This window comes from Microbacterium enclense, from assembly GCF_004022425.1.
Lineage (GTDB): Bacteria > Actinomycetota > Actinomycetes > Actinomycetales > Microbacteriaceae > Microbacterium > Microbacterium enclense_A.
In genome coordinates, this window is sequence record NZ_RBZY01000034.1 from 1 (window position 1) to 41,691 (window position 41,691).

General features: G+C 70.7%; 35 protein-coding genes, 1 pseudogene and 2 riboswitches. Of the genes and pseudogenes, 17 read left to right on the forward strand and 19 right to left on the reverse strand.

Features of this window, described 5'->3' with window-relative positions; genetic code table 11:
- Positions 1-107 precede the first annotated feature (107 nt).
- From D8Y23_RS10325 to D8Y23_RS10335, 3 genes are all read right to left on the reverse strand, one after another.
- Positions 108-1,073 (reverse strand): cytochrome b/b6 domain-containing protein, encoded by a 966-nt coding sequence (locus tag D8Y23_RS10325; RefSeq protein ID WP_128218058.1) that lies wholly within the window; start codon positions 1,071-1,073, stop codon positions 108-110.
- A 110-nt stretch (positions 1,074-1,183) separates the two neighbouring features.
- Positions 1,184-1,975: an enoyl-CoA hydratase-related protein gene (locus D8Y23_RS10330; RefSeq protein ID WP_128218059.1), complete on the reverse strand. Its 792-nt coding sequence runs from the start codon at positions 1,973-1,975 to the stop codon at positions 1,184-1,186.
- Between the two features lie 89 nt (positions 1,976-2,064).
- Entirely contained in the window at positions 2,065-2,787 is a 723-nt protein-coding gene (locus D8Y23_RS10335) for a VIT1/CCC1 transporter family protein (RefSeq protein ID WP_128218060.1), read from the reverse strand.
- 169 nt (positions 2,788-2,956) lie between these two features.
- On the opposite strand from D8Y23_RS10335, the gene D8Y23_RS10340 reads away from it, so the two are divergent.
- The gene (locus D8Y23_RS10340; RefSeq protein WP_128218061.1) at positions 2,957-6,469 is read left to right on the forward strand and encodes a choice-of-anchor I family protein; all 3,513 of its coding nucleotides are present in this window, start codon (positions 2,957-2,959) and stop codon (positions 6,467-6,469) included.
- A 117-nt stretch (positions 6,470-6,586) separates the two neighbouring features.
- On the opposite strand, the gene D8Y23_RS10345 is transcribed toward D8Y23_RS10340, so the two are convergent.
- A complete protein-coding gene (locus D8Y23_RS10345; protein WP_128218062.1) occupies positions 6,587-7,771 on the reverse strand; it encodes a thiolase family protein in 1,185 nt (394 codons plus the stop codon).
- A 91-nt stretch (positions 7,772-7,862) separates the two neighbouring features.
- Here D8Y23_RS10345 and D8Y23_RS10350 point away from each other — a divergent pair, with 91 nt between their 5' ends.
- Positions 7,863-8,177 carry a YbjQ family protein gene (locus D8Y23_RS10350; RefSeq protein ID WP_128218063.1) on the forward strand — a complete coding sequence of 105 codons (315 nt, stop codon included), beginning with the start codon at positions 7,863-7,865 and terminating at the stop codon, positions 8,175-8,177.
- Between the two features lie 15 nt (positions 8,178-8,192).
- Here the strand turns inward: D8Y23_RS10350 and D8Y23_RS10355 are convergent, their stop codons facing one another.
- Complete coding sequence (locus D8Y23_RS10355; RefSeq protein WP_128218064.1) at positions 8,193-8,771, reverse strand: TetR/AcrR family transcriptional regulator; 579 nt, start codon at positions 8,769-8,771, stop codon at positions 8,193-8,195.
- A gap of 69 nt (positions 8,772-8,840) precedes the next feature.
- Between D8Y23_RS10355 and D8Y23_RS10360 the strand changes: the two genes are divergently transcribed.
- Positions 8,841-9,815, forward strand: a complete 975-nt coding sequence (locus D8Y23_RS10360; RefSeq protein WP_128218065.1) for a zinc-binding dehydrogenase — start codon at positions 8,841-8,843, stop codon at positions 9,813-9,815.
- Positions 9,816-9,924: 109 nt separating this feature from the next.
- On the opposite strand, the gene D8Y23_RS10365 is transcribed toward D8Y23_RS10360, so the two are convergent.
- From D8Y23_RS10365 to D8Y23_RS10375, 3 genes are all read right to left on the reverse strand, one after another.
- Positions 9,925-10,389: an NUDIX domain-containing protein gene (locus tag D8Y23_RS10365; RefSeq protein WP_128218066.1), complete on the reverse strand. Its 465-nt coding sequence runs from the start codon at positions 10,387-10,389 to the stop codon at positions 9,925-9,927.
- Complete coding sequence (locus D8Y23_RS10370) at positions 10,389-11,999, reverse strand: DUF4407 domain-containing protein (RefSeq protein ID WP_128218067.1); 1,611 nt, start codon at positions 11,997-11,999, stop codon at positions 10,389-10,391. Before D8Y23_RS10370 ends, D8Y23_RS10365 begins: the two co-directional genes overlap by 1 nt.
- A gap of 78 nt (positions 12,000-12,077) precedes the next feature.
- Positions 12,078-13,091 carry an aldo/keto reductase family protein gene (locus tag D8Y23_RS10375; protein ID WP_128218068.1) on the reverse strand — a complete coding sequence of 338 codons (1,014 nt, stop codon included), beginning with the start codon at positions 13,089-13,091 and terminating at the stop codon, positions 12,078-12,080.
- 240 nt (positions 13,092-13,331) lie between these two features.
- Here D8Y23_RS10375 and D8Y23_RS10380 point away from each other — a divergent pair, with 240 nt between their 5' ends.
- Genes D8Y23_RS10380 through D8Y23_RS10395 form a run of 4 tightly spaced genes read left to right on the forward strand, consistent with a single transcriptional unit; the run spans position 13,332 to position 19,362 of the window.
- Positions 13,332-14,831 (forward strand): glycosyltransferase, encoded by a 1,500-nt coding sequence (locus tag D8Y23_RS10380; protein WP_128218069.1) that lies wholly within the window; start codon positions 13,332-13,334, stop codon positions 14,829-14,831.
- Positions 14,828-16,825: an ArnT family glycosyltransferase gene (locus D8Y23_RS10385; RefSeq protein ID WP_128218070.1), complete on the forward strand. Its 1,998-nt coding sequence runs from the start codon at positions 14,828-14,830 to the stop codon at positions 16,823-16,825. The genes D8Y23_RS10380 and D8Y23_RS10385 overlap by 4 nt, the downstream gene beginning before the upstream one ends.
- A 33-nt stretch (positions 16,826-16,858) precedes the next feature.
- Positions 16,859-17,737 carry a DUF4397 domain-containing protein gene (locus D8Y23_RS10390; protein WP_128218071.1) on the forward strand — a complete coding sequence of 293 codons (879 nt, stop codon included), beginning with the start codon at positions 16,859-16,861 and terminating at the stop codon, positions 17,735-17,737.
- The gene (locus tag D8Y23_RS10395; protein WP_164878208.1) at positions 17,734-19,362 is read left to right on the forward strand and encodes a class F sortase; all 1,629 of its coding nucleotides are present in this window, start codon (positions 17,734-17,736) and stop codon (positions 19,360-19,362) included. Before D8Y23_RS10390 ends, D8Y23_RS10395 begins: the two co-directional genes overlap by 4 nt.
- Positions 19,363-19,445: 83 nt before the next feature.
- On the opposite strand, the gene rlmN is transcribed toward D8Y23_RS10395, so the two are convergent.
- Complete coding sequence (rlmN, locus tag D8Y23_RS10400; protein ID WP_205797019.1) at positions 19,446-20,744, reverse strand: 23S rRNA (adenine(2503)-C(2))-methyltransferase RlmN; 1,299 nt, start codon at positions 20,742-20,744, stop codon at positions 19,446-19,448.
- A 170-nt stretch (positions 20,745-20,914) separates the two neighbouring features.
- Between rlmN and D8Y23_RS10405 the strand changes: the two genes are divergently transcribed.
- From D8Y23_RS10405 to D8Y23_RS10420, 4 genes are all read left to right on the forward strand, one after another.
- A complete protein-coding gene (locus tag D8Y23_RS10405; protein WP_128218073.1) occupies positions 20,915-21,823 on the forward strand; it encodes a PRD domain-containing protein in 909 nt (302 codons plus the stop codon).
- Between the two features lie 191 nt (positions 21,824-22,014).
- On the forward strand, positions 22,015-23,865 hold the full coding sequence (locus D8Y23_RS10410; protein WP_128218074.1) for a beta-glucoside-specific PTS transporter subunit IIABC: 1,851 nt from the start codon (positions 22,015-22,017) through the stop codon (positions 23,863-23,865).
- Between the two features lie 16 nt (positions 23,866-23,881).
- A complete protein-coding gene (locus tag D8Y23_RS10415; protein WP_128218075.1) occupies positions 23,882-25,297 on the forward strand; it encodes a glycoside hydrolase family 1 protein in 1,416 nt (471 codons plus the stop codon).
- Positions 25,298-25,357: 60 nt separating this feature from the next.
- Positions 25,358-26,191 (forward strand): HAD family hydrolase, encoded by an 834-nt coding sequence (locus tag D8Y23_RS10420; RefSeq protein ID WP_128218076.1) that lies wholly within the window; start codon positions 25,358-25,360, stop codon positions 26,189-26,191.
- Between the two features lie 95 nt (positions 26,192-26,286).
- On the opposite strand, the gene D8Y23_RS10425 is transcribed toward D8Y23_RS10420, so the two are convergent.
- The 4 genes from D8Y23_RS10425 to D8Y23_RS10440 are packed head-to-tail and all read right to left on the reverse strand — an operon-like array spanning position 26,287 to position 29,680.
- The gene (locus D8Y23_RS10425) at positions 26,287-27,117 is read right to left on the reverse strand and encodes an SDR family oxidoreductase (RefSeq protein WP_128218077.1); all 831 of its coding nucleotides are present in this window, start codon (positions 27,115-27,117) and stop codon (positions 26,287-26,289) included.
- On the reverse strand, positions 27,114-27,890 hold the full coding sequence (locus D8Y23_RS10430) for an enoyl-CoA hydratase/isomerase family protein (protein WP_128218078.1): 777 nt from the start codon (positions 27,888-27,890) through the stop codon (positions 27,114-27,116). Before D8Y23_RS10430 ends, D8Y23_RS10425 begins: the two co-directional genes overlap by 4 nt.
- A complete protein-coding gene (locus D8Y23_RS10435; RefSeq protein ID WP_128218079.1) occupies positions 27,887-28,648 on the reverse strand; it encodes an SDR family NAD(P)-dependent oxidoreductase in 762 nt (253 codons plus the stop codon). Before D8Y23_RS10435 ends, D8Y23_RS10430 begins: the two co-directional genes overlap by 4 nt.
- A 45-nt stretch (positions 28,649-28,693) precedes the next feature.
- On the reverse strand, positions 28,694-29,680 hold the full coding sequence (locus D8Y23_RS10440; RefSeq protein ID WP_164878209.1) for a hypothetical protein: 987 nt from the start codon (positions 29,678-29,680) through the stop codon (positions 28,694-28,696).
- A 128-nt stretch (positions 29,681-29,808) separates the two neighbouring features.
- Here D8Y23_RS10440 and D8Y23_RS10445 point away from each other — a divergent pair, with 128 nt between their 5' ends.
- Positions 29,809-30,285, forward strand: a complete 477-nt coding sequence (locus D8Y23_RS10445; RefSeq protein WP_128218090.1) for a GNAT family N-acetyltransferase — start codon at positions 29,809-29,811, stop codon at positions 30,283-30,285.
- 18 nt (positions 30,286-30,303) lie between these two features.
- On the opposite strand, the gene D8Y23_RS10450 is transcribed toward D8Y23_RS10445, so the two are convergent.
- The 3 genes from D8Y23_RS10450 to D8Y23_RS10460 form a co-directional block, all read right to left on the reverse strand.
- Positions 30,304-31,092: an energy-coupling factor transporter transmembrane component T family protein gene (locus tag D8Y23_RS10450; protein ID WP_128218081.1), complete on the reverse strand. Its 789-nt coding sequence runs from the start codon at positions 31,090-31,092 to the stop codon at positions 30,304-30,306.
- Entirely contained in the window at positions 31,089-32,540 is a 1,452-nt protein-coding gene (locus D8Y23_RS10455) for an ABC transporter ATP-binding protein (RefSeq protein WP_128218082.1), read from the reverse strand. Before D8Y23_RS10455 ends, D8Y23_RS10450 begins: the two co-directional genes overlap by 4 nt.
- A complete protein-coding gene (locus D8Y23_RS10460) occupies positions 32,540-33,169 on the reverse strand; it encodes an ECF transporter S component (protein WP_128218083.1) in 630 nt (209 codons plus the stop codon). The genes D8Y23_RS10455 and D8Y23_RS10460 overlap by 1 nt, the downstream gene beginning before the upstream one ends.
- A riboswitch (TPP riboswitch) is annotated at positions 33,161-33,270 on the reverse strand. It overlaps the preceding gene by 9 nt.
- A gap of 37 nt (positions 33,271-33,307) precedes the next feature.
- Here D8Y23_RS10460 and D8Y23_RS10465 point away from each other — a divergent pair.
- Positions 33,308-34,831, forward strand: a complete 1,524-nt coding sequence (locus D8Y23_RS10465) for a D-alanyl-D-alanine carboxypeptidase family protein (protein WP_128218084.1) — start codon at positions 33,308-33,310, stop codon at positions 34,829-34,831.
- A 127-nt stretch (positions 34,832-34,958) separates the two neighbouring features.
- On the opposite strand, the gene D8Y23_RS10470 is transcribed toward D8Y23_RS10465, so the two are convergent.
- Positions 34,959-36,218: an erythromycin esterase family protein gene (locus D8Y23_RS10470; protein WP_128218085.1), complete on the reverse strand. Its 1,260-nt coding sequence runs from the start codon at positions 36,216-36,218 to the stop codon at positions 34,959-34,961.
- 531 nt (positions 36,219-36,749) lie between these two features.
- Here D8Y23_RS10470 and D8Y23_RS10475 point away from each other — a divergent pair.
- The 4 genes and pseudogenes from D8Y23_RS10475 to thiD form a co-directional block, all read left to right on the forward strand.
- Positions 36,750-37,151: pseudogene (locus D8Y23_RS10475) on the forward strand (HNH endonuclease); the annotation flags it as partial.
- A gap of 30 nt (positions 37,152-37,181) precedes the next feature.
- Positions 37,182-37,273, forward strand: a riboswitch (TPP riboswitch).
- On the forward strand, positions 37,265-38,047 hold the full coding sequence (thiM, locus tag D8Y23_RS10480) for a hydroxyethylthiazole kinase (RefSeq protein ID WP_128218086.1): 783 nt from the start codon (positions 37,265-37,267) through the stop codon (positions 38,045-38,047). (Overlaps the previous riboswitch by 9 nt.)
- A complete protein-coding gene (thiE, locus tag D8Y23_RS10485; protein WP_240663867.1) occupies positions 38,044-38,685 on the forward strand; it encodes a thiamine phosphate synthase in 642 nt (213 codons plus the stop codon). Before thiM ends, thiE begins: the two co-directional genes overlap by 4 nt.
- Entirely contained in the window at positions 38,682-40,115 is a 1,434-nt protein-coding gene (thiD, locus tag D8Y23_RS10490; RefSeq protein WP_128218087.1) for a bifunctional hydroxymethylpyrimidine kinase/phosphomethylpyrimidine kinase, read from the forward strand. The genes thiE and thiD overlap by 4 nt, the downstream gene beginning before the upstream one ends.
- A gap of 95 nt (positions 40,116-40,210) precedes the next feature.
- On the opposite strand, the gene D8Y23_RS10495 is transcribed toward thiD, so the two are convergent.
- Positions 40,211-40,402, reverse strand: coding sequence for a DUF5302 domain-containing protein (locus D8Y23_RS10495; RefSeq protein ID WP_128218088.1), 192 nt, complete (start codon positions 40,400-40,402; stop codon positions 40,211-40,213).
- A 61-nt stretch (positions 40,403-40,463) separates the two neighbouring features.
- Positions 40,464-41,387, reverse strand: a complete 924-nt coding sequence (locus tag D8Y23_RS10500; RefSeq protein ID WP_128218092.1) for a DnaJ domain-containing protein — start codon at positions 41,385-41,387, stop codon at positions 40,464-40,466.
- Positions 41,388-41,691: the final 304 nt, after the last annotated feature.

The window sequence follows — 41,691 nt, forward strand, 5'->3', positions numbered from 1 at the left end:
CCCGCCGCTGCCCCGAAGGCACACGATCCGGCCGAGAGCACACGTTCGGGACGACCGCAGCGTGTGCGTTCGACCGGATCGTGTGGGCTCGGCGAGCAGCGGCGGCGTCAGCGCTGGCGGACGTCGCCGAACAGGCGCGCCACCGGAATCAAGACGCGCGGGCGGGCGGCGATCCACGCGGCGGCCATGACCAGCAGGGATGCCGCGAACAAAAGCAAGCCGGTCGGGTCGGTGGCGAAGGCGTCGGGGTCGACCGAGCCGCGGGCGGCGTACATGTGGTTGAGGTTGCGCAGCGCACCGGTCGCGAGCACGAGGAACACGTGCACGGCTATGAAGACGACGAAGAAGAGCATCACCGGGAAGTGGATGCGACGCGCCCACTCCGCGGGGAGCAGGCGACTCAACCGCTCGGCATCCTTCGGCCAGATGCCCGACAGCCGCACGCCCGTGACGATCGCGAGCGGCGCGGCGATGAACGTGATCGCGAAGTACGACAGCTGCTGCAGGCTGTTGTAGTTGACCCATCCGTTCTCGGTGGGCCAATCGAGCGCGGCGTACTGCAACGCCGCCGACACGGCGTTCGGGAAGACGTCCCACGACGTCGGGACGACCCGCATCCACTGCCCGGTCGCGAACAGCAGCACGATGTAGATCACGCCGTTGGCAACCCAGAGGACGTCGATCGCCTGGTGGAACCACAGCGCCAGGCTGATGCGGCGCCGCTTGTTGCCGCGCGGCGACCAGAAGGCATCCGGTCGCTTCTGTCGGCGGAACTGCAGCCCCGAGCGGATCACGAGCAGCAGGAACAGGCTGTTGAGGAAGTGCTGCCACCCGAGCCAGGCGGGGATGCCGACCGGGGCCGCCGCCGGCAGGGCGTACTCCCCGGGATAGGCGGTGAGGAACTCGCGGATCGGTTCGAGCGACACCAGCACCCGCGCGATCAGCACGATGAAGACGGCGAGAATGATCGCCGCCGCGCCGAGAAGGAGCACGGATCCGATCCACTGACGGGCCGTCAGCTCGCCGAACAGGCGCGACGACCCGCGCTGCGGGATGCGGGGTGTGGACGCCATCTACTTCTCAGGGCCGGGGCGAGGACTGACCTCCCGACGATACCGAACCCCGTCGCCCCGCTCCTGCCCACCGCGCGTTCTTGGCCCGCAGGACACGCGATGGTAGGGGGTCAGCGGTGCGTGAAGTTCGGCGATCGCTTCTCGCGGAACGCCGCCATCCCCTCCTTCTGGTCCGCGGTGTCGAACAGGGCGGCGAACGTCTGCCCCTCGAAGCGCAGCCCCTCGGCGAGAGTCGACTCGAGGGCCACGTCGAGCGCAGCTTTCGCGGCGTACAGCGCGGGAAGCGGCTTCGCGGCGATCGCCTCGGCCACCGACTCCGCCTCGGCGAGCAGCTCGGCGGCGGGAACGACCCGCGAGACCAGGCCCGCACGCTCGGCCTCGGCGGCGTCCATCATGCGCCCGGTCAGGACCATCTCGGCGGCCTTGTAGTACCCGATCGCGCGCACGAGTCGCTGAGTCCCGCCCAGGCCCGGAATGACACCGAGCTGGATCTCCGGCTGGCCGAATTTCGCGCGATCGGATGCCAGGATGATGTCGCACATCATCGCCAGCTCGCACCCGCCGCCGAGGGCGTACCCCGAGACGGCGGCGATCACCGGGGTCCGCACCGCGGCGAAGCGCCGCCACGCGCCGAAATGGTCGGGCAGGGTCATGTCGAGGCCCGACATCGACTCCATCTCTTTGATGTCGGCCCCGGCCGCGAACGCCTTCTCCGAACCGGTGACGACGATGGCTCCGACGTCGGGGGCGTCGTCGAACGCCGTCGCCGCGGCGACCACCTCGGTCATCAACCGCGCGTTCAGGGCGTTCAGCGCCTCGGGGCGGTCGAGGGCGATCCACCCGACCCGCCCGCGCTGCTCGACCTGGATCGTCTCGTACGCGGCACTGCGGTGGTCGGTCATGTCACTCCCAGGGGTCGCGGAAAGGTCTGGTGGCATCGTCGCACGCTCCCCCGACATCGCCCAGGGGGTTCCGGCGGAGGGACGCGAGCTCAGCCCGCCGCCACCCCGAACAGCGCCCCGACCGCGTACGTCGCGCCGAGCGCGAGCGCACCGCCGATCACCGTGCGCAGGATCGCGCGGCCGCGGCGCGCACCGCCGATCCACGCGGCGAGGTACCCCGTGATCGCGAGGGCGACGAGCACCGCGACGAAGGTGAGCGGCACGCGCACCTCGACCGGTGCGAGCAGGATCGTCGCGAGCGGCAGTAGAGCCCCGACCGTGAACGCCACCGCCGACGCGATCGCGGCGGCCCACGGGCTCACCACGTCCTCCGCGTCGATGTTCAGCTCGACCGCGAGGTGGGCTTTCAGGGCATCGGATGCCGTGAGCTCGGTCGCCACGCGCCTCGCGGTGTCGCGGCTGAGCCCCTGCGCCTCGTACAGGCCGATGAGCTCGGCGAGTTCGGCATCCGGACCCTCCGCCAGTTCGCGGCGTTCCTTCTGAATGAGCGCGTGCTCGCTGTCGCGCTGACTCGACACCGACACGTACTCTCCCAGCGCCATGGAGATCGCGCCACCGACGAGGGCGGCGAGACCGGCGATCAGGACCGGTCCGACGTCGCTCGTGGCACCCGCGACACCCACGACGACAGCGGCCGTCGAAACGATGCCGTCATTCGCGCCGAGGACGCCGGCTCGGAGCCAGTTCAGGCGCTGCGCGAGTCCTTGGCGGTGCGGTTCATCGGGGTGCACTCCGGCGGGCGAGTCGGTCACGGCGTCAGGCTAGTCCCGGCGCCGCTACAGCCTGTCGTCGGGTGAAGACGTAACCGCGAAACCCCGTTCCTTCCTCCCTCGTTCACCCCTTCGTCACCGCCGGTAGGCAGAGTGGCAGGGATTCGCGCCCCCGCGCGCGTCGCTCCCTCCCGACACCCCGAGGACGTCCATGCCTTCGACATTCCTGCGCCGTGCCGTTGCGCTGACCGCGACCGCGTCGGCCGTGTGCGCGCTCGCACTGACCGGAACGACAGCGGCATCCGCCGCGATCGTCGCCGATCCCGTGCGCGACAGTGCGCCCGACACCTCCGTGACCCTGCGTCCGATCGGCAGCTTCGAGACGGGCGTCTTCGACGCCTCTGCCGCTGAGATCGTCCACGCCTACAAGAACCGGCTGTTCGTCGTGAACGCGCAAGCCGGCGCCGTCGATGTGCTCGACAACAGCAACCCCGCCGCACCGACCAAGCTCTACTCGCTGACCGGCACGGGCGTGGCGAACTCGCTCGCCGTCCGCGGCGACGGACTGGGCGTCGTCGCCCTCGAGAGTGAGGACAAGACCTCCCCGGGTCGCCTCGTCTTCTTCGACGCCGATGCCGCCGAGCCGACCGTGCTCGGCGAGGTCACGGTGGGCTCCCTCCCCGACATGGTGACCCTGAGTTCTGATGGAACCTACGCCGTAGTAGCGAACGAGGGAGAGCCGGCCGACAACTTCTCCACCGACCCCGAGGGGTCGATCGGTGTCGTCTCGCTCCCCGCCGACAAGTCGGCTCCCGCGCAGTCCGCCGTACGGATCGCCGGATTCGCGGACTTCGAAGACGGCGGTGTGAAGGCGCTCGACCCCGACGTGCGCGTCTTCGGTCCCGACGTGGCCGCGCCCGACCAGGACGGCGCGCCCCTGGCATCCAACCGTGTGAGCCGGAACCTCGAGCCCGAATACGTCGCCGTCGTCGGCGGCACCGCGTACGCGGCGCTGCAGGAGGCCAACGCGATCGCCGAGATCGACCTCGCCTCCGCAACCGTGACCGACATCTGGTCGCTCGGTTTCAAGGACTACGGGACGCAGACGCTGGATGCCAGCGACCGCGACCCGCGCGACGCCCCCATCTACAACCAGAAGAGCTACGACGGCCTCTTCGGCATGTACATGCCCGATGCCATCGAGGCGTACGAGGTCGATGGCAAGACCTACCTCGTCACCGCCAACGAAGGTGACGGGCGCGAGTGGGGCGAAGACTTCACCGACACCGCACGGGCGAAGGACCTCGGCGACGGCGGATTGGCTCCGGTGTGCGCCGACAGCCCCCTCGCCGGTGCGCTGGAGGATGAAGACCTCGGCCGGCTCAACGTCGCGACAGACATGGGGCTCAGCGAGGACGGCACCTGCTACGAGGAGCTGTACACCTTCGGCGGCCGCGGATTCTCGATCTGGGATGCCGAGACCGGTGCGCAGGTGTTCGACTCCGGTTCCGACTTCGAGCGGATCACCCATGAAGCGAACCCCGACTTCTTCAACTCGAACCACTCCGAGTCCAACCTGGAGGGTCGCAGCGACGACAAGGGACCCGAGCCGGAGGGCGTTGCGATCGGCACCGTCGACGGCCGCACCTACGCCTTCGTCGGCCTGGAGCGCGTCGGCGGTGTGATGACCTACGACATCACCGACCCGTCAGCGGCCACGTACTCGTCGTACGTGAACAATCGCGACTTCTCCGTCTCGATGGAGGACGACGTCACCGGTGACGAGACCACCGACCGCGAGCTGCTCGCGCGGGCCGGCGACCTCGGCCCCGAGGGCGTGGAGTTCATCCCCGCCGACGCCTCGCCCACCGGCCGCGCCCTGGTTGCCGTCGGCAACGAGGTCTCGGGCACGACGACGGTCTTCGCGGTGGAGAACCCCGACGTGAAGGACATCGACATCCTCACGATCAACGACTTCCACGGCCGCCTCGAGGCCGGTTCGCAGGGCGAGGCCGGCGCCGCCGTCCTCGCGGGGGCGGTGAAGGCCAAGGAGGCCCAGAACCCGAACACGCTGTTCGTCTCGGCCGGTGACAACATCGGCGCCTCGACGTTCACGTCGCTGATCCAGGACGACTCGCCCACCATCGACACACTCGTCGAGTCGGGACTGGACGTCTCGGTCGTCGGTAACCACGAGTTCGACCGCGGTTTCGCCGACCTCACCGACCGTGTCCTCCCGGAGTACGGTGATGGCAGGTTCGGTCTCGGTGCCAATGTCTACTTCAAGGGCACCAAGAACCCTGCGCTCCAGGAATACGACGTCCAGGAGATCGACGGCGTCCGCGTGGCGTTCATCGGCACCGTCACCGAGGACACGGCCACGATGGTCGACCCGGCCGGTATCGCCGACATCGAGTTCGGCGACCAGCTCGAGGCCGCCAACCGCGTCGCCGCAGAGATCACCGCCGGCGACCTCGCCGACGTCATCGTCCTGCTGACGCACTCGGGGGCTGCCACGTCGAACGACTGCGCCGACCTCGTCGCCGACCAGGCCGGCTTCGGCGAGCTCGCCACCGACGCGTCGCCCGAGATCGATGCGATCGTCTCCGCCCACACGCACCAGACCTACGCCTGCGACGTGCCGATCGCGGGCACCGACCGCACCCGCCCGGTCATCCAGGCGTCCGAGTACGGCAAGGCGATGGGTCAGCTGTCGCTGCGCTACGACACCCGCACCGACGCGCTGGCATCCATTCAGGGAACCACCTTCCCCCTCGCCGGGGCGTACCCCGCCGACCCGGCCATTCAGGCCAAGGTCGACGCGTACGTCGCCGAGGCCGACGTGATCGGCGCGGAGCCGGTGGGCGAGATCAGCGGCGACATCCTGCGCGGGGGCACCCCCTCGGGAGCCGACCGCGGCGTCGAGTCGTCGATGGGCAACTGGGTCGCCGATGTCTACCTCTGGGCGACGTCGGAGAACCCGGGCTACGCCGGCACCCCCGCACAGATCGCTCTGATGAACCCGGGCGGCCTCCGTGCCGACCTGCTCAAGGGCGAGGACGGCATCGTCACCTACAAGGAGGCCGCGCTGGTCCAGCCCTTCGCCAACACGTTGGTGACGGTCACCCTCACGGGCGAGCAGATCCGGGACATCCTGAACGAGCAGTGGAAGGCGACGGGCGACCGCCCCAAGCTCCACCTCGGTGTCTCGGAGGGCTTCACCTACGAGTACGTGCAGGATGCCACCGACCCGCGTGTCGGCTCGGTCGTGTCGATGAGCTACCTCGGTGACCCGATCGCCGACACCGACACCTTCACGGTGGTGACGAACTCGTTCCTCGCCAACGGCGGTGACGGTTTCGCGACCTTCGCCGAGGGCACGAACCGCACCGACACCGGCCAGATCGACCTGGATGCCACCCTGTCCTACTTCGAGGCAATGGACATCGTCGATCCGGCACCGACCGGCCGCGCCGTGATCTTCTCGGACGAGACTCCCGGCGACGGAAGCGGCTCGGGAGATGGCAGCGGCTCGGGCTCCGGCTCGGATTCGGGCTCCGGCCAGGGCACCGCGGGCGGACAGTCGGGCGGGTCGAGCGCGAGCGCCGGAGGCGCGCTCGCCACCACCGGTGCACAGGTCCCGTGGGGCCTGGCCCTCGCGGGCAGCTTCTTCCTGGTCGCGGGCGGACTCGCCTTCGCCCTGCGTAAGCGCCGCACGGTCTGACCCCCACCTCCGGAACGGCCCTCACCCTTCGGGGTGGGGGCCGTTCCCTTTCGCGTGAGGGGTCATTTTCTGTCGCTTCACGGCCCCCTAAGCGACAGAAACTGACCCCTCACGCGGCTAGAAACGCCGCAGCAACGCAGCGAGGGCCTGACCACCGCCGATGCACATCGTCACGACCGCGTACTCGAGATCGCGGCGCTGCAGGTCGAGGGCGGCACGGACCGTCAGGATCGCTCCGGTCGCCCCGACCGGGTGCCCGAGCGCGATCGCGCCGCCGTACGGGTTGACCTTCTCGGGGTCGAGGCCGGCATCGCGGATCACCGCGACCGCCTGGGCGGCGAACGCCTCGTTCAGCTCGATCACGTCGACATCGGCGGGGGTGAGCCCGGTCTGCTCCCACAACCGCTTCAGCGCGAGAACCGGGGCGTACCCCATGATCTCGGGGTCGACGCCCGCGGTCGTCACGGCCTCGAGGGTCGCGAGGCCGGTGAGGCCGCGCTCCCGCACATCGTCCTCCCGCATGAGCACGGTCGCCGCGGCGCCGTCGTTGATCCCCGAGGAGTTGCCCGCCGTCACGGAGCCCTCCGCGGCGAATGCCGGCCGCAGCCCCGCCAGCACCTCGAGCGTCGTGCCAGGGCGCGGGTGCTCGTCCGTCGTGACCTCGACCGGCCGCTTCCCGCCGGTCGTCACGGGCACGATCTCCTCCGCGAACGCCGCACGGCTGGCATCCAGGGCCGCCCTGCGCTGGCTCTCGACGGCGAAAGCGTCCTGCTCCTCCCGCGATGCCGAGTATCGGGATGCCACGGTCTCGGCGGTGGTGCCCATGTGCCGGCCGCTGAACGGGTCGGTGAGGATCGCGAGCGTGCCGTCGAGGAGTTTTCGGTCGCCGAGCCGCGCGTTGCCGCGCGCGCCGTACTCCAGGAACGGGGTGCGCGACATGCTCTCGTCGCCGCCCGCGACGACGACGTCGACACCACCCCACCGCAGTTCTTGCGCGCCAGACCAGATCGCCTGCAGCCCCGATCCGCAGAGGCGGTTGACGGTGAACGCGGGCACCCGGGTCGGCAGCCCCGCGGCGAGCGCGACCCGGCGGGCGTTGTAGGCGTCGGGTCCGTTCTGCGCGATGCAGCCCATGATCACTTCGTCGACGGCGTCCTTCGACACCCCCGCGCGCTCGAGGGCGGCCGACACCGCGACGGCGCCGAGCTCGTGCGCGTCGACGCTCGACAGCGCTCCGCCGAACGACCCGACAGGCGTGCGCGCGCCCGCGACGAGAACGATGCGGGACTCGGTCGATGACATGCGGACCTCCGGCGATCTGGGGGTCCGGGCCGGGCGTCGGCGCTCGGCATCCGGGCTTCCCCCGCGACGGCCACACTGCCACACTGGCCCCATGCTCGTCACCACGATGAACGATGTCCCCGGCCGCCAGATCGTCGAGGTCTACGGCGAAGTCACCGGCTTGACGGTGCGCGCCCGCAACATCGGCGTGCAGTTCGGCGCGGGCCTGAAGTCGATCTTCGGCGGCGAGCTGGAGGGCCTGACGAAACAGCTGCAGGAGAGCCGCGACGAGGCGAAACAGCGGCTCATCGAACAGGCAGAGGCGCTCGGCGCGGACGCCGTCATCGCGATGCGCTTCGACACGAGCGAAGTCGCGCAGAACTTCCAGGAGGTCGTCGCCTACGGCACGGCGGTCAAGCTGGGCTGACGGCCCCCGGGGGCCTCACCCCCACGACTCCACCGTCACCGGGATGGATGCCAGTGTGGCCACGGCCGCGTCCCGGTCGGCGCGGGCGAGGGTCAGCGCCGCCACGACGAGCGACGCGCACACCGCGGACAGGGCGTCCACGGCATCCGGGGCCAGATCCGGACGCCGGTCGGCGACGGCAGCGCGGATCGCGGCGCGCATCTCGGCGGCGTACCCGGAGACGAGCGCGCGGACCTCGGCGTCGTCCGTCGCGAGCGGCGAAGAGCCGGCGTTGAGCAGCAGGCACCCCAGGCGCGCGCGAGGGCTGTCGGCCGCGATCGCGGCGCGCATCTCCTCGACATAGGCCTCCAACGCGCCCGGGTCACCGCCGCCGAGGGGCCGGAAGCGCGTGCGCACGACATCGTCGAGGTACGCCGCGAGCACGGCGTCGAACAGGCCGCGCTTGCTGCCGAACGCGTTGTACAGGCTGGACCGCGTGAGTCCGGTCGCGTCTTCGAGCTCGGTGATCCCCGCCTCGGCGTATCCGCGCTGCCAGAACACGTCTCGTGCGGCGTCGACGACGGCGCGGCGGTCGAACGTCGGCATCCTGCCCATGGGTTTCCTTCTTCCCGGTCAAGGTCTATATTAGACCGATCGTTACAAAATAACCACGCGAGGAGAGATATGCGCGCGATCGTGCACCCCCAGTTCGGCGAGCCGACCGACGTCCTGGACGTCGAAGAGGTCGAGACCCCCGAACCCGGCCCGGGTCAGGTGCGGCTGCGCATCCTCCTGTCTCCGATCCACAACCACGACCTGTGGACGATCCGCGGCACCTACGGGTACAAGCCCGAGCTCCCCGCCCGCGCCGGAACCGAGGCCGTCGGTGTCGTCGATGCGCTCGGAGACGGCGTCGAGGGGCTCGAGGTCGGCCAGCGCGTCGCCACTGGCGGAACCTTCGGCGTCTGGGCCGAGTACGTCGTCGCTCCCGCCGCCGGCCTCATCCCCGTCGCGGACGCCCTGCCCGACGAGATGGCCGCTCAGCTCGTGTCGATGCCGTTCAGCGCCATCAGCCTGCTGCATTCGCTCGACCTGACGGCCGGCGACTGGCTCGTGCAGAACACGGCCAACGGTGCCGTCGGACGCATGGTCGCGCAGATCGCGAAGGCCCGTGGCATCCATGTCCTGGGTCTGGTGCGCCGTCAGAGCGCGGTCGACGAACTCGCCCAGCAGGGCATCTCGAACGTCGTCTCGACCGACGCCGACGACTGGCGCGAGAAGGCCGCGGCGATCATCGACGGCGGGCGCGTCGTGGCCGGCGTCGATTCGGTCGGCGGTTCGGCGGCGAACGACGTGCTGTCGCTGCTGTCCGAGAACGCAACGCTCGTGATCTTCGGCTCGATGGGCGACGCCACGCTCGAGCTGTCGGCCGGCGACATCATCTTCCGCCAGGCGACCGTGAAGGGCTTCTGGGGCAGCGTCGTCAGCAAGACGATGGATGCCGAGACCCGCGGCGCCCTGTTCGGCGAGCTGTCGCGCTACCTCGCCGACGGCACCGTGACGCTCCCCGTCGCGGCCACGTTCGCGCTCGAGGACGTCCGCGACGCCGCGGCCGCGAGCTTCTCCCCGCGCGTCGGCAAGGTGCTGCTGCGCCCGTAAGCCGAGGGCAGAGAGTTCAGTGTCCAAGACACGCGGACGACCCCACGCGGCATCCGCGTGTCTTGGACACTCGAATCCCGGCTCGCGGCGGCGGAGGCGCGCGCAGACCTCAAGCGAGCAAGTGCTCCAGGGCGTCGAGCACCGGGCGCTGGCCCTTCACGAGGCGTTCGCGAGCGGCATCCAGGTCGGTCCATTCGGCCCGGTCGACCTCGGGGAACGACGCCCGGCGGCCCGACCGCGGCGGCCATTCCATCTCGAACTCGCCGAACACGAATCCGGACGCCTCGAACCCGGTGCCGTCGCTCGCGAACACGATGAGCCTCTTGCCGGACGTCGCGGCGAACGGCCCGAGCTCGACCCACTCCCCCGCGGGGGGCTCGAGGCCCAGCTCCTCGACGAACTCGCGACGAGCGGCGTCACGCGGCTCTTCGGCGCCCGGCTCGAACTCGCCCTTGGGAATCGACCAGGCCCCGGCATCCTTGCGGGCCCAGAACGGCCCGCCCATGTGTGCGATGAGCACCTCGAGCGCGAGATGCCGCCGGTACAGCAGCAGTCCCGCGCTCCAGGCGACCATCAGACGCCCGCCGGGACGCGCGCCGCTTCTTCGGCGATCACATCGGCGCGCTTGCGGAACGTTCGGGCCGTCACCCGATCAAGGGCGATCTGCCCGCGCATGCGCTCGGCCTTCTCGTACAGAGACGGGCCGCCGAAGCCGGTGAGCACCTTCACGAGCACCGGCAGCAGCTCGATCATGAAGAACAGCGCCGCGATGAGCCAGTGCGCCCAGCGGAGAGCCGGCTCACGCTCGGACAACCGCTCGAGCGCCGAGATCTGACTCAGCAGGCCCACGGCTCCGGCATTGCCGTCCGCGACGGAGGCGGCGCGGTCGTTGTACGCCGCGAGCGCCGAATCGTACTGCGCGCGGGCCGCCGGGAGCTGGTCCGCGGCCTGCTGCTTGTTCTGCTCGGCGGAGGCGGCGGCGGCCTCGGCACCGGCCGAATTGGCAGCGGCCAGCGTCGACTGCGCCTGCGCGAGCTGGGCCGACAGGGTGTCGTACGCGGACTGCGCCTGCGTGAGCTGGGCCTGCGCGGCATCCGAACTCGCGCCGTCGCCGGCGACGCCCGTGCACCCCGGGACCGTGCCGGCACCCTGACCGGTCAGCTCGCACTGGTAGACGGCACGCGCCTGATCGATGACGGTCTGCTGCGCGGCGAGCTGCTGCGTCAGCTGGTCGACGGTCTGCTGCGCGGCGGCGGCCTCCGCCGAGGTCGACGACGTCCCGGCGACGATTCCGGTCGCGGCCTGGTTCTCGAGCGCGGCGACCTGGGCGCTCGCGGCATCGAGTGCTTGCTTCTCGGGCCCGTTCGTCACGGCATCCTGATCGCTCAGAGCCTGCGTGACGTTGGTCGAGTTGACCTCGCGATTGATGTCGTTCTGGAACACCTGCAGCACGAGCGGCTCGGCGACCACGATGCCGATCAGCGCGGCCATGATCACGCGCGGGAAGGCGAGGCCGAGCAGGCGGAACACGTTCTTCGTCGATCGCATCGTCGAGGTGAGGAAGCGGTCGAGGTTGAAGATGATGAGGCCCCACACGAGTGCGAGCGGGATGGCGAGGAAGATGCTGACGCGCACACCCGTCATCAGCGCGAACATCATCGATATCGCCGAGACGAGCGCCGTGCCCAGCAGCACGAGGAACATCTGCACGAAGCGCGGCACCTCTTCGGGCACCTCGTCGAGCACGTCGTTGTCGGCACCGCCGAGCACCGCCATGCGCCGAACGAGCGAGAGGCTCGGGCGACGGGGGTCGGCGCGGCGCAACCGCGGCGGACGGGCAGGGGATGCCACGGGCGCGGGGAACGGTGCGGCTTCGGGCAGCGCGGGCTCCTCCCGCTCCGGTGCGGGGTCCTCGGCGACCGTCTCGGCGACCGGCTGCGGGTCGGCGGGGATCGCTTCCGGCTCGGGCCACTCGAACGGAGCGGTGTCGTCATCGGTTGCGGGCGGTGCGCCCCACGGCTCGATCGGGTCGTCGAGGGTCGAATCACGTGCCGAGGAGTCGGCGTCGTCACGCTGCTGGGCGAGGATGTCGTCGAGGTACTGGGGCTCGCGATCATCGTCCGTCGTGAACTCGATACGGCCGTCGGAGCCGAAGCGGCCGGGCCGGTGAGCGGAAAAGGACATTCGCACAGGGTACGACGCGAGTCCTGTCCGCTCCTGAGCGGGGGCTGAGGCCAGGCCCAGACCCCGCTCAGGGAGGGATCAGACCAGGCGCTGCTTGGGTGAGACCTGGTAGGTGTTCTCGGGGTCGGAGAACACCGCGTCACCCAGGGCCGCGTCGATCGCGGCGAGCGTGTCGGCATCGAGCGTCACGCCCGAGGCCTTCACGGTGTCGGCGAGCTGCTCGGGACGCGAGGCGCCCACGAGGGCCGCGGCGATGTTCGGGTTCTGCAGCACCCAGGCGATCGCGAGCTGCGGCATGCCGAGGCCCGCCTCGTCGGCGATCGGCTTCAGTCGCTGCACGGCCTCGAGGACCTCGTCGCGCAGGAAGCCCTTGATGAAGTTCGCCCCGCTCTTGTCGTCGGTCGCCCGCGAACCGTCGGGAACCGGCTGCCCCGGCAGGTACTTGCCGCTGAGGACGCCCTGCGCCATCGGCGACCACACGATCTGCGAGATACCGAGCTCTTCACTGGTCGGCACGACCTTGCCCTCGATGACGCGCCACAGCATCGAGTACTGCGGCTGGTTCGAGATGAGCTGGATGCCGAGCTGCTGGGCGAGCGCATGACCGTCGCGCAGCTGCTCGGCGGTCCACTCGGAGACACCGATGTACAGCGCCTTGCCCTGACGGACGATGTCGGCGAAGGCCTGGAACGTCTCTTCGAGGGGCGTTTCGTAGTCGAAGCGGTGGGCCTGGTAGAGGTCGACGTAGTCGGTGCCGAGCCGCTTCAGGGACCCGTTGATCGAGTCCATGATGTGCTTCCGGCTCAGGCCGGTGTCGTTGGGGCCCATGGGACCGGTGGGGAAGTAGACCTTCGTGAAGATCTCGAGCGACTCGCGGCGATGCCCCTCGAGCGCCTTGCCCAGCACGACCTCCGCCGCCGTGTTGGCGTAGGTGTCTGCGGTGTCGAACGTCGTGATGCCAGCGTCGAGAGCGGCGTGCACCGTCTTGATCGCGGCGTCGTCACCGACCTGCGAACCGTGCGTCACCCAGTTCCCGAGGGTGATCTCCGAGATCTTGAATCCACTGTTGCCGAGGTAGCGATAACCGACCATGCGTCAACGCTATCGGGGGCTTCGGATACCGGGGGCCGCGAGAGCGTCGCCCGTCCGGGAAGCGCAGGCGGTGGGGGCAGCCTATGCGTTAGCGGAGAGAACCCTGGCAATCGCCCGCCCGGTCCAAACCGCCCGACGGACCGCCGCGGATGACCCCTGTGCGGCGTTCCCCGGCTGCCGCTCAATTCCCCCGTTCCTCGCCCTCGAACCGTCCACGTGGACGCTGGAGGTACTTCCCCCATGCCCGCTCTCGGCCCCTCCCTCTCCCTCCTCGCGCAGGCCGCCCCCGATCCCACCCCCGAACCGTTGCTCACACCGGTCGCCCCCGTCCCCGGGCAGGTGCCCGGCGACGTGACGGAGATCCCCGCCCCCGCACAGCCGGGGTCATCGATCAGCGGCGGGTTCCTCCCGGATTGGTCGATCGGGGAATGGGTCGGCTACAGCGGCATCATCCTGCTCGCCGTGCTCCTCACCGTCGTGGCGACCACGACCCTGTGGTGGATGCTGCACGCATGGCGCTCCGCAGAGGATCTGCGCGCGACGCAGTTCAGCTCGTCCCCCCGGCCGGCGCGCCACCGCTTCACGCTCCTCGTCCCCGGCCGTCACGAGGAGGAGGTGATGGGGCAGACTCTCGACCGCCTCGCTCAGCAGGATCACCCCGATTTCGAGATCATCGCGATCGTCGGCCACGACGACCCCGGCACTGAGTTCGTCGTGCGACAGGCTGCGGCGCGGCATCCGGATCTCATCACCGTCGTCGTCGATGACAGCGTCCCCAAGAACAAGCCCAAGGCGCTCAACAAAGCCCTCCGGATTGCGACCGGCGACATCGTCGGCGTCTTCGACGCGGAGGACGAAGTGCACCCGGGACTGCTCACGGTCGTCGACTCAAAGTTCCAGGAGACCGGGGCCGACGTCGTACAGGGCGGCGTACAGCTGATGAACTTCGAGACGAGCTGGTGGTCGTTGCGCAACGTTCTGGAGTACTACTTCTGGTTCCGCTCGCGCCTGCACTTCCACGCGCGCTCCAAGTTCATCCCCCTCGGCGGCAACACCGTCTTCGTCACCCGTGACCGGCTCGAATGGTCGCGCGGCTGGGATGACCAGTGCCTCGCGGAGGACTGCGAGCTGGGCGTGCGCCTCTCGAGCGACGGCGCCAAGGTCGTCGTCGCGTACAACCCCGAGTACGTCACCCGCGAGGAGACCCCACCGACTCTGACATCCCTCTACAAGCAGCGCACGCGCTGGAATCAGGGCTTCCTCCAGGTGCTGGGCAAGGGCGAGTGGAAGAAGCTCCCGACTCTCCGCCAGCGCCTGTACGCGCGCTACCTGCTGAACATGCCGTTCCTGCAGGCCGCGACGGGCCTGCTCATCCCCGTCTCGATCGCGTTCATCCTGCTGGTGAAGGTCCCGACGCCCGTCGCCCTCATCACGTTCCTGCCCCTCGTGCCGACCGTCATCACACTCGTCGCCGAAGCGGCCGGCCTGACGGAGTTCGGCCGCGTCTACGAGAGGAAGGTGCGGGTGCGCGACTACGTGCGCCTCGTCCTGGGCCTCGTGCCGTACCAGATCTTCCTCGCGGCCGCCGCGGTGCGCTCCGTCGTCCGGCAGGTGCGCGGTGACGGCAGCTGGGAGAAGACCGAGCACACCGGTGCGCACCGTGACACCACGGCATCCGACGATGAGGGGCGCCCGGCGACACCCGAACTGATCGGCACAGCGGCGGAGGCGGCCCGATGACCTCGACACTCGACCGCGTTCCCACCGACGCTCCTCATCACGAGGCACGCACGTCCTCGGATGCCACGCCCCGGCGACGCGTCTCGGCCTGGCGTTCGCGTCTCGGCGACGCCCTCTGGCTGCTCCCGCCCCTGCTGATCGGACTGATCGTCAACGCGATCAACCTCGGCGGCTCCCCCCAGCGCATCGACGACGAGGGCACCTACGCCGCGCAGGCATGGAGCATCGCCAACCTCGGCGAACTGACCCACTACACCTACTGGTACGACCACCCGCCGCTCGGCTGGATCCAGATCGCGGCGTGGGCCGGACTCACCGACGCGTGGGACCGTTACGACGTGGCCGTGATCGCCGCCCGTGAATCGATGCTGGTGGCCACAGCGATCGCGGCCGTCCTGCTGTGGTTCCTGGTCCGTCGGATCGGGTTCGCCCGCCTGACGGCATCCGTCGCGATGGCGGTGTTCCTGCTGTCGCCGCTCGCCGTGCAGTTCCACCGTCAGGTGTACCTGGACAACATCGCCACCGCGTGGCTGCTGGGCGCGTTCCTGCTCGCGATGAGCCGGCGCGCGCAGTTGCTCGGATACATCGGTGCCGCGGCGGCGTTCGGCGTGGCGGTCCTCACCAAGGAGACCTACCTCCTGGCCCTGCCGCTGCTGGCATGGATGATGTGGCGCGGAGCGGATCGCACGACACGGAGGTACACGCTGTCGGTCGCGGCCGCGGTGCTCGCGATCGTCGGCCTGACCTACGTCGCGTTCGCGCTCGTCAAGGGCGAGGTAGCGCCGGGACCGGGACGGGTGAGCCTGTGGGACGGGCTGGCCTTCCAGCTCGCTTCGCGCGACGGCAGCGGCTCGCTGTTCGATCCGGAGAGCCTGTTCTCGCGCACGGTGGGGCTGTGGTGGCAGTTGGATTCCGTCCTCGTCGTGACGGCCCTGGCCGCCGCCGTGGCCGCCCTCGCCGTGCGACGCCTCCGCCCGTGGGCCATCGCCCTTCTCGCTCTGACCGCGTTCATGTTCCGCGGCGGGTACCTCCCCGTGCCGTACGTGATCATGCTGCTCCCCTTCGCCGCGATCGTCGTGGCGGGCATGGGACAGGTGGCCGTCGAGGCCCTGCGCTCGCGCGTCACCGTGCGCCGGTTCGGCGGCGTGGCGGTGGCATCCGGTCTCGTCGTCGCACTCGTGGCCGCGGGGCCGCTCTGGGCCACACAGCTGCGAGGATTCCTGCTCGCCGATCTCGACCGGCCGCTGCGCGACGCGGAGGCGTGGATGACGCAGAACGCCCCCGCCGATGCGCGCATGCTCGTCGACGATGCCATGTGGGTCGACCTGGTCAGAGCCGGGTTCGAGCGTGAGAACGTCGTCTGGTACTACAAGGCCGACACCGATCCCGACGTGCAGGAACTCGCCCCCGACGGATGGCGCGACTACGACTACGTCCTCACGACCGACTCGATGCGCACCTTCCCCACGGAGTTCCCGACCGTGCGCCAGGCGATCGAGAACAGCGCGGTCGTCGCCTCGTTCGGCGAGGGCGCGCAGAAGGTCGACGTGCGACTCGTCGACGCCGCCCAGGCAGCCCTCGCGCAGGCCGCTGACGGCGACCTCTACGCCGCGCGCTCGGTCGCCGGCCAGCAGGTCCTGCAGAACCCCGACGTCGGCGTGCCCGGCGAGGAGCAGGATCTCCTCATCTCCGGTGTCGTCGACGGGCGCATCCTCCTGACGCTCGGCCAGCTGTCCGCCGGCGGACGCGTCGACGTCGCCGACATCGTGCAGCTCGAGGGCGACCCCTCCGGCGTCCACCGCCGACTCGTCGTCAGCTCGTTCGCAGGTCAGGACGCGCGAGGGGATGGACCGGGCGCCGACGCGCTGCTCCGCTTCTACGAATCGCTGTCCGGGCCCCTCCGCCCGGTGTCGGTCGACCGTGCCGACTCGGGCGTGATCATCACGTTCTCGCCCGACGAACCCGTCGACCTGCTCCCCCGACCCACCGCCTGACCTTCCTCCTCCCCCCGAAGAAAAGGACACCCCATGACCCGCATTTCCTCCCCGATGACCCGTCGCACCGTGCGCGGGCTCGCCCTCGCCACCGCGGCGTTGCTGCCCGCCGCGCTCGGTCTCGCGACGGCGCCCGCCGCGATGGCCGCGACCTCCGAACCCGCCGGCTGGGCGCGTGTGGCACACCTCTCGCCCGACACCAAGTCGGTCGACGTCCAGCTGACCGCCCTCGCCGGCGGCGCGGTCGTCTACGAGCTCGACGACGTCGCCTACGGCGCCGTCAGCCCCTACATCCCGCTCGCAGAAGGAACCTACGTCGTGTCGATGGTCCCCTCCGACGCCGCAGACGACGTCCAGCCCATCGTGCGCCAGTCCGTCGACGTGACCGAGGGCGCACCGCTCACCGTCGCGGCGTACGGGCGCAACGCCGACCTCCAGACGACGGTGTTCGAGGACGACCTCTCCGCCCCCGAGGAGGGCCAGGCACGCGTCCGCGTCGTGCAGGCGTCCACGATCGAGCCGACCGTGACCGTCGACACCGCCGAAGGCCGCCCGATCGCGCGCGACGTCCCGACGGGGTCGGCCACCGACTACGCCGCCGTCCCCGCCGGGTCGTGGGATCTCGAAATCAGCGGAACCGACGAAGCGGCCACCTCCGCCGTCGATCTGCCCGCGGGCTCCGTGTCCACCCTGTTCGTCCTCGACGACGCGCAGGGATCGCTCACCGCCCAGACCATCACCGACTCCGCGACGCTCGCCGACATGCCCGTCGGCGGCATCCACACCGGTGGCGGCGGAACCGCGGCCACCCCTGTCGGCCCGATCGGCATCGCCGGCGCGGTCGCGGCCGCCCTCGCAGGGTTCGCGACGATCGGGGCCCTGCACCGCCGCGGGGTGAAGGCGGACGCGTGAGCATCCTGCGACGCGCCCTCCCCGCCGGTGCCCTCGCCGCGGCGGTCGCCGTTGCGGTGTCGGCGTGCACGGCGCCGGGCGAGCCCGCGGACGGGTCGGCCGACGACACCGTCGCAGCCGCCTCCGCGTTCCTCGCGGAGTACGTCGACGACGGCCGCGTGGTGCGCACGGACCAGGGCGGCGACACCGTCAGCGAGGGGCAGGCATACGGCCTGCTCCTCGCCGTAGCCGCGGACGACGAGCCGGTGTTCGACCGCATCTGGGAGTGGACCACCGAGAATCTGCAACGGGACGACGGTCTCCTCGCGTGGCAGTGGCAGGACGGTGCCGTCGTCGACGACCAGCCCGCCTCGGACGCCGACCTGGATGCCGCCCGCGCCCTCGTCCTCGCCGGAGACGCCTTCGACCGCGACGATTTGCGCGAGCAGGGCATCGCCCTCGGCGCGTCACTGCTCGACCGCATGACGGCGGAGACGGCGCTGGGCCGGATCCTCCTCCCCGGCCCCTGGGCCGAGGCATCCCCGCACGCCTACAACCCGTCGTACGCCTCGCCCGCCGCGTACGAGGTGCTTGCCCAGGCCTCGGGTGACGAACGATGGAATGAGCTGGCGGCGGGCAGCCGCGCCGCCACGGACGCCCTCCTCGAGGCGAACCCCCTGCCGACGAACTGGGCCACGATCGGCGCGGACGGCTCGGTCGCCATCGCCGGCTCCGCGGGGGGAGGCGGCGAGCCCGGGTACGGCTACGACGCCGCGCGCACCCCGATCCGGTACGCGGAGTCCTGCGACCCGGCCGATCGGGCGCTCGCCGGTCGGATCGCCACGGCCCTGCCCGACTCCGCGACGCTCGCCGCGGAACTCGACTCCGGCGCCGGGTCGATCACGACCGATCAGCACCCGGTGGCCTACGCCGCTCGCGCGGCGGCCCTGGCCGCGGACGGTCGTGCCGACGACGCGCTCGCCGACGTCCAGCGGATGTCGGACACCGCGGCATCCACGCCGACGTACTACGGCGCCGCCTGGAACGCCCTCGCCGTCGCCATGCTGAACGACGACGTGCTGGGCGGCTGCCCTCCGCTTCGCGACGCGGGAGCGGGCGCGGCGCCCGCCCCCGCGGGGGACGCCGGCACCGCCACCGGCGCGGCCGCGGGTCTGCAGAACCCCGTGGCGCCGCGACAGGCCTCGACGGCGCGGCCGGTGCACATCTCGATCCCCGCGATCGGAGTGGACTCGGGCCTTATCGGCCTCGGTCTGGGCGGCGACGGCTGGATCGAGTCACCCCAGGACTACGACGACATCGGGTGGTACGAGGACGGCGTGCTCCCCGGCGAGATCGGGCCGGCGGTCATCGCCGGTCACGTCGACTCCCCGACGGGACCCGCGGTGTTCTACGACCTCCCCGAACTCGCGACGGGCGACACCGTGTCGATCCGTCGCGCCGACGGAACCACGGCGGACTTCGTCGTGACCGGTCTGCAGACGGTGGAGAAGGACACCTTCCCCACCGAGTCGGTGTACGCCCCGACACCCACTCCGGAGTTGCGACTGGTGACGTGTGCCGGGGCGTGGGATTCGACCACCGGCCACTACGTCGACAACCTCGTGGTGACGGCCGTCGCCGCCTGAGGCTCCGGAACGCGGCGACGCCCACGCGTGCTGCGGCTCGCCAGGGGCCGACAGCGCCACCACGCTCCGGCCCGGAACGGCCCTCAGCCGACCGACGTCTCCGCCGCGGCGGCCTCGTCTTCTTCGGTCGCGACGAGCTGACCGCACGCCCCGTCGATCTCCTTCCCGCGGGTGTCGCGGAGGGTCGTCGGGATCCCGGCGTCGTTGAGGCGCCGCACGAACTCGTTCTGCACGGGCACCTCGGAGGCGGTCCAGATCGACCCGGGCGTCGGGTTCAGCGGGATGGGGTTCACGTGCACCCAGCCCCGGCCGCGGGCGTTGAGCTTCTCGGCCAGCAGGTCCGCACGCCACGCGTGGTCGTTCATGTCCTTGATCAGGGCGTATTCGATCGAGACGCGGCGCCCGGTCTTGTCGAAGTACGCGCGGGCGGCATCCAGCGCCTCGTCGACCTTCCAGCGGGAGTTGACCGGGATCAGCTCGTCACGCAGGTGGTCGTCGGGCGCGTGCAGCGACAGGGCGAAGGTCACCGGGATGTCCTCGTTCGACAGCTTCGTGATCGCGGGGACGAGGCCCACCGTCGACACCGTGATGCCGCGGGCGCTCATGCCGAGCCCGTGCTCCTTGTCGACCATCACGCGCACGGCCTGCATGACCCGCGCATAGTTCGCGAGCGGTTCACCCATCCCCATGAAGACGATGTTGCTGACGCGGTCGAGCGAGTGGTCGTCGCGCTTCTTGCCGCCCAGGCCACCGGCGGCGATGAGGGCGTTGGCGCGCACGATCTGCTCGATGATCTCGGCCGCCGACATGTTGCGCGTGAGCCCGGCCTGGCCGGTGGCGCAGAACGGGCAGTTCATGCCGCACCCGGCCTGGCTCGACACGCACAGCGTGATGCGCCCGGGGTACCGCATGAGCACGGACTCGACGAGCGCGCCGTCGTGCAGCTTCCACAGGAACTTGATCGTGTCGCCGCGATCGGTCTCGAGACGCCGCACCTCTGTCAGCAACGGCGGCAGCAGCCCCGCGACGAGTTCTTCGCGACCGGATGCCGGCAGGTCGGTCATGTCGGCGGCATCCGACGTGTAGTGGGTGAAGTAGTGCTTCTCGAGCTGCTTCGCACGGAACCCGGGGAGCCCGAGCTCCTTCACCTTGGCCACGCGCTCCTCGGCGGTGAGGTCGGCGAGGTGGACGGGCGGCTTGCCGCGCTTGGGACTGGCGAACTGCAGCAGGGGACGACCGGTCTCGTCCTTCGCCTGCTGCCATCCCTCGGTCTTCGGCCGCACCTGCCGGGGCTTCGTCTCGCGCACCGCGGTGTCGGCCGGGGCCCCCGCGGGACGCACCTGCCGGGGCGGAGTCTCGCGCACGGGGGTCTGATCGGTCATGGTCCCAGGGTACCGGCGGCCACCTGCGGCGAGGCTGGGCGAGGCGCGGCCCGCACAACTCCGGCGAAACCGCCTCGTCTCGCAGCGCCCGTGCCGGGCGCCCGATTCTGCAGGAGTTGTGAGACCGAGCGCCGCGCACCCCACGACACGGCAGCCCTAAACTGCATCCCATGCCCGGTGCCGGTGACGTCTCCCTCCCGCCCGGCGGCGTGCAGAAGCTGCTGAACAACAACGTCGTCGTGTCGATCGACGCCGACGGCCGGGAACGCGTGCTCATGGGTCGCGGCATCGGCTTCCAGCTCAAGCACGACGGGCGCATCGACCCAGCGAAGGTCGAGAAGACGTTCATCCTCGACCAGGCCAGCGATACCGCGCACGCCCGTAAGCTCCTCACGGACGCCCCGTACACGCTGGTGCAGGCGGTGCTGCGAGCGGTCGACGAAGCCGAACGCGAACTCGGCCGCGACCTCGGCCGACGGTTCCCGCTGGCCGTCATCGATCACGTGCACTACGTGGTGGAGCGCCTCGACCAGGGCATCCGCATCCCGGGGACCTCGATGCCCGAGCTGCGCATCCTGCACCCCGACGAGTCACGCGTGGCGGAGCACATGGCCGCCTCTATCGCGGCATCCCTCGAGCGCGAACTCCCTCCCGAGGAGGGCGTGTTCCTCACGATGCACCTCCTGAACGCCACGCGCGACGAACCCAACGGCACCGCGGCCCTGCTGTTCCGTCGAGTGCAGCACGTGGTGCGCACGGTGGAGACGGGCCTGGGGACCGCGTTGGACACGGGCAGCGCGGACTACGCCCGATTCGTGTTGCACGTGCGCTTCCTGCTGCAGCGGCTCGTCGAGCGCACCATGCTCGCGAGCGGCGATTCGTCGTTCTTCGAGTTCGCGAAGCACCGGTATCCGCGCGCGTTCGGGATCGCCGAGTCCGTCAAGGCGTACGTGCTGGCCGCCACCGGCTCGGCCCTGACCGACGAAGAGGTGCTGTACCTGATCGTGCATGTGGAGCGGTTGGCGACGAGCATGGGCCGCGGCGCCGACGCTGGCGACCCCGGCGCGCCGGTGCTATAGTCGCCGACGCAGGGTTCATCCCCTGCCGACGATTCCTGGATTGTTACCGCGCGAGCGGGCAAGACCTGAACTCACATCGCTGACGAGCGATGAACGGGTTCGGGTCTTTTTTATTGCCCGAAACTCTCCGGGGCCGTCGCCACAGAACATTCGACAGGCCGCACAGACGCGGCGAAAGGCAGGCGGTTCCGATGGCGGATCACGCGAAGACAGCGGCGGGCGTTCTCGCCGGTGTGGGTGGAGAGAGCAACGTCCAGTCCCTCGTGCATTGCGCGACGAGGCTCCGATTCGTCCTGAAGGACGAGAGCAAAGCGGATGCCACGGCCCTCCGCGCGACGCCCGGTGTCATCACCACGGCACAGGCGGGTGGGCAGTACCAGGTCGTGATCGGCAACGACGTCCCCGACGTCTACGCCGCGATCCAGGCCCAGACGAAGCTCGGCGGCGGCGACGGTGCCACCGAAGACGGCCCGAAGGGCAACCTCTTCAACCGCTTCATCAAGATGATCTCGGCGATCTTCACGCCGATCCTCTGGGCCCTCGCCGGTACCGGTCTGCTGAAGGCGTTCCTCGCTGCCGCCGTGACCTTCGGCTGGATGGATGCCACGACCACGACCTACACGATCCTCAACGCGCTCTCCGATGCGCTGATCAACTTCCTGCCCCTCGCGCTGGCCATCACCGCGGCGCGTTACTTCAAGGCATCCGAGTTCACCTCGTTCGCGATCGCCGGCGCGCTCGTGTACCCCTCGATCACCGCGCTGACCGGTGCGCCCGACGTGACCTTCTTCGGCATCCCGGTGACGATGGTCAGCTACGTCTCGAGCGTCATCCCGGTCATCATCATCGTGTGGCTCCAGAGCCACGCGGAGCGTTTCCTCCTGCGCGTGCTGCCCGGCGCGATCCGCCGCTTCGTCACCCCCATGCTCGTCGTGCTCGTCGCAGTGCCGCTGGTCTTCGTGGTAATCGGACCGATCTCGGCGCTCATCGGCGGTGGGCTGGCCTCGGGCATCGGCTGGGTCTTCGAGACGGTGCCGTGGCTCGGCGGCGCCATCATGGGCGGTCTCTGGCAGGTGTTCGTGATCTTCGGTCTGCACTGGGGCCTGGTTCCGCTCTTCCAGCTGGAGTACCAGACCACCGGCATGATCCTGCTCATCGGCCCCGTGTTCGCGGCTGTTCTGGCCCAGGCGGCCGCCGTCGCCGGTGTGCTCGTCCGCACGCGCAACAAGAACCTCCGCTCCCTCGCCGCGCCCGCCACGCTCTCGGGCTTCCTGGCCGGCATCACCGAACCCGCGATCTACGGCATCAACCTTCCGCTGAAGCGCCCCTTCGCCTTCGGCATCGTCGGCGGTGCCCTGGGTGGCGCGATCATCGCCATGGGTGGGGTCTTCTCGACGGCCTTCGTGGTTCCGTCGGGCCTCGCACTCCCCGCGCTCCTCGGCAACGGCAACATGGTCATGCTCGGCATCGGTCTGGCCGCCGCCGTCCTCGTGCCCTTCCTGCTGGTCGTGCTCGTCGGCTTCCGCGACCCGACCGACGACACCGCCCCCGCCGCGGTCGCCACCGACACGGTCGTCCTCGCGCCCGTCGACGGCACCGCCGTCCCGCTGAGCGAGGTCCCGGATGCCGCCTTCGCCGACGGTTCGCTGGGCAAGGGCGTCGCGATCCGCCCCACCTCCGGAGCCGTCTACGCCCCCTTCGACGCCACCGTCGTCGCGGCGTTCCCCACCGGCCACGCCGTCGGGCTTCGCGGAGTCGACGGCGTCGAGTTGCTGATCCACGTGGGCCTGGACACCGTCAAGCTCGGCGGCGAGCATTTCGCCCTGAAGGTCGCCTCCGGTCAGCAGGTGAAGGCCGGTGACCTCCTGCTCGAGTTCGACGGCGACGCGATCGAGCGCGCCGGATACGACCTCATCACCCCGGTGATCGTGACGAACGGCGACCTCTACCCCGACGTCGCCGACGTGGCATCCGGCCCGCTCTCGCACGGCGAGACGCTGTTCCGCGCGGTGTCCGTCGATGCGATGACCACCGCCCGCTGACCCTGGAGACACCCCCATGACGACCACTCCTTTCCCCGACGGCTTCCTCTGGGGCGGCGCGACCGCCGCGAACCAGATCGAGGGCGCCTACGACGAGGACGGCAAGGGCCTCTCGGTGCAGGACGTGATGCCCCGCGGCATCTCCGGTCCGCGCACCGATCGCCCCACGCCCGACAACCTCAAGCTGGTGGGTATCGACCACTACCACCGCTACGCCGAGGACATCGCCCTGTTCGCCGAGATGGGTTTCTCGGTCTACCGCTTCTCCATCGCGTGGAGCCGCATCTTCCCGAACGGCGACGAGACCGAGCCGAACGAGGAGGGCCTGGCGTTCTACGACCGGGTGCTCGACGAACTCGAGAAGCACGGCATCGAGCCGCTCGTGACGATCTCGCACTACGAGACGCCGTTGCACCTCGCCGAGCAGTACGGCGGGTGGACGAACCGCGCGCTCATCGGGTTCTACGAGCGCTACGCCCGGACCCTCTTCGAGCGCTTCGGCAACCGCGTGACCTACTGGCTGACGTTCAACGAGATCAACTCCCTGCTGCACGCGCCGTTCATGAGCGGCGGCATCCCGATCCCCGACGGCGGCGTGCCGAAGGGCGAGCTGTACCAGGCGATGCACCACGAGCTCGTGGCATCCGCCCGGGCCACTCGCATCGCCCGCGAGGTCGCCCCCGCGGCGAAGGTCGGCTGCATGGTGCTGTCGATGCCGATCTACCCGCTCAGCCCGTCGCCCGCCGACGCGGTCGCGGTGATGGATGCCGACCACGGCAACCTCGTCTACGGCGACGTGCATACCCGTGGCGAGTACCCCGGGTACTTCCTGCGGCGCCTCCGCGAGGAGGGCATCGAGCTCGACATCACGGACGAGGACCGCGCCGATCTGAAGAACACGGTCGACTTCGTCTCGTTCAGCTACTACATGTCGATCGCGGAGACCGCGGATGCCGACAAGCGCGGTTCCGGCGAGGGCAACATCATGGGCGGTGTGCCGAACCCCACGCTCCCGGCGAGCGAGTGGGGCTGGCAGATCGATCCCGTGGGCCTGCGCCTGGTGCTCAACCAGTTCTGGGACCGCTGGCAGAAGCCGCTGTTCATCGTCGAGAACGGGTTGGGCGCGCGCGACCAGCTCGTCGAGGTCGACGGAGAGAAGACGGTCGTCGACGACTACCGCATCCAGTACCTCAACGACCACCTCGTGCAGGTCGGCGAGGCGCTGGAGGACGGCGTCGCTGTGCTCGGGTACACCTCGTGGGGCTGCATCGACATCGTCAGCGCCAGCACGGCGCAGCTGAGCAAGCGATACGGTTTCATCTACGTCGACCGCAACGACGACGGCTCCGGAACCCTGAATCGGTACCGGAAGAAGTCGTTCCACTGGTACTCCGACGTCATCCGGACCAACGGCGGGTCGCTGACCCGCTGATCCCCATCGATCGGATCGGCCCCGGGCACCCACCGCCCGGGGCCTTTCCGCGGAGAACGCATGACCCGCATCGCTTTCCTCGATGTCGACGGCACGATCCTCGAGCACGGCTCGCTGATCGCCCCCTCGACCGTGACCGCCATCCGTCAGGCGCGCGCCAACGGCCACCTCGTGTGGCTCTGCACGGGCCGCGCCCAGGGCGATATCCACCCCGACGTCACGGCCATCGGCTTCGACGGCGCGATCAGCAACGGCGGCGCGTACGCCACGCGCAACGGCGAGATGCTCGTGCGCCATCCGATGCGCCGCGACGACGTGGCGGCGATCGAGGACTACTTCGCCGCGCATGGCATCCATTACTTCCTCCAGTCGCACGAGGCGGTGTTCGCCTCGCCCGGCATCGAGCCGGTGACGCGCGAGTACGTGCGCCAGCGCCTCGCGCAGCGGGCCGCCGCCGGACTCGATGTCCCGGCGACCACCGCGATCCCGCGCACGCGGCCGCTCGCCGAGGTCGACCGCGATCAGGTCGCGAAAGCGGTGTTCGTGAGCCCCGCCGCCGACACGGTCGCGCACGCCGCCGCCGAACTGGGCGAGCGGTTCCACGTCATTCCGGGCTCGATCCCGCTCCCGGGCGGCTCGAACGGCGAGATCGGGCTCACGGGCGTCACGAAGGGATCCGCGATCCTCGAAGTGCTGGCGCTGCTCGGCCTCGACCCGGCGGATGCCATCGGCATCGGCGACTCGTGGAACGACGTCGAGATGTTCCAGGTCGTCGGCACCCCGGTCGCTATGGGTAACGCGGTGCCGGAACTGCAGGCTCAGGCCGGTCGCGTGACGACCGCGGTGCTGGACGACGGCGTCCACAACGCCTTCGCCGAGCTGGGCCTGATCTGAGGCCGCCCCCTCCCGTCGATAAACGCTGATCCTCGCGAGACACGCCGCGGCGCAGCGTTTCTGGAGAGGAACGGCGTTTATCGGTGCGAGGAGCCTCAGTCCAGGAAGATGTCGGGGTACATGGCCTCGTCGGGAGTGCCGGGGACGGCGGCGTAGCCGGAGAAATCCGTCACGCCCGCGGCCTCCAGCACGTCCTCGACGATCAGCGTCCGGCCGGTGAGCTCGCGCGACGGCTGCGTAAGCACCTCGTACGCGGCATCCGCGTAGATCTCGGGCGTGCGCGAGACCCGCATGAGCCGGTCGCCGCCGATGACGTTCTGCACCGCCGCGGTCGCGATGGTCGTGCGCGGCCACAGGGCGTTCGCGGCGATCCCGTCGCTCGCGAACTCCGACGCGATCCCCAGCGTCGCCATCGTCATGCCGAACTTCGCCAGGCTGTACCCGGTGTGCGCTCCCAGCCAGCGAGGCGTGACGTTCAGCGGCGGCGAGAGCGACAGGATGTGCGGGTTCTCGGCGTCCTTCAGCATCGGGATTGCCGCGCGCGAGAGCAGGAACGTCCCGCGGACGTTGACGTCCTGCATCAGGTCGTACTTCTTCGTCGCGAGGTCGAGCGAACCCGACAGGTCGATGACGCTGGCGTTGTTCACCACGATGTCGACGCCGCCGAACTCCCCCACCGTGCGGATGACGGCCTCGGTGATCGATTCCTCGTCGCGGACGTCGCCGACGATCGGCAGCGCCTGGCCGCCCGCGGCGCGGATCGCCTCGGCCGCAGTGTGAATCGTGCCCTCGAGCTTCGGATGCGGGGTGTCGGTCTTGGCCAGGATCGCGATGTTCGCCCCGTCGCGCGCCGCGCGCAGCGCGATCGCGAGGCCGATGCCGCGGCTGCCGCCGGACATCAAGAGGGTCTTCCCAGCCAATGTCATGAGCGTCCTTTCGCGGAGGCGGCCGCGAAGGCCGCGACCCGGGCCCGCGCGTCGGGGGTCTCGAATGCGGCACCGATCGTGGCGGCTTCGTCGGCGAGATTCTCCGCGAACGTGCGACCGGCTCCGACGCGTACCAGCCGTGTGGCCTGACCGAACGCCGCGGTCGCCCCGTCGAGCCAGAACCGCGCGATCTCCTCGACCCGCGAGACCAGATCCGTGGATGCCACGACCTCCGCGACCAGCCCCCACTCGAGGGCCTCCGCGGCATCCAGCATCCGGTCCTGCAACAGCAGCTGCAGCGCGCGGCGCTGGCCGATCGCGGCGGGGAGCAGCGTCGAGACGCCGAGGTCGGGGGTGAGACCGATGTTGGCGTAGCGGCTGACGAAGCGGGCGTTCTCGCTCGCCACGACGTAGTCGGCCGTGAGCATGAGTCCGAGTCCGCCGCCGGCGACCGCGCCCTGCACGGCGGCGACCATCGGCAGCGGCGCCTCGACGAACGTGCGGATGCCGTCGTGGATCGCCTCCGCCGTCTCGGTGACATCGGCACCGGACGCACCGGTCGTCGCCATTGCCACGACGTCGCCACCGGCGCAGAACGCGGGGCCCGCGGCATCCAGGATCACGGCTCCCACGGAAGCGTCGGACGTGACCTCGTGGGCGACGTCGCGCCAGCGGCGGGCCATCGGGAAGTCCATCGCGTTGAGCGACGCGGGACGGTCGAACGTGACGCGGGCGAGGCCCGCATCGACGGAGAGGAGGATGCCGTCGGTCATTTCGGCGCCATTCGGATCGCGCCGTCGAGACGGATGGTCTCGCCGTTGAGGTAGCCGTTGTCGACGATCGCCAGCACGAGACGCGCGTACTCGTCGGGGGCGCCGAGGCGTGACGGGTAGGGCACCTGCTGGCCGAGGGAGTCCTGCGCGGCCTGCGGCAGTCCCTTGAGCATGGGGGTCTCCATGATGCCGGGGGCGATGGTGACCACGCGGATGCCGTGGCGCGCCAGCTCGCGCGCGATCGGCAGCGTCATCGCGTGCACGCCGCCCTTGCTGGCGGAGTACGCGGGTTGACCGATCTGCCCGTCGAACGCCGCGACGCTCGCGGTATTGACGATGACGCCGCGGTCGCCGCCCTCCGCCGGCTCCTGGGCCGCCATGAGCGCCGACGCCTGCGCGATGACGTTGTAGGTGCCGACGAGGTTGATCCGGATCAGCCGTTCGAAGTCGGCCAGGGGCGTCGGCTTCAGGTCGCGGTCGAGCACCTTCGCGGGCGGGGCGATCCCCGCGCAGTTCACCACAACGCGCAGCGGTCCCGCCTCGGCGGCGCGGGCCGCGGCGGCGGCGACCTGCTCGGCATCCGTGACGTCCGCCGCCGCGAACGTGCCGCCGAGCTCGTCGGCGACGGCCGCTCCGGCGGAGGACGCCAGGTCGACGATCGTGACGCGCGCACCCGCGGCGCTCAGGCGATGCGCGGTGGCGAGACCGAGCCCCGAAGCCCCTCCGCTGACGAGGGCGGATACACCCGCGATGTCCATGCGTTCTCCTTCGAAGCAGAAACTCGGTGTCACTCTACCCGGGACTCAGGTTCGGCGTGACCGTGCCCGCGGGGGACGGCGGGACCTCATGATCGGCAGCCGCACCGTGCCCGTCGGGGCACCGTCCGACAGGAGTGCGACCTCGTCGGCGCTCCAGCCGTACGCATCCCGCACCCTCGCACCGAGCGTGGCGACGGGCGAGGCCAGCACGACCTCGACCCCTCGGACCACGCCGACCGCGTTCGGATCCAGATCGTGCGCCGCTGCTTGCAGCTGGAGGACGAGCGTCCGCACACGCTCCTGACCATAGGCGGCGGATGCCAGGTGCCAGTCCCCGACGACCACGAGCGTGCCGGCCGGGCGGCGGCGTGTCGCCTCCAGCCGGGAACGACCGACGCTCAGCCACCCCACGCACACGATGACGACGGTCGCCACCACGACCCCGGTGATGATCGCCGGGACGAAGAACGTCGCCGCGAGAACGGTGGCCGACCCCCACCCCGCGGTCAGCCCGACCAGCATGCGGACGAGCGAGTACACGGCGTACGAGCCACCGATGACGGCGATGACGCGCAGCGGCTGCGCCGGCTCGACGGGCGAGCGGAGGGCTGCCCACGCGCAGGCCACGCACGCCACCGCGACGGCGACACCCCGGACGATGAGGGGCGTCGGCTGCGGCACGGTCGTGGACACCACCGCGACGGTCACCGTCAGGGCGAATGCCAGCACCCCGGGTTCGAGGGCTCGACGCTCGGTCAGGACGCAGAGCCCCACGAAGAGGAGCGAGGGAGCCAGGACCATCGCGGTGTCGCCCATGACCTGGAAGAGGACGCCGCCCCCCGTGCGGGCGACCACGTAGAGGGCGCACGCACTCACCACGCAGACGAAGAACCCCGTGGCGAAGCGGAGGAAGAGCCGCATGGTGCTCGGCCCGCCGAGATGGGGGAGAGCGACGAAGAGGACGCTGGACACGACGGCGACGCTGACTGCGAGCAACGCCACCGACAGGTCCACGGCACCCTCACCCCTCATTCGCCACTCCGAGGCGGGCGGCGGCGAGGATTCAGCGTAGCCCGCGAGACGGATCCGCGGAGGCCGTTCACCTGCCCCTTGACCGGAAGCGGCCCGGCCGTTCGTTCTACGCTCGTCGAGTGGACTTCATGCTCGAGCGGGTGGACCTCGACGACCCGCGGGCCGTCGCGCTGCGCGGCATCCTGGAGGTCGATCTCGACGAGCGCTACCGCGACGTCGACGCCGACGACCCGCCGGGCAGGGCCGATGAGCGCGCGCGAGCGCTGGCCGTGCACGCGGAGGAGGTCGTCGCGACCGTCGTGGCGGTGGATGCCGGCGGCACCGCGCTCGGACACGTGATGCTGCGCCGTCTCGGCGACGAGTGGGAGCTGAAACGCCTGATCGTCACCGCCGCCGCGCGCCGACGGGGTGTGGGCCGCGCGCTGACGGACGCCGTTGTCGCGACGGCACGAGAGGGCGGTGCTCACCGCGTGATCCTGCAGAGCGGACGGATGCAACCCGAGTCGCTCGCGCTGTACGAGCGCGCGGGCTTCACCCCGATCCCCGTATATGAGCCCTACATCGCGACGATGCCCGACTCGCTGTGCTTCGAGCGGGTGCTCTGACTCCCCCACGTCGCCACCTCACCCGCCGACGAAGCGGAAGGCCCCGGTGGTCACGGCGGCGGTGAGCGCGACGCCGATCAGCAGGACCGCTCCGCTGAGCGCGACGCCGTCGCGCGGGTGCAGACGCGAGGGCCGCGACCAGGTGCGTTCGATCGGCGCCCCGAATCCGCGGGCCTCCATCGCGGTCGCCAAGGTCGTGCCGCGGCGGACGGCGAACACCAGCAGCACGAAAGCCATGCCGAGGAAGCGCCGCACGGCTCCGCGGTCGCCGAGACCGCGGGCGCGGCGAGCGAGCGTCATGGTGCGCCAGTCGTCGACGAACAGCCCGACCGTGCGGGCACCGGCGAGGACGCCGAGGACGAACCGGCTCGGCAGCTTCGCGACCTGCGCGAGCGCGTCGGCGAGCTCGGTCGGATCGGTGCGCCCGAACAGCAGGATCGTCGGCAGGCCCAGCGCGAGCACGCGCAACATGACCGCGAGCGACAGCGCGATGGAGTCGTCGCTGACCGTGGCGAACAGGAACTGGCCGTAGACGGTGCCCCCCGGCTTGGCGTACAGCAGCATGCTCACCCCGGCGACGGGGGCGAACACGACGATGGGCACCAGCCGCCGCGCGACGGTCCCGACCGCCAGCCCGGTCAGCGGAAGGCACGCGAGCTCGAGCACGATCGCGACCGAGGCGCTGACGGGGTCGAGGGTGGCGAACAGCGGAATCGACAGCACGAGTGCGATGAGGATCTTCGTCACCGGGTTGACCCCGTCGAGCCAGGCTCCGGCCCGCTCGGCCACGGCGACCTCCGCGCTCATGCCGCGCCCCCGAGCGCGATGCGGTGCTGGCCGAGGTGGTGGATGACGTCGGCATCGTGCGTGACGGCGACGACGGTGCGCCCGCGCGCGATCTCGCGCTGCAGCAGGGCGACGAGCTCGCTCCAGCCGCGGCGATCCTGACCGAAGGTCGGTTCGTCGAGCACGATCACGGCGGGCGACGACGCCAGGACGGTCGCGACCGACAGTCGACGCTTCTGACCGCCCGAGAGGGTGAACGGATGGGCTTCGGCGAGGGATGCCAGATCGAGCCGTTCGAGCAGGTCGTCGACGATCGCGTCGACCTCGGCCGCCGGCATCCTGAGGGCCCGGGGTCCGACCGCGAGTTCTTCGCGCAGCGTCGAGGCGAGGAACTGGTGCTCGGGTTCCTGGAACACCGTGCCGATGCGGGTGAGGAGTTCCGTCGAGCGCCAGCGCGAGGGACGCCGGACACCCCTGGTGGCGAGCGCGGGCGTCGCCGCGACTTCCCCGGCGAGCTCGGGCAGAAGCCCGGCGAGGGTCAGCGCGAGCGTCGACTTGCCCGCGCCGTTCGGGCCGGTCACGACCGTTCCGGCACCTTCGGGGATCACGACGTCCAGTCCCGCCCGCACGGGTGCGCGGCGGTCGCGACCGATCGCGAGAGCGGACGCCGAGAGCGCGGCATCCATCGGCGGGGCGACCGGAGCGAGCACCGGCAGGTCGATCGGACGACCCGGCACCCACACACCGGCCGCGGCGAGCGCCGCGCCGTGCTCCGCGAACACCCACGCGGGCGGACCGTCGGCGAGGAGTCCCCCGCTGCGCGCCAGCACGATCACGCGCGTCACCAGGTCGGCCCAGACGGCGGTGCGATGCTCGATGAGGACGAGGGTCGTCTCGTCGCGCGTGACCACCCGTTCCACCGCCGACCTCACCTCGCGCACGCCGTCGGGGTCGAGGTTCGCCGTGGGTTCGTCCAGCAGCAGGAGCCCCGGACGCATCGCCAGCACGCCGGCGAGCGCGAGTCGCTGCTTCTGGCCGCCCGACAACGCCTTCGTCGGCCGATCGAGCGGCACATCGAGACCCACGGATGCCAACGCCTCGGCGACCCGTGAGGGAATGGCATCCGCCGGTAGACCGAGGTTCTCGCAGCCGAAGGCGACGTCGTCGCCGACCTTCGACAGCACGACCCCCGACTCGGGGTCCTGCAGGACGAGGCCGATGCGGCCGCGCTGCGCCTCGGGAGGCTGACCGTCGACGAGGATGCGACCCGTGGCCACACCCTCGTCGCTGCCCCCGAGGAGGCCGGCGAGCCCGGCGAGGAGCGTCGACTTGCCCGCCCCGGACGCGCCGAGGAGCAGCACCCGCTCCCCCGGTTCGATCGTGAGGTCGACGTCGGCCGTGGCGGGCAGCCGGCGACCGGCGTAGCGCCACCCCCAGCCGTCGACCTCGACGCGTGCCGGATGCGGCATCAGACCTCGCGGCGGCGTTCGCGTCCCGCGGCGAAGCGGCTGAGGGCGCCGCTCGCGGCGAGCGCCCGCACGAGCAGCCAGCCCACCACACCGCCGAGTACGGCGCCGGAGACGACGAGCGTGCCGAGGTAGAGGAGGTTGAACTCGGCGGTCTTGACGATGTTGCCCGTGAAGAACTCCAACACCCACGCCCCGACACCGGCCCCCGCGCCGGCGAGCATCGCCACCGGGAGCGAGAAGCGGAGGTAGAGGAACGCGAGGAAGATCAGCTCGGCGCCCAGTCCCTGCGCGAGGCCCGAGTAGATCGTGCTGATGCCCCACACGTTGCCGATGAGGGCCGAGACGATCGCCGCGATGAGTTCGACGAGCAGCGCCGCCCCGGGCTTGCGGATGATCAGACCGCCGACCACGCCGCCGAGCAGCCAGATCCCCACGGCGATGCCGCCGAGGCCGGGCGTGAGGCCGTCCATCGCGGCGAACCAGACGCCGCCGACGGTGTTCCAGCCCCAGAAGACGAGGCCGATCGCGACGCCCAGAACGGCGGCGACGACGATGTCGACGACGCGCCAGCGGAAGCGGTCGGACGTGGCGACGGCCGGGGCCGTCCGGGCAGACGTGGACGTGTGCATTTCGCTCCTCCCTGCGCCGGCATGATCCGGATCAGGTTCGACGGTCGAAGCGTGGGTCGCTTCCTCTCAGCCCGGCTCACCGGACTCCCGTGGTTGTGAAACCCGAGTATAGGCCGGTGCCCGGGGTAGCGTGGGCGAGTGCACGATGCGACCCCGGCCACGAGGCGTGAGCTGCGTGACCAGGTCCCTCCGCCGACCGAAGCGGATGCGGTGCCCGAGGTGCCGGCGTCCGCCGCAGCGCCCGACTCCGTCGCCGCCGGGTCGGCCGTGCCGGTCGCGCCCGCCGATTCCACGCCCGGCGATTCCGCGCCCACCGAGCGCACCCTCATCGGCGAACCGATCGCTCTGACGTGGGTCGACCCCGAGGCCGCCGCCTCTCCGCGCCCGACCCCCGAGTTCACGCTCGAGACCTGGCGCCCGCGGGTGCCCGACCTCCTCGCCGGTCGCCGGAGACGGGCGCTGCGACCCGCCACCGTCATCCCGCCCCTGCTTCTGCTGCTGCTCGTCGCGGCCTACGCCGCGGTCACCCTGCTGTGGCCGCTGAACGCCGTGCCGCCGAAGGTCACCCCCCTCGCCGTCCAGCCCGCCGCCGCGCCGGACGCCGCTCCCGCGTGGCCCGGCGAGGGCGAGGCGGCGATCGCGGTGCAGGGCATGCCCGGCGTGCTGTCGTCGGCCGATGCTCCCGAGTCGATCGCGAGCATCACCAAGGTCGTCACGGCGCTGCTCGTGCTCGAACGCCTTCCGCTGGCCCCCGGCGAGCAGGGCCCGACCTATGCCTTCACGCAGGCCGACAGCGACGACTACTGGCAGTACCGCTTCCGCGGCGAGTCGTCCCTCGACGTCCCGGTGGACGGAACGCTCACCGAGCTGCAGATGCTCCAGGGCATGCTCATCGCCTCGGCCAACAACTACGCCCAGCGGCTGGCATCCGATCTCTGGCCCTCCAACGCCGACTTCGTCGCCGCGGCCGATCGCTACCTCACCGAGCGCGGCATCTCGGGTATCACGATCGTCAATCCCACGGGCATCGAGGAGGGCAACACCGCGACTCCCACGGCCCTCATCGCCCTCGCCGAGAAGGCGCTGCAGAACCCCGTGATCGCCGAGATCGTGCGCACGCCCGAGCTGTCACTGCCGGGCGCGGGATCGTTCCGAAACGGCAATCAACTGCTCGCCGACCCCGGTGTCGTCGGCATCAAGACCGGGACCCTGGATGCCTGGAACCTGCTGTCGGCGAAAGATCTGACGGTCGGCGGGGTGACGGTGCGCACGTACGCGGCGGTGCTCGGACAGCCCGGTCCGGACGAGCGCGACCTGGCCAGTCGCGTCCTCTACGCCCGCCTCGAGGAAGAGGTGCGCCTGCGGACCTCGCTGCCCGCGGGAACCGCCGTCGGCACCGTCTCGACACTGTGGGGCGAGAACGTCTCGCTCGTCACGGCGGACGACGCGCAGAACGTGCTGTGGAACGGCGCCAGCGCCACCCCCGCGACGTCGTTCACCCTCGGCGAGGCGCGCGACGCCGGCGACACCGTCGGCGAGCTGATCACCACCGGGCCCCTGGATGCCGCGACCGTCGACGTGCAGCTGCAGACCGACATCGCGCCGCCCAGCCCCTGGTGGCGGCTGACCCACCCGCTCGACCTCTTCGGGTTGAACGACTGAGAGTCGGCCGGCTGCCGTGCGTCCAATATTCGCCGGGATGACAGGTTCCGCCGAGAGTACGTCGTGATAGTCAGATACGTGCTGTCCGCCGCGCATTGACGACGGACAGCACGTATCTGACGCTGCGTTAATCGAGACCGAGAACGGACACAGCCGCGTCCGTCGTCGCGGACGCAACGACGAGGGCGACGTCGAATGTGCGTGCCGTTATCTGCGCGGTGGCGCTCTGCGACCGGATCATCAGGGGGCGATCGTCGCCGACTGCCTCGCAGAGAACAATGGCCGTGCGTGCTGGTCGCAGCACACCGGCGCATGCAGCCTCCACGCTGAGCTCGCTGAGCGCGGCGGCATCCACTCGCTCTACGCGGAAACCAACGTCGGTCGCGGCGGGGAATGCCATCTCGGGCACCTTCTCGTCAGCGTGAGTGAGGGCCATGGCGAGGTACCCGGTGCCGAGCGAATCGGCGAGCAGACTGCCTGCTGGGTGCGCGGTCAGCACACCGTCGAACCGGACTGGCGTCTTCTGGATGTGGTTATTGTGCGCGACATATGCGATCCGCTCGCCGTCCGCGAGCGTCTCGACTGCATCCCTGATGCGCTGGGCGACGTACACCTCACGAATCGTCGTGTCGTCACTGCGTCCCGCGCCGGAAAATAGGTCAGCCACTGCTCGCAGCATGACATCTGTTGTCGCGGCCGCCTCGATGAGGGCGCTGGCTTCCTGCCAAAGGCTGGCATCGGCGTCCGCTCGATGTACTGCGGCAAGCGCATCGACCCTGGCTCGCAGTCGGGTCAGGTGCACGGTGAGTGAATCCTGAACATCCTGTTCGAGCGCGAGCCATGACATGGCACTCGCTGCCGCCGAGCCTCCCTGGACCCGTGCCGCCAGCTTGCTCGTCGCGTGTACGAGCTCCGAGGAGCCGGGATCGATTCTGGCGAGCACGCCCACGAGCGGTGCGACGCTCGGCGCAATCGAGAGGGAGTTTGGCAAGTCAACACCGAGTACGCGCAGACCATGGTTCTGCGGCAGCCGGCGGCGAAGGTCGTCGAGGAACGTTCCGTAGAGCGCTGTGGTCAGCGGCCCGACCAGCGTATGCAACTCCTCGGGCCGCTTCCTCCCGAGCCATTGCTGGACGAGGGGCGCCTCGTCGCGACCGATTTCGAGGGCGACGGTCCCGACTCCGGCGTCCCGGATGAGCGATTCGACGAGGCTCGCTCGTGCCGCGTTGAACTCAGCGACGAAGTGCGCCGACTCTCCCACTCCGATAACTCGGGCAGGAAAGACGCGTTCTCGCAGTCTCGCGTCTGCGAGAGGACGTCGTTCGTCCCAGACGTCGGCGGTGAGGAACGGTGCCGCGGACGCGGCGGAATGAGGGCGGTTGGACATGGAAGCACTCCTTGAATCAGAAACGGCATGCGAAGGAGACCGGACGAGCCGGTCGGGACAACGCAATGCCGAATCAGAGCAGGATGCTTGCAATCACCTTTCGATCGTAGCCATACCGCGGCGACCCTGCGCGAGAGTCCGCCACCTTCCCCGCGGCCGCGCCGCGCCATCACACTCACCAGAAGCGCGACTCCTCCACCGTCCTCGCCCGATGGCATCCACCCCCAGAAGGGCATGCGGACCGGGGGCAATGTCGGAGGTCGTCGTTAGCATGCACACATGCAATCCGATCCGTCCTCCGCGGCCCCGGCGGTCCTGTCCGCGGTGCTCGCAGAGGTCTTGCGGACCAGCGCCCAGCTGGCCGCTGCAGAAGCGGCCCGCACCCTCGCCCTGGCCGCGGCCGGGCACTTGGCCCTTGACGTGATGGCCGACCGTCGGGCGAACAACCGAGCCTCCGAGATGGCGTTGCACGAGGTCACCTCCGAACTCGCCGCGGCCGAGAATCTGTCCGACCGAACGTCCCCGCTCCCCTGGGACAGGGTCGTCACACACCCCGTCACCGGCGCGGTCCTGCACATCGACTCGTACCACCGCGGCACCGCGATCGACCGGTTCCTCCGCGCTCGCGACCGCCACTGCCGGTGGCCCGGCTGCACGGTCCCCGCGATCCGCGCCGAAGTGGATCACACGCACGACGACGCGCTCGGTGGTGCCACCGAGGTCTCCAACCTCGCCCACCTCTGCCAACGACACCACACGCAGAAGCAGTTCACCCGATGGAGAGTCCGGCAGGTGCCCGGGGGAGTGCTGGAGTGGACCTCACCCACCGGCCGGATCTACACCGACGAACCCCTCGCCTACTCGCCGGCCGTCCGATTCGTCCCCGACGATCCGCCTCCGCCCGAGCCGGAAGAACAGCCCGCACCCTTCTGACGTGGTGCCTTCACCCGTGCTAGCGTCGCCCGCAGTGACACGGGGTGCCCCATCGGGCTGAGAACACACCCGTCGAACCTGATCTAGTTCGTACTAGCGAAGGGATGTCGCGAATGGTCGTTCGCACGTCGTCGTCTCCGTCCACCGTCCTCGCCGAGCTGCGAGCAACCCCACCGCTGGTGCAGTGCATCACCAACGCGGTGGTGACGAACTTCACCGCCAACGCGCTCCTCGCGCTCGGCACCTCGCCCGCGATGTGCGACATTCCCGGGGAGGCCGGACTCTTCGCCGGCATCGCCAGGGGCGTCCTGGTGAACCTCGGCACCCCCACCGCCGAACAGCGCGACGCCGCCCGCGAAGCCGTCGCCGCGGGCACGCCGTGGGTGCTCGACCCGGTCGCGGTGGGCGCGCTGCCGGTCCGCACCGCGCTCGCTCACGACCTGCTCGAGGCGCGGCCCGCCATCGTGCGCGGCAACGCGTCGGAGATCCTCGCCCTCGCCGGGGCGGGGGCCGGGGGGCGCGGCGTCGACTCGACCGATTCCCCGGAGGCGGCGCTCGATGCCGCTCGCGCACTCGCGATCCGCACGGGCGGGACGGTCGCCGTGTCCGGCCCGGTCGACCTGATCGTGGATGCCGTGCGCGAAGCGCGCGTGCCCGGCGGCAGTGTCCTGCTCACCCGCGTCACGGGCGGCGGCTGCGCCCTCGGCGCCGCGATGGCGGCGCTGCTCGCGGTGACCGCCGGCTTCGCCGCCGCGACGACGGCCAGCGCGATCTGGGCCGTGGCATCCGAGCGGGCCGAGGCCGCCTCGAGCGGGCCGGGGTCGTTCGCCGTGGCGTTCCTCGACGCCCTCGCCGCGATCGAACCGGTGGATCTCCACGGCCGGGTCGCCTCGTGAGCGTGCACGACCTGTCGCTGCACCTCGTCACCGATCACCGGATGCCGTTCGCCGACGTCGTCGAGATCGTCGATGCCGCCGCGGGGTCGGGGGCGAGCATCGTGCAGTTCCGCGACAAGGAGGCGTCCGGGCGGGACCTCTTCGATCGCGTCACGGTACTCGCCGATGTGATCGCGGGGCGAGCGGCCTTCGTCGTCGACGACCGCGTCGACGTCGTGCTGGCCGCGCGCGCCGCGGGCGCCCGTGTCGACGGTGTCCACCTCGGCCAGAGCGATTTGCCGGTGGTCGCGGCGCGCCGCCTGCTCGGTGCCGACGCACTGATCGGCCTGACCGCGAACACCCCGGCCCACTTCTCCGCCGCCACCCACCTGCCGACGGGCACCGTGGACTACCTCGGCGTCGGGGTGATCCGCGCGACCGCGACCAAGCCCGACCACCCGCGCGCCCTGGGGATCGAGGGGTTCGCCGCGCTCGCGGCATCCGCACCTCTGCCGTGCGTCGCGATCGGGGGGATCGAGGTAGGCGACGTGGCCGCGCTTCGCCAGGCCGGGGCGGCCGGCGTGGCCGTCGTGTCGGCGGTGAGCGGTGCGGACGATCCGGCCGCGGCGACCCGCGCACTGCGCGAGGCCTGGGCATGATCCCCCGCGTGCTGAGCATCGCCGGGACCGACCCCACCGGGGGTGCCGGCATCCAGGCCGATCTCAAGAGCATCTCGGCGTTCGGTGGGTACGGTATGGCCGCCGTGACGGCGCTCGTGGCGCAGAACACCCTCGGGGTGCGCGAAGTGCATGTGACGCCGACGGAGTTCCTCTCGGCGCAGCTACGGGCGGTGAGCGACGACGTCGACATCGACGCGGTCAAGATCGGGATGCTGGGCTCGGCCGAGATCGTCGCGGTCGTCTCCGCGTGGCTCGCCGAGGTGCGACCGCCGATCGTCGTGCTCGACCCCGTCATGATCGCGACAAGCGGCGACCGTCTGCTCGACGCCGACGCCGAAGCGGCCGTCCGCGACCTGTGCCGCCTCGCCGACCTCGTGACGCCGAACCTGCCCGAGCTCGCGGTGCTCGTCGACACCCCCGTCGCCGACGATTGGGATACCGCGGTCGCGCAGGCGCGCACCCTCGCCGTAGGCGCCGACACCGCGGTCCTGCTGAAGGGCGGGCACCTGCGGGGTCCGGACAGCCCGGATGCCATCGTCGACACCACCGGCATCCACCCGGTACCAGGCCGCCGGGTCGACACCCCGCACACGCACGGCACGGGATGCTCGCTGTCGTCCGCCATGGCGACCCTGGCGGCACACGGCCTCGCGTGGCCCGCCGCGCTCGAACGTGCGAAGCCGTGGCTCACCGGCGCTCTGGAGAACGCCGCCGAGCTGCACGTCGGGCGCGGCAACGGTCCGATCGACCACTTCCACGAGCTGCGGCCGCACCTCGACCTCGGGCCGGCGTGGAGCGCCGCTGCCTGGGCCGACGCGGCGTCCGTGCGCGCCGACGTCGACGACTGCGGGTTCGTGCGGGGACTGGCATCCGGCGACCTGGATCGCGCCGCCTTCACCTGGTACCTCGGGCAGGATCTGCTGTACCTGCGCGAGTACGCCCGCGTGCTCGCGCGCGCCGCGGCGCTCGCACCGAGCACCGAGGAGCAGCGATTCTGGGCCTCCGCGTCCGCCTCGTGCCTCGCCGAGGAAGCGCGCCTGCACGAGAGCCACGTGGATGCCACCGCCCTCGAACCCGCACCCGTCACCACCGCCTACACCGACCACCTGCATGCCGTGTCCGCGGGCGGCTCGTACGCGGTGCTGGTGGCGGCGGTGCTGCCGTGCTTCGTGCTGTACACCGACATCGGCGTGCGCTGGCGGGGCACCTTCGACCCCGACCACGCCTACGCCGACTGGCTCACGGCCTACGGCGACGAGGTGTTCGCCGCGTCCTCGGCCGAGGCGTCGCGGATCGCGGACGCGGTGGCTCGATCGGCATCCCCCGCCGTCCGCGCCGCGATGTCGGCCGCGTACCACCGGTCGATGCGGCGGGAGTTGGCGTTCTTCGAGGCGCCGCTGCGGCGGTGACGCGTGCGGGGCTCCGGAGGATTCAACCGTGCGGGCGTCTCACCGCGGTGCACGGCCTTCGAACGGCCCGAATCTCCGGAGTCCGGCCCGGGAGGTCAGCCGCTCTTGCGTCGGAACTCCCGCTTCGTGACGGCTCCGTGCGTGCCCTGCACGGCCGAGTGACCGTCCAAGTGAGCCTGACCCGACCGCTGCTGCCCGTTCTTCTTCGCCAGGGCTTCCTTGAACTTGCGCTTCATCTCGTCGGATGCCGCACCTGTGGTGGCATCCGGGGTCTCGTTGGAACTCATGTACCCACCCTAGGCACGTCCGGTTGCTCGCGCACCGCGCCGGCGTCGGCGCCCACTCCCGTCAGACGTGGCGGACGCGCTGCTGCAACCGGGTGCGGATGTCGAACAGCTCGGTGCCGCCGACCTCGCGAGCGCCCGGCATGCCGCGGCGCAGCAGCGTGGTGAGGGCGCTGCGCGCGACGAGCACGACCGGGGTCCCACGGACCTTGCCGAGCGTCGTGACCGCGTCGAGGATCGCGTCGTCGGGCAGGACGACCATCGCGCCGCTGAACCGGACGCCGGCCGCCCGCGCGATCACCCGGGCCCGCGACACGAGCTGCGTGACCGGCGCCCCGATGACGTTCGGCCCGCTGATCTCGCCGCGGCGCACACCCACCGGACCGCCGAAGTCCTCGCTGAGCATCGCGTACAGGCCGCTGGGCCCGAGCACGAGGTGGTCGATCTTCTGCTCCGGGTCGAGGCCGTCGCGGTCGGCGAAGACGTCGTGCCAGACGGTGTACCCCATGCCGAGGTCGGCCACGAGCCGCGCGGTCTCCTCCTCCGCGAGCGCATCGGCCAGGATGTGCCGGATCTCGGGCGGGGCCGACCGCACGAGCGCGGGGTCGTACGGGTCGGCGATGTCGACGCCCCGGCCCACCCACTCGCGGATGAGCGACAGGTACCGTTCTCGCCGCCATCCGCCGGGCTGCCCGTAGGCGCGGGCGCGGGGCCGAGTGTCCGGACGGGAAGGAGGGGATGCCGCCGGCGCGCCGCCCCACTCGGCCGAGGCGTGCCCGCGGCCGCGGTCGTACGCGGCACGGGCCTCGGGGGTCCCGACGAGTTCCCACGCGCGTTGCACCTGCACGAACAGGGCGGCGTCGCCGCCGGTGTCGGGGTGCGTCTCGCGCAGCCGCACGCGGTAGGCGCGGCGCAGTCCCTCGTCGTCGATGTCGACGTCGACGCGGAGCACCTGGTACGCCGAAACCGACATGGGGCTGTCGAACACGTCCGTCATCCGTTCCGCCGCTCGGGTGCGGCACCCTTCAGGCTATCCGCCGCCATCTGTGCAACCCCCGGGATCCGCCTCGGGTTTCGCTGACGGCGGCACGACTCCGGCAGAACCGGGCGAACCGCCCCACGCCCGCGCAGCCCGGCTGATTCCGCAGGAGTTGTGCGCACGTGGCATCCATCCGCCCTACCCGCACAACTCAGGCACAACCAGGCCAACCACCCGCCCCGGCACGCCCCCAGTCACTTCTGCAGGAGTTGTGCCGACCCCGGCCCCACCCGCACAACTCCGGCACAACCCC

Coding starts and splice junctions, on each gene's coding strand:
- D8Y23_RS10425 (WP_128218077.1), bottom strand. CDS start 27,117: ATGACATTGGCTGGGAAGACCCTCTTGATGTCCGGCGGCAGCCGCGGC.
- D8Y23_RS10385 (WP_128218070.1), top strand. CDS start 14,828: ATGACCTCGACACTCGACCGCGTTCCCACCGACGCTCCTCATCACGAG.
- thiD (WP_128218087.1), top strand. CDS start 38,682: ATGATCCCCCGCGTGCTGAGCATCGCCGGGACCGACCCCACCGGGGGT.
- D8Y23_RS10340 (WP_128218061.1), top strand. CDS start 2,957: ATGCCTTCGACATTCCTGCGCCGTGCCGTTGCGCTGACCGCGACCGCG.
- D8Y23_RS10345 (WP_128218062.1), bottom strand. CDS start 7,771: ATGTCATCGACCGAGTCCCGCATCGTTCTCGTCGCGGGCGCGCGCACG.
- D8Y23_RS10370 (WP_128218067.1), bottom strand. CDS start 11,999: ATGTCCTTTTCCGCTCACCGGCCCGGCCGCTTCGGCTCCGACGGCCGT.
- D8Y23_RS10470 (WP_128218085.1), bottom strand. CDS start 36,218: ATGTCCAACCGCCCTCATTCCGCCGCGTCCGCGGCACCGTTCCTCACC.
- D8Y23_RS10460 (WP_128218083.1), bottom strand. CDS start 33,169: ATGCACACGTCCACGTCTGCCCGGACGGCCCCGGCCGTCGCCACGTCC.
- D8Y23_RS10365 (WP_128218066.1), bottom strand. CDS start 10,389: ATGGTCGCCTGGAGCGCGGGACTGCTGCTGTACCGGCGGCATCTCGCG.
- D8Y23_RS10450 (WP_128218081.1), bottom strand. CDS start 31,092: ATGAGCGCGGAGGTCGCCGTGGCCGAGCGGGCCGGAGCCTGGCTCGAC.
- D8Y23_RS10420 (WP_128218076.1), top strand. CDS start 25,358: ATGACCCGCATCGCTTTCCTCGATGTCGACGGCACGATCCTCGAGCAC.
- D8Y23_RS10360 (WP_128218065.1), top strand. CDS start 8,841: ATGCGCGCGATCGTGCACCCCCAGTTCGGCGAGCCGACCGACGTCCTG.
- D8Y23_RS10435 (WP_128218079.1), bottom strand. CDS start 28,648: ATGGACATCGCGGGTGTATCCGCCCTCGTCAGCGGAGGGGCTTCGGGG.
- D8Y23_RS10350 (WP_128218063.1), top strand. CDS start 7,863: ATGCTCGTCACCACGATGAACGATGTCCCCGGCCGCCAGATCGTCGAG.
- D8Y23_RS10430 (WP_128218078.1), bottom strand. CDS start 27,890: ATGACCGACGGCATCCTCCTCTCCGTCGATGCGGGCCTCGCCCGCGTC.
- D8Y23_RS10415 (WP_128218075.1), top strand. CDS start 23,882: ATGACGACCACTCCTTTCCCCGACGGCTTCCTCTGGGGCGGCGCGACC.
- D8Y23_RS10495 (WP_128218088.1), bottom strand. CDS start 40,402: ATGAGTTCCAACGAGACCCCGGATGCCACCACAGGTGCGGCATCCGAC.
- D8Y23_RS10410 (WP_128218074.1), top strand. CDS start 22,015: ATGGCGGATCACGCGAAGACAGCGGCGGGCGTTCTCGCCGGTGTGGGT.
- D8Y23_RS10455 (WP_128218082.1), bottom strand. CDS start 32,540: ATGCCGCATCCGGCACGCGTCGAGGTCGACGGCTGGGGGTGGCGCTAC.
- D8Y23_RS10380 (WP_128218069.1), top strand. CDS start 13,332: ATGCCCGCTCTCGGCCCCTCCCTCTCCCTCCTCGCGCAGGCCGCCCCC.
- rlmN (WP_205797019.1), bottom strand. CDS start 20,744: ATGACCGATCAGACCCCCGTGCGCGAGACTCCGCCCCGGCAGGTGCGT.
- D8Y23_RS10325 (WP_128218058.1), bottom strand. CDS start 1,073: ATGGCGTCCACACCCCGCATCCCGCAGCGCGGGTCGTCGCGCCTGTTC.
- thiM (WP_128218086.1), top strand. CDS start 37,265: ATGGTCGTTCGCACGTCGTCGTCTCCGTCCACCGTCCTCGCCGAGCTG.
- D8Y23_RS10330 (WP_128218059.1), bottom strand. CDS start 1,975: ATGACCGACCACCGCAGTGCCGCGTACGAGACGATCCAGGTCGAGCAG.
- D8Y23_RS10390 (WP_128218071.1), top strand. CDS start 16,859: ATGACCCGCATTTCCTCCCCGATGACCCGTCGCACCGTGCGCGGGCTC.
- D8Y23_RS10440 (WP_164878209.1), bottom strand. CDS start 29,680: ATGAGGGGTGAGGGTGCCGTGGACCTGTCGGTGGCGTTGCTCGCAGTC.
- D8Y23_RS10405 (WP_128218073.1), top strand. CDS start 20,915: ATGCCCGGTGCCGGTGACGTCTCCCTCCCGCCCGGCGGCGTGCAGAAG.
- D8Y23_RS10445 (WP_128218090.1), top strand. CDS start 29,809: ATGCTCGAGCGGGTGGACCTCGACGACCCGCGGGCCGTCGCGCTGCGC.
- D8Y23_RS10375 (WP_128218068.1), bottom strand. CDS start 13,091: ATGGTCGGTTATCGCTACCTCGGCAACAGTGGATTCAAGATCTCGGAG.
- D8Y23_RS10355 (WP_128218064.1), bottom strand. CDS start 8,771: ATGGGCAGGATGCCGACGTTCGACCGCCGCGCCGTCGTCGACGCCGCA.